The following is a 56241-nucleotide window of genomic DNA, read 5'->3' as shown; positions in this document are numbered from 1 at the left end:
GCCACGCTCGTGCACCTCACTCGTGCACCGTGAAGAACACAGCACCCCATGGTGGCCCGGTATTCCGGCGCACGAGCGCGGCTTTGCGGCTATTTGGCGTACATCAGCGTGCCGAAGCCGAGCTGGTCGAAGCCGCCGCTGGTGGTGCCGTAGTCACCTCCCCCGCCTTCGGGGGCGACGGAGAAGCACATCTGGGAGATGTACTTGTCGTCCAGGCCGACGCGCCGGTTGTAGTGGTAGTGGAGCATGGCCCACACCGGGCGCACCTGGCCGCGGGAGGCCGAGGAGACGACCGTCTGCGACTGCTGGGCGCAGCTCTGGCCGGTGCCCCAGGTGTAGGTGGTGAAGGGCACGTCGTTGCCGAGGTTGTACTTGGCGACGTACTGGGCGCCCTTCATGAAGCGGCGGCCGTCGTACGAGTACAGGTCCTCGCCCTGGTTCCACGCCATCTCGCAGATGGCGCCCATCTGGCCCATGCCCATGACGGTGTGACCCTGGTCGCGGCCGGACTCCTGCCACTGGCCCAGCGCGTAGCCGTCCGCGTCGGTGTACAGGTAGGGCACGGCGTGGGCGAGGGAGCCGTTGCCCGCGCCGGACTTGAAGTACGTGACGGCCTGGTCGTACTTGGCGCCGTCGTCGTTGAGGATCCCGATGGCCAGGACGGAGGCCATGTTGCACAGGTCCCAGTTGGCCCAGTAGTTGGTGATGCAGGCGTCGTTGTGGCCGGTCAGGAACTGGTTGTTGAGCGGGTAGAAGACCCTGACCATCATCTGCTGGAAGCGGGCGAGGTCGAACGCCGGGTAGTCCCGCATGAGTTCGGCCGCGTTGGCGAACTGCCAGCCGTAGATCCCGGCGGCGAGGAACCGGTCGGCGTTGCCGGTGACGGTCGTCAGGGTCGTCGCCCAGGCGTTGAGGATCCTGGCGGCGCACTGCGCGTTGGCCTCGGTGCCGCCGACCCTCCAGCGCAGGGCGTTCTGGTAGGCGGCGGCGATGTCGTTGAAGAGGAGGCCGTAGTTCTCGCCGGTGCCTCCGCGGATGACCGTCGCCGTCGCCCGGGGGGTCCAGGTCGACTGGGAGTGGGAGTTGGCGGTCAGCCTGTTCCAGCCGGACAGCCAGGGATCGTCGCCCGCGGCGACCCTGACCTTGGCGCGGTTGATGTCGCCGGCGTTGTGCAGCATGCCGGGGTGGGTGAAGGCCGCGGGCGCCGCGTTCGCCGTGGTGGTGGCGAACGCGGAGCCCAGGGCGAGGGCGGCGGTGAGACCGCCGGCGGTCCTGAACAGACCGCGGCGGCTCGGCTCGGTGTGCGGAAGGTGCCGGTGGGGGGATGTGCGGCTCATCGCTGTGCGTCTCCAATCCGTGGGGGGATCTAGAGGGGCGTGATGCTCACCCCTTGGAACTGCGCTGTGCCGAGGGCGAGCGGGCTGCGGGAGCAGACCACGAGACCCACGTGGTAGGGGGCGTCACCGAAGCCGGGGACCTCGCCGGAGGCGAGGGCGGTCCAGGTGGCGCCGTCATCGGTGGAGACGGCCGCGGTGAAGGCGGTCCCGGTGCGCTTCAGCCGCAGCAGCAGGGGGAGCTGAAGGGGGGCGACGGTGCCGGAGAAGGCGGAGGCGCCCGCAACCGTCTTGCGGAGCATGAGCTGTGCGGTGGTCCCGCCGGTGACGATCGCCCCGGCCGCCTGGTCGAACGGCGACAGCGACTTGGCCATCAGCAGCCCGACCCGGTCGGCGGTGGCTCCGGTACGGGAGACCAGCCGGGCGGTGACCTCGCAGTCGCCGGTGACCGGCCGCCGCACGAACTGCCCGGTCATGCCCTGGTTGTTGACGGTGAGGTCGGTTCCCGCGCCCCGCACCACGAAGGTCCCGTCCTCGTGGGCGGTGCTGCCGGGGGTACGGACCGCGACCACGCCCAGCGTCCCGAAGGCGCGGTCGTCGAGGACCACGTCTCCGAGGTCGCCGTACGTCCAGGGGTCGGGCGGGGGTGTGCCGACCGTGAGGGTGAGGGTGCCGGTGCCGTCCCCGGCCGCGTTGCCCACACCGGTCGTGACGGTGAACTCGCCGGTCACGGTGGGGGTTCCGGAGATCAGGCCGGTGCGCCTGTCGATGCGCAGGCCGTCGGGCAGGCCGCTCGCGGCGAACCGGACGGGCTCGTGCGAGCCGCGCAGCAGATACCGGAAGGCGTCTCCTTTGTTGGCGAACGCCGTTGCGGCGGAGGTTACTTGGGGCACGGTGGGTGCCGGCATGCGCGCGGCGGCGGAGGCCGACAGCGGACCGCGGCCGGCGGCGTTGGTCTTCGCGACGGCGTAGTGGTACGTCGTCCCGGGCGTGCCGGTCGCGTCCGCGTACCGGATGCGGGTGCCGGACCCGACCGGGCCGATGCCGGTCGCGAGGGTCACGTAGGGGCCGTCGGCGTCGGTGGCGCGCAGCACCTTGTAGCGGGCGGAGAGGTCGGGGTCGGTCCAGGCGAGCCGGACGGCGTCGGCTCCGGGGGCGGCCCGCAGGTCGTCGGCCGCGCGGGCCGGCCGGGGCACGGACCACACCTCGCCCGACGTGGAGGTCACGCTGACGTTGTCGAAGGCGCCGGTGCCGGTGTCGGCGTATTCCTCGTCGACGCCGAGGCAGGAGGTGAGGACGAGGCCGGCGTATGCGGTATGCGGCATACCGTCGACCTGGGTGCGGCCGACTTCTGTCCACCGTATGCCGTCCGGCGAGATCGCTCCGGTACACCACCGGCCCTTGCGGGTCACGCGCACCCAGTAGGGCGCGCGCAGCCGGTATCCGTCGCCGGCGCCCTCCACGTACGGCGCCTCCAGCGGGGTCGCCGACCGGGGCAGGGAGCCGAGGCCGGAGATCGGGAAGGCGGCGGACGTGGTGATCGTCTGCTGCTGGGAGGGCGGTACGGGGGTACTGCCGGTTCCGGAGACGCCGGCCCCGGCGGACGGGCGTACGCTCCACACTCCGCTCCAGGTGTGCAGCGGCAGCCCCTGGATGAGCATGGCGGCGTGCGCCGCGTCCGCGTCGAGGGAGGCCCGGAGGCTGACGCCGATCTTGGAGTACTGCGAGCTGAGCGGCCACACGATCCGCGCGGTGACCGTGCCGTCACCGGGCAGCGGCAGATGGACGGAGCGGTAGGTGTCGGCGGTGCCGGACGCCTCCAGTACGAACCGCTCGCCGTCGAAGGCGGCGGAGCCGGGGATCCTCACCTTGCCGACGTCCTGCGTCGACCAGGGCTCGGGGAGCCCGGCGGTGACGGCGACGGGAGCCGAATCCCCACTGACGCCCAGGGAGTTGGCGGCCGTGACGGTGTAGCAGTACGTCCGTCCCGGGCGCACCGCGCTGTCCGTGTACGCCGGCTTGTCGACGCCGGTGGCGATCTCCTCGTACGGGCCCTTGGGGACGGTCGCCCGGCGGACGGTGTACGTGGTCGCCCCCCTGGACGGCAGCCAGTTGACGGTGACGGACCCGGCGTCGCCGACCGCGGTGACGCCCGCCGGTGCCGTGGGCGCGGCAGGCGCGGGGGCCGTCGCGCCGGCGTAGGCGAAGGTGCCCCAGCTCGGCAGGTCGTCGTTGCCGCCCTCGACGAAGCGGGCGCCGCCGGTGCCGCGGAAGACCGCCGACCTGGTGTACGGGGCGTCGAGGCCGCGGATGCCGGCGTAGTGGGCGTACGCCATCTCGTAGATCGGGGGCAGGTTGCCGCGGCCGATCGCCGAGACGGTCTTCTTGACGTACTTGCCGGTGCGGTCGAGGTCGGGGACGAAGGGGACGTCGCCGCCGAGGTTGTAGCGGGCGGCGTACTCGAAGTTGGCGAGGATGCGGTGGTCGTCGTACCCCCACAGGTCGACGCCCTGGTTCCAGGCGACCTGGGCGAGGTCACCGGTCAGGCCGGCCGCGAGCTGTTCGTGGCCCTGGTCGCGGCCGCTCTCCTGGCCCTGGCCGGCGTCGGTGACGACGCGGTGGCCGATGCTGCCGTTGCCCGCGCCGGCCGCGGCGAAGCGCAGGGCGTCCTCGAAGAGGGTGGGCTCCTCGCAGAACACGCCGATGGCCAGAATGGTCTGAACGGCCGTCAGGTCCCAGTTGCCGTTGGCGTACAGCATGTATCCCGACACGGCCGGATACCAGACGTCCAGGAAGGACCGCTCGCAGCGGGCGATGTCCTCGTCCGCCCAGCCGTCGTAGCCGGTGTGCCGCAGCAGCTCTGCCGCGTTGACGAACTTGAAGGCCTGGAGGCCCGCGCCCAGTGGTCCGTCGGCGCCCGTGACCATGGTCAGGGAGGCCGACCAGGCATTGAGGATGTCGCGGGCCTTGTCGGCGTGGGCGCGGTTGCCGGTGGCGCACCACATCAGGGCGTTCTGGTAGGCGGCGGCCGAGTCGGCGACGGCCTGGTTCTGGAAGTTGGTGGGGCCACGGCCCCAGGAGGTGATCTGGCCGGTGTTCTGGACGGTGTAGGTGGACTTCGAGCGGGCGTGGGCGGCGAGGGCGAGGTAGCCGTCGTGGACCGGGGCTTCCTTGGCGGCGACGGCGGCCTTGATACGCGATATGTCGTCGACTGTATGCAGCAGGCCGGGGTGGGTGAATTGTATGCGACGGGTCTGGTGGCCGGCCGCCCGGGCGGTGGCGGGCGCGAGCAGTCCGCTCGCACCCGCCACCAGCAGCAGGGCAGCCGTGCCGCCGAGGAAACCCCGGCGGCTCGGTCCGTGGTTCATCATGCGGCGGCCGCCTCGGCGGTGGTGAGGAACTTGAGGTTCGTCACGTGCTCGTTGACGAACATGGGCACGCCGTCCGAGGCCAGATACCACTTCGGCTTGCCCGTGCTGTCGGCGATCACCTTGCCGTTGACGCGGAGGTTCTCGAAGGTGACGTCCTTGATCGCATGCTCCGCGTCGAGGCCGGCGATGATCGAGAGGTCGGCGTTCTCGCCGTTGTAGCTGAGGTCCTTGATGTAGACGGACTCGATGCCACGGCCTGCCGAGGTGTTGTACTTCGGGTTGTACTCGACCCGCATGTGGATGAGCTGGCCCCAGCGGAAGTCCTCCACGCGGATGTTGTCGAACCTGACGTCCCGGACGACGTTGCTGTCGCCGACCATGAAGGCGATGGCGCCCTGGTAGGTCACCTGCGGCTCGCGGTGGTCGAGGATGTCGATGTTCTCGTAGCGCAGGTTCTCCAGCACCTCGGGGGTGTCGGTGTTGCCGTGCACACCGATGTTGATCGGGTGGGCGACGTCGGCCCAGAGCGAGCAGTTCCTGACGGTGATGTTGCGGGTGTCGCCGTAGAAGTCCCAGCGGTGGGTGTAGAGGGCGACGCAGTCGTCGGAGGTACGCAGGAAGCAGCCGTCGATCGTGACGTTCTCGGAGCAGTAGAGCTGGATGCCGTCACCCCAGCCCTGGTGGCTGAAGGCGCGCAGATTCCTGATGGTGAGGTTCTTGGACTCGGCGACCCTGATGTTCTCGTACCGGGGGTTGAGGATCGTGACGCCGTCGATCGTGACGTTCTCGCACTTGCGGACGAAGACCGCGCCGCCGGTCGCGTCGTAGACCACGCCGCGGCCGATCAGCCGGGAGTTCTCCACGCCCTCGAAGATCACACTGGAGGTGAGGACGGCACCCGGGGCCAGGTAGACGGTGGTGCCGCTGGGCACCTTCAGGGTTCTGTCGGGGTGGGTGTGCAGACCGGGCCCGAAGTACATGACCTTCTTGTCGCCCTCGGCGGGCACGTCCTGCTCGATCGGGTTCGCGAACAGGTGCAGACAGTCGAAGATCTTGTCGTCGATCTGCACGACGAGGTTGCGGGGCCGGTCCAGGGTGAAGCGCGCGGTGCTGCCGAGCACCTCCGGCTTGATGCCGTACGAGTCCGGGCGGATGCGGACCTTCTCGCCGCCGCCCGGGTTGTACGTGACCTCCACCTCGACCGTGCCGGAGAAGTCGAAGGCGGCCCAGGAGGAGCTCTGGGCCCTGTTGCTTCCGGTGTTCGCGTCGATCAGTGCGAGCTTGGCCAGGTAGACACCGAGCTTCTGCCAGGTGCCGCCGAGCGGCCGGACCTTGACGGTGAAGGAGTTGTTGACAGGCACCTTCGGAAGCGTCGGGTGGATGACCACACTGTCGCCGGTGGTGCCGGTCTCATCCGCCGCGGCGGCCTGCGCGGTGCCCGCGATGCTGCCGGCCAGGCCGGCGGCAGCGATGACACCGGCGGCCTGGAGGGTGGTCCGGCGTGACAGGGGCGTGTTCATGCGTAACTCCTTGCAAGAGGTTCGAGTAAGAGGGGCTACTTCAGTCCGGTCGTGGACATCCCGGCCACGAATCCGCGCTGGGCGACGAGGAAGATCAGCAGAATCGGCACGACGTACATCACGGAGGCCGCGGCCTGGAGGTTGGTGACCGGGGTGCCCGCCGAGGTGACATACGTCGACATGACGGCGACCGCGAGCGTGGACCTGTCGGTCGACAGCAGGAGTTGGGGCGCGATGTAGTCGCCCCAGGACCAGGTGAAGGCGATCACGAAGCTCGCGGACAGCACCGGCCAGGACTGCGGCAGGAAGATCCGCCAGAAGATGGTGGCGTAGCCGCAGCCGTCGATGATCGCGGCCTCCTCCAGCTCGCGGGGCAGTCCCGCGAAGAACTGCCGGAAGAGGAAGACGAGATACGGGGCGGCGGCCAGGCCCCACAGCACCCACGGCCAGTAGGTGTCGACCATGCCGAGCCTGGCGAAGATCAGGTAGGTCGGCAGCAGCGTGATGAGCTGCGGCAGCATCATCGAGCCGAGCAGGATGCCGAACAGCGTCTTCTTGCCGGGCGCGTCCAGGCGGGCGAAGCCGAAGCCGACCCAGGCCGAGCTGAGGGTGACGAGCGTGGCGTACATCGTGGCGATGATCAGGGAGTTGCGGGCGTAGCCGAGAAAGTCGATCAGGTTGAAGGCGTCGGCGAAGTTGTGCCACTGGAAGTCGGTGGGCAGCCAGTGAACGGGCGAAGCGGCCAGTTCGGCCGGGGACTTCAGGCCGGTGAGGACGAGCCAGCCGACCGGGCCGAGGAACAGTCCGGTGAGAGCGACGAGCACGGTGTAGAGGACGAGGCGGTTCACGCGCACCCGTACCCGGGGCGTGGACGCCGGGGGCTGCACGGGCAGGCTGGTGGCTGTCACTTCTTCGCCTCCGGGTCGACGTTGTAGAACACCACGCCGGACGTGAACTTGAAGATGAGTCCGGTCACGATGAGGATCAGCACGAAGAGCACCCACAGCAGTGCGGAGGCGTAGCCGTAGCGGCCCAGCGCGAAGTACTGGCCGAACACGTGCATCATGTAGAGGTAGTTCGACTGCGGCAGCGCGGTGACGCCCGCCGTCGTGCCGTCCGGTGTCAGCAGCAGCGGCATGATGGTCTGCACCGAGGCGATCACGCCGGTCACCGTCTGGAAGAGCAGCACCGGCGACAGCAGCGGCACGGTGATGCTGCGGAAGGTCCGCCAGGCACTCGCCCCGTCGATGCGGGCCGCCTCGCGGAGCTCGCGGGGCACGTCCTGGAGACCGGCCAGCGAGATGATCATGATGTTTCCGGCGGCCCACAGCACGCTCATCAAAAGCACGTAGCGGGCGTACGGGTCGGCCAGCCAGCCGAGCGCGTCGAACCCGAAGAGGGTCAGCACACCGTTGGCGGCACCGGAGTTCTGGTCGAAGACCGCCTTGAAGGCGAGACCCACACCCACCGGCGGCACCACCGCCGGCAGATACAGCAGGGTGCGGAACAGACCGCGCGCCTTCAGCGGCCGGTTGACCAGGACGGCGAGCCCGAGCCCGGCGATGATCGACAGCGGCACCGAGGTCACCGCGAACAGACCCGTACGGCCCAGCGAGTCCCAGGTCCGGGAGTCGGCGAGCAGTTCGCCGTAGTTGCCGAGGCCGACGTACTTCCAGTGGGGCGAGATGCCGTCGAACGTGGTGAAGCTCAGCCACAGCGCGTACGCCATCGGGACGATGGTCAGCAGCAGGAAGCCGACGATCCAGGGCGAGGTGAACATGTAGAACGCCCGGTGCCTGCGCGCGGTCATGGAGGTCCGCGGACGTTCCGCGGCCCGCGCCCGGTGCGCACCGGCGGTCGGGCGGGGCGGGTCCGTGACCGCGGATACCTGGTCGACCGTCATTCCACTTGCTCCTTACCGCGCTTCAGCTGCTCGTTCATGACCGAGTTGAGGCGGCCCGCCAGGGTGTCGACCGGCATCCGGCCGTTCATCGCGGCCGGGGCGACCTGGTTGAAGAGGGCGTAGAGCGCGTCCGCCGTGGCGTAGGGCGTGAACGCGATCACCGAGAAGTGCTCCAGCTCGGCGTTCTGCACCTGAAGCTCCCGCTTCTGGTAGTCCTCCTGGGCCGGCATCAGCGGCCGCAGCGACTTCAGCGTGGGGATGCCCCAGCCGCCGGACGCACGGCCCTTGGCGGGCGCCTCACCGAAGAACCACTCGAAGACCCGCCAGGCGGCGTCCTTGTTCCGTGCCCTGCTCGGCATCCAGAAGCCGGTGCCGGCCTGGCACGGGCTGACCCGCGCGCCGCCCCGGAAGACGGGTGCGGGTGCGAGCCGGGAGACCCGCGCCAGCTTCTTGTCGGCGTTGATCAGACCGCCGAGCCAGTAGCCGCTGCCCGACATCGCCATCCGGTTCGCCTGGTAGGTGGGCCCGTCCCAGGCGTTGGGGTCGGGCTGGATGATGCTGGGGCCGACCTTCGTGCGGGCGTAGTCGATGTACCAGCCCAGTGCCTTGCGGGCCTCGGGGGTGGTGAAGTCGATCCGGGAGAAGTCGTCGCTGAAGAGGCTTCCGCCGGCGGCCGCCGTCAGGCTCGCCAGGAGATTGGTGGTGTTCACGCCGTTGTAGCTGCCGCCGAAGACGGTCGTCTGGCCGTTCCTGCGCCGGGTGAGCCGCTTGGCGGTGTCCAGCCACTCCTCGAACGTGACCGGCTCCAGCTCCGGCGGGTGGTCGACGCCCGCCTGGTCGAAGAGCGCGGTGTTGTACCAGAACATGGAGTCCTGCGAGAAGTCCTTCGCCATGCCGTAGCGCGGGCCCTTGCCCTGGGAGCGGCCGTCGTAGCGCCACAGGTCGTTGACCGGATCGAGATCGTCGAGCCTGAGCACCGTGCTCCTGGCGAAGTACGGGTCCAGGTCCTCCATCACGTCCCGCGCCGCGAAGTACGGCGCGTCCGTTGCACCGACACCGCGCACCAGGTCGGGCGGATCGCCGTTGGTCATCATCCCGATCAGCTTGGTGAGGTCGTACCGCACCGTGACGATCTTGATGCCGAGGTCCTTCTGGGCCTGCTTGATCAGGTCCGGGGAGATGTCGTCGGCCTTGGCCATCACCGTGACGGTCTCGCCCGGGCCGCTGACGCCGGTGGACACCTGGAGGGCGCAGCCGCCGAGCACCGCCGCGCCGGCCGTGGCTCCGCCTGCCGAGAGTGAGAGAAATCGGCGGCGGCTCAGGGGGGCACCGGCATGTGGGCGCATGAACGCACCACCTCCTGCTCTGTCCGTTCGGATTCGGCCAGGGATCGGCCGGGATTCGGTCGGGGATCGGCCGGGATTCGGTCGGGGATCGGCCGGGATTCGGTCGGGGATCGGCCGGGATTCGGTCGGGGATCGGGGATCGGCCGGGATCCGGTCGGGGGTCGGTCGGGTGTCGGTCGGGGAGCTGCCGGGATTCTTCGGGGAACAGCCGGGGACCGACCGGGGCCCATGAAGAGATCGCGGTAACCGTTTAGGCAACCGGTTGTCCGACGCTGGGGCAGAGCTTCTTACTGTCCGGAAACGACGTCAAGAGTCCTGACGAACTTTCGAAAAGACTGAGTAACCTCGACGTCACGGCCGACCGGTCGAACTTTTCCGGTGGAACGCGGCCTGATCTGCGAAGGCGATCGGGAACCGGAGGGACTTTTCGGCGCCGGCGACTTGGGAACCGGTTGCCCAACGGATGAGGCGAGAAGTTCCCCTATGCGGACGTCCGGCACCCGGCAGGGGCACCCCGAGGGCGCCGCACAGGGTCCGCACACAGCCCGCGGGATGCGCACGGGCGCAGTAAGCGATTTCGCGCCATCCCAGGATGCCCGGCCCGGACATGTCGGCCAAGACCGTCCCCGCCACACCGTCCTGCCGATTGACCGCCCGTCACTGCCAGATCTACGGTAGAAGACGCTTTCAGAAAATGTTTCCAGCGTGCGTCAGGAGAGACATGCCCAGCCCGCAGCCACCCAGGGCCGTGTTCGCGATGGATCCGGTACACCTCCCCCTGCTGTTCCCCCCGCCGCTCACGGCACGGCTGACGCAGGCCGCCGGCCTCGACCCCGCGCTCGTCGTGCGCGACTTCACCGACCCTGCCTCGGCAGACGCCCTGGCCCACGCCGAAGTACTGATCACCGGCTGGGGCTGCCCCCGCCTCGACGCCGACGTCCTCGCCGCCGCACCCCGGCTGCACACAGTCCTGCACGCCGCCGGCTCGGTCCGCTCCCTGGTCGGCGACGCCCTCTGGGAACGCGGCATCACCGTCTCCAGCGCCGTGACCGCGAACGCCCTGCCCGTCGCCGAGTACACCCTCTCGATGATCCTGCTCGCCGGGAAGGACACCTTCACCCACCGCGAACGCTTCCGCGCCACCCACACCCACCCGACCCACACCGAGACCGCCCACACCGGCAACGTCGGCCGCCGCATCGGCGTCATCGGCGCCTCCCGGGTCGGCCGCCGACTCCTCGAACTGCTCCGGCCCTTCGACTTCTCGGTCCTACTCCACGACCCCTACGTCAGCACCGCCGAAGCCGCCGCTCTCGGCGCCGAACTGCTGTCCCTCGAGGACCTGCTCAGGCACAGCGACATCGTGTCCCTGCACGCCCCGGACATCCCCGAGACCTACCGCATGCTCGACGCCGGCCGACTCGCCCTGATCAGGGACGGCGGCACCCTCATCAACACCTCCCGCGGCGCACTCGTCGACCCCGACGCGCTCACCGACGAGCTGGTCTCCGGCCGCCTGCACGCCATCCTCGACGTCACCGAACCCGAACCCCTGCCCGCCGGCTCCCCCCTCTACCGGCTGCCCAACGTCTTCCTCACCCCGCACATCGCCGGCTCACTCGGCAACGAGCTGGAAAGGCTGGGGCGCATCGTCGCGGAGGAGCTGGAGCGGCTGATGGCGGGGACACCCCTCACCCACGAAGTGCGGCACTCGGACCTGACCCGGGTCGCGTGACTGGGCTGGATGGCTCAGTGGCCCACGGAGCGCCGTGCTGGATGGCTCAGTCGCCTACGGAGCGCGGTGCTGGATGGCTCAGTCACCTACGGAGCGCGGTGCTGGATGGCTCAGTCGCCTACGGAGCGCCCAAGCCGGTGTCGAGACCTCGACCGTGCTCAGCCCTTCGGGCCTCCGCGCGCTCGAGGTCTCGACACCGGCGCGCCCCTTCGGCTCCCTCGCGGCCGACGCGTCGGACCAGTGCCCTTGGTGGGCTCTTGCCCTTCGCCGGTCACCCGCCGTCACTGCCGGCCCTGCCGGCCTTGCCGACCCTGTTAGCCCTGTTAGCCCTGCCGGACAGGCGGACAGCCGAACCGATCTCCTGGACCGCCCGGCGGGAACACGACTCCCGGCATCCGGCCGGCATCCGGCGCAAGCGGCCCGCACACCGAGCGGAACCCGGCTCCCGGCACCGGCGAAAACCGGCTCCGCACACCTCGCAGAAACCATGGGATACGGTTTCCGCACCGGCGTCGAGCCGGTCCCCCGACCCTCCGCCCGGAACCGGGCATACGGTTCTCCGGCGCAGCAGTCGCAACGATGAAGGAGCCGCAACGGTGAGTCAGCGCAAGGCGGCCGGTGACGCCGGACGGGCCACCATTCGCGATGTCGCGGAGCAGGCGGGCGTCTCCGTCGCGAGCGTGTCGCGCGTGCTGTCGGGCAACTACCCGGTCTCGGAGGAGCTGCGCCGCCGCGTGATGAAGGTGGTCGGCGACCTGGACTACGTCACCAACGCGCACGCCCGCTCCCTCGCCGGGGGCGGTACGCCGACGGTCGCGATCCTCATCAACAACATCACCGGCGCCGCCTTCGCCCACGTGGCCAAGGGCGTCGAGGGCGCCGCCGCCCTGCGCGGCTGGCTGTCCCTGGTGGGCACCACCGGCGACGATCCCGAGCGGGAACTCGCGCTGGTCAACCTCATGCGCCAGCAGGGCGTCGCCGCGGTGGTCCTGCTCGGCGGGGCCTACGACTACGACGAGTACCAGCTGCGCATGGCCCGCTTCGCCCGCTCCCTGGACGCGGCCGGCTCGCATCTGGTCCTGGTGGGCAGGCCGCCCCTGGAGGGCGACGTGCCGGCCACGACCGTCGACTACGACAACGAGGGCGGCGCCTATGCCATGGCCAGCCATCTGCTCTCGGCCGGCCACCGCAGGGTCCTGGTGCTGCCGGGGCACGCCGAACTCACCACCGCGCAGGGCCGGTTGAGGGGCGCGCAGCGTGCCTTCGAGGCGTACGGCGTGGCGTTCGACCCGGACATGGTGCGGCACGGGCCGTACGACTACGAGCACGGGTACGAGGCTGTCGAGGACAGTCTGCGTGACGGGCTCGACTTCACCGCGGTGCTGGCCGGGACGGACGTGGTCGCCGCGGGTGCGATGCAGGCGCTGCGCGCGGCCGGTCTCAGGGTGCCCGAGGACGTCTCGATCGTCGGCTACGACGACATCCCGCTGGCGTCCCAGCTCACCCCTCAGCTCACCACCGTGCACGTGCCGTACGAGGAGATGGGCCGGGTCGCCCTGCGCGCGGTCGCCGACCGGCGTGAGGGTGGTGGAGGCCGCCGCAAGGGCAGCGACGGCGACCATCTGGTGCTGGGCACCCATGTCGTCGTACGGAACTCGGTGCTGCCGCCTGCCCGGCGCCCGTAACTCGACTCCCTCAGATCTGCTCGGCAGATCGTTTCGTAAACGTTTTCCGGAAGTTTTTGGCAGAGGTCCGGGGGCGTGGGGGGCGCGGGGCGCGCTCGGTCCGGATTCCGGATGAAGGTTCCTGAGCTGTGGTTTTGTGAGGTCGGGCGCGTAACGCCGATGTGCACCGCACATCACGCCATGGACAAACCGGCGTAACAAATTGCCGCGCGCCTCTTGCTATCAGCAGGACCGCCGCCCTACCGTCCCAGCAACCGCTTACTACATCTTCCGCTTGGCCGACCCCCCGCAACCGCGAGCCGATGGTTTCCGGCCGCCGTTCCCGGCCCACATCGAGGCGCCGTTCTCTCCCTCTGAGTCGCCCTACTTTTCGAAGGAACACGGTCAGATGAACTTCACCAGCCCCCGGAGAAGGTTCGCCCGCGCAGCCGTGGCGGGACTCGCGTTGTCAGGTCTGCTTGCCGCGTGCGGCGGCTCCGGCTCCGGTGACGACGCCGAGTCGTCCGGTCCGGTCACCCTCCCCTTCTGGGGCTGGGCGAACGGCCAGGAGGCCGTCGTGAAGGCGTTCAACGCCTCACACAAGGACGTCCAGCTCAAGTACACCAAGGTCACCGACCAGCTGACCATGCAGAAGCAGCTGACCAACGCGGTCAAGGCCGGCAACGCGCCCTGCCTGCTGCAGAACACCGGCGAGTACGTCACGAGCTGGGTCTCGCAGGGCGCCCTCGCCGACATCACCGAGTACGTCGAGGCCGACAAGGACAAGTTCAACCCCGGCTCGTGGGCCGTCGGCCAGGTCCAGGGGAAGGTCTACGGCGTTCCCACCAGCTCGGCGCCCGCCTTCACCATCTACCGCACCGACGTCTTCCAGAAGTACGGCCTGAAAGCGCCCGCGACCTGGGACGACTTCATCGCCGCCGGCAAGGTGCTGAAGAAGCACGGCATAAAGATCACCAACTACGCCGGTGAGGACCCGAGCACCCTGGAGGTGCTCGCCATGCAGGCCGGGGCGCACTGGTACGCGATCGACGGCGGCTCCTGGAAGGTGGACTTCCAGGACGAGGGCACCCTGAAGGCCGCCAAGGTGATCCAGGAGATCGTCGACAACGACCTCAACTCCAAGCTCTCCTTCGCCGACTACGCGGCCGTGCAGCGCAACTACGACGAGGCCGGCACCGTGACGCGGCAGATCTCCACCTGGCAGATGTCCGGCATGGTGCAGAACTTCACCAAGTCCTTCGGCAAGTGGGCGCTGGCCCCCTGGCCGACGTTCACCGGCGAGGCGCCCAAGACTCCTGCCGGGACCAACCAGAGTGGCGGGCTGACGCTGGTGACCGAGCAGTGCGAGAACAAGGAACAGGCCGCTGAGGCGGCTCTGTGGATGTCCACCGACGCCGGTGCGGTCAAGACCATGGCGAGCCCGGAGACAGGCAGCGGTGTGATGCCCGCGGTGGCCGACAACAGCTCGTACGTCCCGGAGGCGATCCCCGAGAAGCTGCTGGGCAAGAACTACGGTCCGGCCCAGAAGGTCGTGACGGACAGCATGGGCACCATCACCGACGACTGGACCTTCGGCCCGAACTGGACCGCGATGTTCACGGAGATGCAGGACGAGTGGGCCGCGGTCGTCGCCAAGAAGCAGAAGGTCACCGATCTGCTCGCGCACATGCAGGAGTGGACGGTCAACGACCTGAAGCAGCGCGGCATCAGCGTCAAGGGCTGAGGCACACGACATGATTCGCTCGCAGCGCTGGAAGGGTGCCGCCTTCACGGTGCCCTTCCAGCTCGGCTTCGTCTTCCTCTACCTGCTCCCGATCGGTTACGCGGTCCACGAGTCGCTGTACCTGGAGAAGCAGTCCGGACTCGGTCTCGGCGGCTCGACCACGGAGTTCGTCGGGCTGGAGAACTACCAGCACGGCCTGACCGACCCGGCGTTCATGACCTCCATCCTGAGGGTGGTGCTGTTCGCCTGTGTCCAGATCCCGTTCATGCTGCTCGTGAGCCTGATGCTGGCGCTCTGCCTGGACGCGGTCACCTCGCGGGTGGCCGGCCGGTTCCGGATCCTGCTGCTGGTTCCGTACATGATCCCCGGCGTGGTCGCGGCCATCGTGTGGATCAACCTGTACAGCCCCGAGGTGGGTCCCCTGACACCGCTCGGCGAGCTGTTCGGTTTCGACTGGAACTTCTTCTCCCCCTCGATGGTGTGGCCGTCCATCGGCAACCTGCTGACCTGGCACGGCATCGGCTACAACATGGTGATCATCTACGCGGCGCTCCAGGGTGTGCCCCGCGAACTGTTCGAAGCCGCGCGGCTGGACGGCGCCTCGGAGCTGCGGATCGCGCTGAGCATCAAGATCCCGTTCGTGCGCGGCGCGCTCGTCCTGACCGCACTGCTGTCGATCATCCAGATGCTGCAGATCTTCAACGAGCCCGCGCTGTTCCGGAACGTGACTCCGCAGACGGTCAGCGACAGCTTCGCCCCGATCATGATCATCTACAACCAGGCGTTCAACGCCGGCAACTACCACTACGCCGCGGCCCTGTCCGTGCTGCTCGCCCTGTTCCTCGGCGTCGCGTCCTTCCTCTTCTACCGGCTGACCTCGAGGGAGGCGGACTGATGGCACTGACGGAAAACCGTAAGGAAAACGGCACGGAGACCGGCAGTGAGCCGCCCCGCACGCGCACCGTGCGGCGGCTCACCCGTCCGGACCCCGCGGCGCGCTCCCGGGGCGGCCAGCGCTTTCTCCTCGTCGGTCTGGCCCTGGCGAGCGCCTACAGCCTGTTCCCGGTGTACTGGCTGATCATCGCCGCGACCAAGGACCGTGTGGGGCTGTACCAGAGCAACGGGCTGTGGTTCTCCGACATGCACCTGTGGGACAACCTGCGCCAGGTGTTCACCTACGGGGACGGCATCTTCCTGCGCTGGACCGCCAACTCGTTCCTGTACGCGGGCGTCGGCTCCCTGGGCGGTACCCTCATCGCCCTCGCCACCGGCTACGGCCTGGCCCGCTTCGACTTTCCGGGCCGCAGTGCCGTGTTCGCGTGCGTCGTGGGCTCGTTCCTGATCCCGATCGCCCTGCTCACCCTGCCGCTGTACCTGCTGTTCTCGGAGATCGGCATGGTCGACACGCCCTGGGCGATGCTGATCCCCTGCCTGATCAACCCGTTCAGCGTGTACCTCGCCAAGGTGTACACCGAGGCCACGATCCCCTTCGAGCTCCTCGAGGCGGCCCGCATCGACGGCGCCGGTGAGCTGCGGATCTTCTTCAGCATCGTGCTGCGGATGATGACGACCGGAGGCGCGACGGTGTTCCTGCTGGCCTTCGTGAACACCTGGAACGCCTTCTTCCTGCCGTTGACGGTGCTGCGCGGCGAGGAGAACTGGACCCTCAACCTGGGTCTGTACAACTGGTCCGGCAAACGCGCGGAGTCCGGCGTCGACCTGACCAGCCTGGTGCTGACCGGAGCGCTGCTGTCCATCGTGCCGATGGCGATCATGATGGTCGCGATGCGCCGCTACTGGCGGTCGGGCGTGACGATGGGCGCCCTCAAGTGACCGCATAGCAGGGAGCCGTGAAGTGACCCGACTGCGCAATCCCGTCATCCGGGGTTTCGCCCCGGACCCGTCCCTGGTGCGGGTGGGCGACTGGTACTACGTGGCGACGAGTTCCTTCGAGTGGTTCCCGACGATCCCCATCCACCGCTCCCGGGACCTCGCGCACTGGCAGTACGCCGGACACGTGCGGGGCGCGGCCCCCGGCGGCTCGCTCGCGGGGATCCCGGACTCGGGCGGCATCTGGGCGCCGTCGCTGAGCTGGGACGGGGAGCGTTTGTGGATGGTGTACGCCGTCGTCCGCTCGGTGGGCACGCCGTACTTCGACCTGGACACCTACGTCTGCACGGCCACGGACGTGAGCGGCGAGTGGTCGGCGCCGCGCCGGATCGCGAGCCACGGCTTCGATCCCGCGCTCTTCCACCACGAGGGCCGGCTGTGGCTGCTCAACATGCAGAGCGACCACCGGCCGGGCGGCAGGCGCTTCGCGGGCATCGTGACGACGGAGCTGGACCGCAAGACCCTTGACCCGATCGGCGGCACCCATCTCCTGCTCCAGCACGAACGGCTCGTCGAGGGGCCGAAGTTGCTGCACCGCGACGGCTGGTATCACCTCGTGCTCGCGGAGGGCGGCACGGGCGTCGAGCACGGGGTGCTGGTGGCACGCAGCCGCGCGATCACCGGCCCGTACGAACTGGACAGGCAGCCCCTGCTGACCACGCGCGACGACGCCTCGGTGCCGTTGCAGAAGGCCGGGCACGCGGAGCTGGTGGAGACACCGGACGGCGAGTGGGTCATGAGCCACCTCACGGCCCGCCCGCTCGCCACGCCGGACGGCCCGCGCTGCACCCTCGGGCGGGAGACCGCGATCCAGACGCTGACCTGGGACGAGGAGGGCTGGCCCAGGCTCCGGCACGGGGGCTGGCATCCGGCGGTCGAGGTCGACGTACCGACGAAGCGGCAGGAGCTCGGACCACCCGTTTCCGAGGAGCCGTTGGGCTGGCCGTGGAGCACCCTGCGGGCCCCCGCGGATCCGTCCTGGGCCGACACCGGTGCCCGCCCGGGGTGGATCCGGCTGCGTGGCCGGCACGGGCCCGAGTCGTGGTGGGCGCACAGTCTGCTGGCCCAGCGGATCACCGAGCACCGCGCGGAGGCCGAGGTCACCGTCGAGGCACGGCCGCGCACCTTCACTCAGGCGGCCGGCCTGGTGCTCTGGTACAACACCGAGGCGTATCTCGCGCTCGACCTGACCTGGGCGGAGCCCGAGGGCGAGGGGCAGCACGGCCAGCAGTGGCAGGGGGGCGGGCGTACGGTGCTCAGCCTCGTGGAGCGCGAGGAGGGCGACACCCGTCAGGCCGCGGTCGTCGAGGTCGACGCGGACGGCCCGGTCACGCTCGGGGTGACGGTCGACGGAACCCGGGCGCGGTTCTGGTACGTCCGGGAAGGCGTGCGCACACCGGTCGGGCCGGCGCTGGATTTCGGCAAGCTGTCCGACGACCACGGGTCCCGGCTGCGCTTCACCGGGTCGATGGCCGGCGTGCATGCCGTGGATCCGGTCGACGCGGCGTTCACGGCCGACTTCACGGGGTTCCGGCTCCTTTGCCGGTAGTTGCCCGCCCGGTGGGGGGTTTCGAAAGTGGGTGCCCGCCAAGACCTGCGAACTCCGGCCCCTTCCCGAGGTACTGCGGCGAACCTAGGGTAGAGAGCGCTTACTATCCGTTTGGTCTCCCGACCGCGGAGGCAGCGCTGTCGAAACTTTCCATGGCCCTCGGGCGGGCCGGAGAGGTGGTTCCCCATGGTCCGTACCGAGAGCGCCGGCATGACGGCCGGGCCGACCCTTGCGGTCGTGGCCCGGGAGGCGGGGGTCTCCGTGCCCACCGCGTCCAAGGTGGTCAACGGCCGGGAGGACGTCGCCCCCGAGACCCGCCGCCGGGTCACGGAGGCGCTGGACCGGCTCGGTTACGTCCGCAGACCCCGCTTCGACGCGGCGAAGGCGTCGGGGCTCGTCGACCTGGTCGTGCACTCGCTGGAGAGCTCCTGGTCGGGGGCGGTGCTGCACGGGGTGGAGGCGGCGGCCCACGACGTGGGTCTGGAAGTGGTGGTGTCGGCCGGCCTGAACAGGACCCGCGGCGGCCGTCCGGAACGCGGCTGGCTCGACAAGCTCATCGCCCGCGGCTCGTCGGGGGTGCTGTTCAACCTGGCCGAGCTGAGCGACTCCCAGTACGCGTGGCTGGACCAGCACCGCATCCCCTTCGTGATGATCGACCCGGTCCTCGAACCGCCGCCCGGCGTGGTGTCGGTGGGCGCGGCGAACTGGCACGGCGGGGTGACGGCGACCGAACACCTGCTGGCGCTCGGCCACGAGCGCATCGCCGTCGTCGCCGGCCACCAGCGCAAGATGTGCAGCAGCGCGCGGGTCGCGGGCTACCGCTCGGCGCTGGCGGCGGCGGGGGTGCGGCAGCGTCCCGAGTACGTCCGGCACGCCGGCTTCGACGAGAGCGTCGCCCACCGCCGGATGCGGGAACTCCTGGACCTGCCCGAGCCGCCCACGGCCGTCTTCGTCTGCTCGGACCGGATGGCCCTCGGGGTGTACGAGGCACTGGCCGAGCGGGAGTTGAGCGTGCCGGACGACATGAGCGTCGTGGGCTTCGACGACCTGCCCGAGGCCCGGTGGCTCTCCCCTGCCCTCACCACGGTCCGCCAGCCGCTCGCGGAGATGGCGGCGACGGCACTGCGGTTGCTGGTGCGGATGATGGAGGGCGACCGGCCGGAGAGCAAGCGAACGGAGCTGTCTACACGGCTGGTTGAGCGGTCGAGTACGGCCCCGCCGCGCGCCCGGACCCGCGCGTGACTCCCCTGCCCCCGGTGTCCGTGGAGTAGCCGGACCTCACCGCACGGGCCGATGCCGTCCCCGACGTCTGCATGGGCCACCCACCGCCGGATTCGCTCACTTTTGCTCATATACGGAGGGAGGGAACTGGCCGGGTCGGCGGGGCGTCGAAGGATGCGGCGGGGAGGGGGGCCGTCGCTCGGGGGCGGAGCGGCGGCGAGTACTTGGGGGACGGACCATGACACGCTGGCGGCCGCTGCCGGATGCGCTGCCGAGGGAGGCACGGCACCTGGTCGGGCATCTGCGTGCGCTGAAGGACCGTACGGGCCTGAGCCTGGCCGAACTGGCCCGGCGGACCGCGTACAGCAAGTCGTCCTGGCAGCGGTATCTCAGCGGGGTCAAGCAGCCGCCCAGGGGCGCGGTGCAGGCACTGTGCCGGGTCGCGGGAGCGGATCAGGCGCGCCTGCTGGCGCTGTGGGAGCTGGCCGACCCGACGTGGCCGCACGGAGCGGGGACGCCTGCTGCGGGGATGCCTGCTGCGGGGATGCCTGTCGCGCGGGCGCATGGTGCGGTGGTGCCGACCGGGGCGCCGAAGGCGGCGCCGCTGCCGCCCGGCGCCGAGTACCGGCGATGGCGGGCGGCCGCACTGGTGGCCTTCGCGGTCGTCGTGCTGCTGGCGGCGGGGCTGCTGTGGGCACTGCCGGAAGGGGGCGGATGACCCCACGGCCACCCGCCCCCCTCCACGTCGGTGCTGTCAGCCGACCTTGTCGTAGTACGCGATCTTCCAGGAGCCGGCGCCCCTGAGCTTCACCCGGTACTTCCCGCTGACCCGCTTGAAGGTGACGGTCCGGGCGTCGCCCCAGTACTGGACGCTGCCGCCCGTGTAGGGGCCGTGAAGCCGGTTCTGGGCGGACTGCCAGCAGTCGCCGGTGACGACGCCGTCGTTCTCCGGAAGGCCGTAGCGGTCCTGCCACCACTGGGTGGCCGACTCGGTCTCCGGGCCGAACGAGCCGTCGACCTTGTTCTTCGTGAAGCGGTGCCAGTCGCCGTCCTCGTCCTCGTACAGGGCGCCGTCCGCCCACAGGACGGTCTCCCACAGGGCCGTGGCGTTGCTCCGGGCGTAGTCGTCGACGCCGAGGTCCTCCTCGTCGTGCCAGTCGTCGTGGACGACTCCGCTGCCGTCGATGCCGTGGTAGCCGGCGGCGTTCGCCGCCGGCGCCAGGGCCGTCACGCCACCCCCGGCGACCAGCAACGCCGCCGACACCATCGCGACCACCCGATTGCGCTTGCTCATACGGTCTTCCTTTCCGAACCGCCGACCCCCGTGGTTCCCCCCTGGGGCGGCTCGCCTCGCTTGGCACGACACAGCGTCACGGTCGCGGGGCGGCACGGCGAGGCCTGACAGCACACCTGGACCGCAGGGGGACGGTCCACGCCGTGTACGGCCATGTCCCCGCCGGGCGCGGGTCGTTCGGGGACCAGGTGGGACGGGGGTGGGACGCGTTCCGCCTCCCTCAGCCCTCGTCCTCGTCCAGCCGGGCCGCCCAGGTGATCCCGCCCCGCAGGTGGGCGCGGAAGTCCGGATCCTCGTAGGCCTCGCAGGCGTGCCCGAGGGCGGTGTAGAAGACCTGCCCCTCCCCCTGCTCCCGGCACCACACCAGCGGGTGGTCTGCGCCCATGCCACCGCCGTCGTACGACGTCTCGTCGGCGCACGCCAACACGCGTACCCCGCCACGCGGGTTGGTGCGGAAGTCGTACCACTCGTCGGTGAACTCCCAGACGGCGGGCAGGTGCCGGGTCGCCGGGTGCGTACGGTCCTCGTCGACTGGGGTTCCTCGCCCCATCCCTCGGCCTCGGGCCTGTCCGCCACTCCCCTGCTGGCGCTGTCCGCGAGCGCCCCGGATCCGGAGGAGATCCGGCCGCTGCTGGACGCGGTCGGGACCGAACTGCCCCTCGTCCGGGGCCCGGTGGGGATCTCCTTCACGGTGGACACACCTCGTGGCCCGGTGACGTTCGGCTGACAGGCGCGCTCACGGCACTGTCCGCACGTGTCCGATTCCTTCAAGACCGGCCCCCGCACTCCTGCCTACGGTGGTCCCATGACTCCACGATTCGACGCGATCGGCCTGGTGGCCTCCGACATGGCCGCCTCCGTCACCTTCTACCGCCGACTGGGTCTCGTCTTCCCCGAGGGGGCCGAGGAGCAGCCGCATGCCGAGGCCGGGCTGCCGGGCGGGCTGCGGTTGATGCTCGACAGTGAGGAGAGCGTGCGCCGGATCCAGCCGGAGTGGCAGCCCCCGCCCGAGGGCGGTCGCATCTCGCTCGCGCTGCTGTGTGACAGTCCGGCCGAGGTCGACGCGGTGTACGAGGATCTGGTGGGCGCCGGGTACCACGGGGAGCTGAAGCCGTGGGACGCCGTGTGGGGGCAGCGGTACGCGGTGGTGCTCGATCCGGACGGCAACGGGGTCGACCTGTTCGCGCCGCTACCCGGAGCGGCCCAGTAGTTCCGTCAGCGGCAGCCCGGCCAACTCCCGCACGTCCCTTGCCAGATGGGCCTGGTCCGCGAAGCCGGACCGGGCCGCCGTCTCGGCGAAGGGAACACCGGAGCGGGCCAGGGCGAGGGCCCGCTGGAGGCGGAGGACCCGGGCCAGCGTCTTGGGGCCGTAGCCGAACGCGGTGAGGCAGCGGCGGTGCAACTGGCGTGCGCCGACGCCGAGTCCGTCCGCGGTGGCGGCGACCGGGCGGCCCGCGTCGAGGGCGGCGACCACCTGTCGCAGGAGCGGGTCGGGCGGATCGGTCCCCGCGGCCCGTTCCCACGCCACCTGCTCCAGGCCGCTCGCCGGGTCGTCGGCCGCGTTCACCTGTGCGGTGACGCGCCGCACCTCCGCGGCCGGCCACAGGTCGGCCAGATCCACCCGCCGGTCGCGCATCTCGTGCGCGGGCACGCGCAGCAGGGCGGGCGCGGTGCCCGGGTAGAAGCGGACGCCCGCCCAGGCGCTCGGCTCGCCCTCGGTGACGTACGCACGTGTGTCGGGCCCGGCGACCACCAGCCGCCCTTCGTGCCACAGCAGGTCCATGCAGCCGTCGGGCAGGACGCGCCCGGCGCCGGGCCCGGACGGGGTGTTCGTCCACACCACCGCGCCCGCCATACGGGAAGGCCGCTCCACGTACACGTACGTCAGGCTACGCCGGGTGCGACACCCGCGTCCGATGCTCCTGCGGGCTCACCCCGTACACCCGCTTGAACGCGCTGGACAGGGCGAACGCGCTGCCGTACCCGATCCGGCGGGCGATCGCCTCCAGGGTGTCGTCGGTGTCGCGGAGGCGGTCCGCGGCGAGGGCGAGGCGCCGGCCGGTGAGGTAGGTCATCGGGGGCTCGCCGACGAGTTCCGTGAAGCGGCGGGCCAGCGCGGCCCGGGACACCCCGGCCTTCGCGGCGAGCGAGGCCACCGTCCAGGGGTGGGCGGGGTCGTCCTGGAACAGGCGGAGCACCCGGCCGACAACGGGGTCGGCGAGTGCCGCGTACCAGGTGGGCGGCACCGCTTCCGGGCGGGCGAACCAGGCGCGGAGCGCGGCGATGACCAGGAGGTCGAGGAGGCGGTCCAGGAGACCTCCTGGCCCGGTTCATCGCGCACGACCTCCTCCATGAGGACGGGCGTGAGCGCGCACCGCCACATGTCGGACGTCAGGTGCAGCAGCGGCGGCAGCGCGTCCAGCAGCCGGTCGCCGATCTCGCCGTGGACCAGGTACGTCCCGATCAGCATCACCGTGGAGCCGTCGGTCCGGTCGCCCCAGCTGCGTACGCCGATGTCCATGGAGCCGTTGAGCGGCCGCCCGTCGGGGTAGCGGCACTCGGCGCCCGGCAGGATCACCGCCTGGGGCGCGGTGCCGGGGGCGTCGGCGCAGGTGTACGGGTCGGGGCCGCGCGCGATGGCCACCTCGCCTGCCCGCAGCCGCACCCGCTCCCCCGTGTCCGGCACGATCCAGGACTCGCCGCGGACCATCAGCATCACGGTCAGCGGGGCCCTGTCCTCGATACGGACCGCCCACGGAGGGGGGGAGAAACACGCACGGATCTTGACCTCATCCCCCTCGTGAACGAGGGGGATTCCTACGGCTCGCGCCGTGGGGTTTTCTGCTTCATCGCCGACTGCCTGCCCGGAGAACTCCGCAAATCTCTAGGAACCCTCCGGCTTGTGCGGGGAGTGGGGGTGGGTGCTCTTCACGTGGGTGCGCAGGCGGGAGGTCACGTCCTCCGGCGGCAGGAAGCGCGACCAGCGCTCCGGGAACTCGGAGGGCATGTCCGGGTCGTCCGGGTCGTCCGGGACCGAGGCGCGGGCCGCGGTGGCGCGGGCGACGTACTCGGCGACCTGCGCCTCGCGCAGCCGTTCGTTGGCGGCGCGGGCCGCGGCCGTCGCGGCGGCCGGCCAGACCCGGTCGATCGCGGCGTTGACCGCGGCGCCGACGAGGACGGCGAACGCGGACACGCCGATCCACAGCAGGACGGCGACGGGCGCGGCGAGGGAGCCGTAGATCGTGGGGCCCTCGACCGTGTTGGTCAGGTAGATGCGCAGCAGGAAGCTGCCGAGGACCCACATGCCGAGGGCCATCAGGGCGCCGGGCACGTCCTCGATCCACGGGGAGCGGACGGGCACGGACACGTGGTAGAGCGTCGTCAGGAAGACGATGGACAGCACGATGACGACGGGCCAGTAGAGCACCTGTACGACGGTCTCGGACCACGGCACGATGTTCACCACGGCGTCCGGTCCGGCAACCATCAGCGGCAGCGCGACCGAGCCGATCAGCAGGGCCACGATGAACAGCAGGAAGGCCATCAGGCGGGTCTTGACGATGCCGCGGACGCCGTCGAGGCCGTACATCACGGTGATGGTGTCGATGAAGACGTTCACGGCGCGGGAGCCCGACCACAGGGCGAACAGGAAGCCTATGGAGATGACGTCGGGCCGGCCGCCCTTCATCACGTCGTGCAGGATCGGCTGGGCGATCTCGGTGACGCCCTTGTCGGACAGGATCGTGCGCGAGGCCTCGAGGAGGTTGGTCTCCAGGCTCGCGATGGTGTCGGCGCCGGTCCAGTCGTCGACGTAGCCGAGGAGCCCGATCATGCTCAGCAGCAGCGGCGGCACGGACAGCAGCGTGAAGAACGCCGCCTCGGCCGCGAGGCCCAGGATGCGGTACTCCATGCACGAGTTGACCGTGTCCTTGATCAACAGCCAGGCGGTCCTGCGCTTCGAGACGTTCCGATAGAGGGCACGCGCCCGGTGAAGGCGGCCGGCGGGCGGCTGAGGGGATTCACTTGCTGGCTGCACGAACCAAAGGTATCCGTCGTGCCTGGCTGCGCTCATCCCCCCGGGGCTCCGGCCGGGCGGGACGCGTCGGTCCACTGCCACCCGGCCGCCGGGGCCGGCCGCCACGTCGGTGTGGTGAGCTCCGCCGGGCGGGGTAGGTTCGCTGACATGGCAGGCAGCACCCACACCGTGACCAACCAGCCGCCGCCGTTGGTCGGGTACGACGCGTTCACCGCCGACCGTGCCCTGACGGCGGCGGTGGACCGGCACACCACCGCGGACCTGCTCGGCGAGGTGCGCGCCGAGCTGGCGGCGCTCGGCCGGGCCTGCGGCTCGGCGCAGGTGCAGGAGTGGGGGGCGCAGGCGAACGAGAATCCGCCCGGGCTGCGCACCCACGACCGTTACGGGCAGCGCGTCGACGAGGTTGACTTCCATCCGGCCTGGCACCGGCTGCTCGGCAAGGGTGTCTCGGCGGGCCTGACCGCGGCCTGGTCCCGGCCCGGCGGGCACGTGCGGCGCGCGGCCGCCTTCCTGCTGTGGACGCAGGTCGAGGCCGGCAACCTCTGCCCGCTGTCCATGACGCACGCGGCGGTGCCCGCGCTGCGCGCGGATCCCGCTCTCGCCGCCGTGTGGGAGCCCCGGCTGGCCTCGATGGTCTACGACCGTGAGCTGCGGCCGGCCCGGCTCAAGGCCGGGGCGCTGTTCGGAATGGGCATGACGGAGAAGCAGGGCGGCAGCGACGTACGGGCCAACACGACGGCGGCCACACCCCTCGCCGAGGAGGGGACGTACCGGCTGACCGGGCACAAGTGGTTCTGCTCCGCGCCCATGTCGGACGGGTTCCTGGTCCTCGCCCAGGCCTCGCAGGGGCTGACGTGCTTCCTGGTGCCGCGGGTGCTGGAGGACGGCACCCGCAACGTCTTCATGATCCAGCGGCTCAAGGACAAGCTGGGCAACCGGTCGAACGCGTCCGCCGAGGTCGAGTTCGACGGGACGTGGGCCCGCCGGGTCGGTGAGGAGGGGCGCGGGGTGCGCACCATCATCGAGATGGTGGCGGCGACCCGGCTCGACTGCGTCCTCGGCTCGGCGGGGCTGATGCGGCAGGCCGTCGCGCAGGCCGTGCACCACTGCACGCACCGCGAGGTGTTCGGCGGCAAGCTCGTCGACAAGCCGCTGATGCGCAACGTCCTGGCCGACCTCGCCCTGGAGTCCGAGGCGGCGACGACGCTCGCGCTGCGGCTCGCGGCGGCGTACGACGACGGCGGCGAGCAGGAGCGGGCGTTGCTCAGGATCGCGGTGCCGGCCGCCAAGTACTGGGTGACCAAGCGGTGTTCGCCGGTGGCGGTCGAGGCGTCCGAGTGCCTGGGCGGCAACGGGTACGTCGAGGAGTCGCAGATGCCGCGACTGGTGCGCGAGTCGCCGCTCAACTCGATCTGGGAGGGTGCCGGGAACGTCCAGGCCCTTGACGTGCTGCGGGCGCTGCAACGCGAACCGATGGCGCTGAACGCCTACCTCCAGGAGGTCGGCAGGGCACGCGGCGCCGACCACCGTCTGGACGCGGCGATCAAGGACGTGCTGACCGACCTCGCGGACCTGGAGGGCGCCGAGGCCCGGGCCCGGCGGCTGACCGAGCGGCTCGCGCTGGTGCTTCAGGGGTCGCTGCTCGTGCGGTACGCGCCGCCGGAGGTCGCCGACCTGTTCTGCGCGTCCCGCCTGGGCCGCGACGCGGGCGCGGCCTTCGGGACGCTGCCGCACAGTCTGGATCTGGCGTCGGTGGTGGAGCGGGCCCGGCCCGAGACCTGACCGGCGCCGGCCGGCGGAAGCCCGCCGGGTGGCCTGATCGGTGTACGTCCGTGCCCGCGTGGCGCGGAGGTGGTGCTGCGCCGACACGGCACCACCCCCGCCACTGGCCCCTTGGAGCCATGTGCGCCGCACTGGGCGGCGTCGCTCAAGTTTCGAGCACCGCGGGGCAGTCCACCAGGGTTGCAGAGGGTTGCAACTTGTCGGCGTCTGTGGGCGGACTGGGTCCTTCCGTGTGGGGCAGGCGGCACTATGAGACGGACAGTCAGGACGGGCTTTCGGACCGTGGCCGGAAAACCACCGCGAACCGGTTGTCCCGAGCCCTTCTACCGGGAGGTCCCGTGGCACTCTCGCCGGCCGACGTGACGCAACTGGCCGCCGTCGACTTCGCGCGTGCGGCGAGGGTGCTGAGCGAGGTCCGTTCGGCCACGCTCTCCGGGCAGCCCGCGCCGGTCGCGCCCCGGCCGGTGATCGAGCAGTCCTGGGAGCGCATGCTGCGCGGCGGCGTCGATCCCGACCACGGCTCCCGGTCGGGGCTGCTGTCCCACGAGGAGGTGCAGCGGCGCCGGGAGACGACGGCCCTCAAGGACGTGCTGCCGGTGCTGCGGGAGGGGCTGTTGTCGGTCGCGGACGTCGCCCACCACATCATGGTGGTCGCCGACGAGCAGGGCCGGGTGCTGTGGCGCGAGGGCAGTTCGCCCGTGCTGCGCAAGGCCGACGGGCTCGGCCTGGAACTCGGCGCCGACTGGCGGGAGGACGTCGTCGGCACCAACGGCGTGGGCACCCCGGCCGTCGTACGGCGGCCCGTGCAGGTCTTCGCCTCCGAGCACTTCGTGCGCTCGCACGCCGGCTGGACCTGTACCGGCGCGCCCGTCACGGATCCGCGGGACGGCCGGCCGATCGGCGTGGTGGACGTGAGCGGGCCGCTGGAGACGATGCATCCGGCCACGCTCGCCTGGGTCGACTCGGTGGCCAAGCTCGCCGAGGCGCGGCTGCGTGAGCTGCACGTGTCCTCGCTGGAGCACCTGCGGGCGGTGGCCGCGCCGGTGCTGGCCCGGCTCGCCGGACGGGCCGTGGTGGTGGACCGGGACGGCTGGACCGCCGCGGTGACCGGGATGCCGTACACGAACCGGATCGCGCTGCCCACGTCGCTGTCGCCGGGCCGCCGGTGGCTGCCGTCGATCGGCATGTGCGCGCTGGAGCCGCTGCCGGGCGGCTGGCTGGTCCGGGCCGACGACGAGCCGGTGCCGCGGGGCGTCACCCGGATCGTGCTGGACCTGACGCAGTCGCGCCGCTGGTCGGTGACGGCGTCGGGTCCGGCGGGTTCCTGGAGCCACGAACTGAGCCCGCGGCACGCCGAGTTGCTGTATCTGCTGGCCGTGCACCGCACCGGCCGCAGCGCGGCGGGGCTGGCCGAGGATCTGTTCGGCGATCCCGGCCGTACGGTGACCGTTCGGGCCGAGGTGTCCCGGGTACGGCGGTATCTCGGAGGGCTTTTGGAGCACCGGCCGTATCGCTTCTGCGAGGACGCCGACGTCGAGGTGCGCCTCCCGGCCGCACCGCACGATCTGCTGCCCTGCTCGACCGCGCCGGCGGTGGTGGCGGCACGGGCGCCCGGGGACACGAACTGATCGGCTCGCCGCCCGCCTGAGCAACCTTTTGAGCAATCCGAGCAATTCAGGAGTGCATCTTCCGCATAATTGCGGTTCTTCGTCCGCCACCACCCCCACTGCCGTAGCATCCCTCTACGGGCCACCCCACCTGCTCCTCGGTCAACGTACGGATCACCAGGCGCAGTTGGCTCGCCTCGGGAGGACGAATGAAGCAACGCGGGAGACACCGTCGCCGCAGGCGGGGCAGGGCGCTACGCGCTTTCCTCGCCGGGACCGCCCTCGCTCTGACCGGCGCCGCCACCCTGATAAGCGCCTCGCAGGCCACGGACAGCGAGGACCCGGGGTCGCTGAAGCCGATCACCTCGTCCGAGCGGATCGCCTCCCTGCAGCTCCAGGAACAGCAGGTGCCCGAGGCCACGCTCGACCGCCTGGCCTCGTCGATGGGCCGGCCCGTCGGTGTCGGCGCGGTCCTCGAGGACGCCGACCGCGGTCTGCGCGCCGCGGCCGACTGCCCGGCCGAGGACCGCACGACGCTGCCCGTCGAACCGGTGGCCACCCGCGCCCAGTGCTGGGACGCCGCCGACACCGACTCCTGGCAGCCGGGGGCCGTCACCACCTCCGGAGACGCGGACGACGACGGCCTCTGGGGCCAGAACCGCGTGATCCTCTCCGGCTGGTCGCAGAACGCCACGGCGTCCGGCCACGGCCTGGCCCGGGTCGCCTTCGTCGACGCGAACGACCTGGACCGCCTCACCTACACCTGGGTACTGCTCACCGTCCCGGTCGACGGCGGGCGCGACTACCGGGCCCTCGACTCCGACGTCTCCGGCATGGTCTGGTACCAGGACAAGCTGCTGGTCACCGCCGCCGACGGCCTGTACGCGTACGACATGAACCGCGTCCAGCGCGCGACCGTGGACAGCACGGCGGTCGGCCGGGTGCGGGGCGGCTGGTCGGCGCACGGCGCCCGGTTCGTCCTGCCCGCCGTCGGCTCCTACCGTCCGACCGGCGCCGGCACCGACGCCCGTCCCGGGGGCCTGTCCCTCGACCGCAGCACGTCGCCCGACAGTCTGGTCGCGAGCGAACGGGCCTCGGCGGACGGCGACGGGCCCGCGCTCCTGTGGCGTTACTCCTTCGCCACGGACCCGGCCCGCTCCGGTCTCCTGGCCACCGACTTCGCGGGACGCGCGGACGCCACAGAGGCGTACGAGACGAAGGCGGCCGACGTCCGGGGCGTGCTGTCGTACCGCTCCGACTGGTACCTGAGCCGCGCCTCCCACGCGCCGGACGGGCGTGGCACGCTGTGGCGGCAGGACGCCGACCGCGCGCAGGCCACGCGGTGCGGGTCCGACGACACCCAGCACTGCTGGAGCGCGCGCACGCCGTCCCTCTCGTACTGGGAGGCGACCGGCGAGGTGTGGTCCCAGTCGGGCCGGATGCTGTTCGCGGTGCCGCTCACCTCGATCGACAGATCACTGGGGTAGATGGTTTTCTGGCGGTCATGACCAACATCCCCGTGACCACCTGGTCCCTGGAGCAGACCGCCGCGACCGACCTCCTCCCGGCCGCCGCGCCGGACGGTGACGTGCGGATCGTGCGCTCCGAGGTCCCCTCGCCCGAGTTCAGCCGTTTCCTGTACGCGTCCGTCGGCGGGGACATCCGCTGGATCGACCGGCTGGGCTGGGCGTACGCGCGGTGGCAGGAGCACCTGGGCCGGCCGGGCGTGGAGACCTGGGTCGCCTACGACCGGGGGACGCCCGCCGGGTACGTGGAGCTGGAACCGCAGGACGACGGGGTCGTGGAGATCGCCTACTTCGGCCTGATTCCGGCCTTCCGCGGGCGGCGGATCGGCGGGCACCTGCTGTCGAAGGGCGCCGCCCGCGCCTGGGACCTCTCGGACCGCTGGCCGGAGCTGGCCCCGACCAAGCGGGTGTGGCTGCATACGTGCAGCCTGGACGGCGAGCACGCGATGGCCAACTACCAGCGCCGGGGCTTCCAGCTGTTCGACACCAGAGTCGAGGAGCAGTCCGAGCTGGCCGCCCCGGGTCCCTGGCCGGGCGCCTACCCCGTCTGACCTGCGCCGACAAGGTCTCGTTCGGCCCATGTGACCGAGAACACTCTTGTCTCACTCTTCGGGACAAGGGTGTCCACATGACGGACGAAGCTGGACTCTGTCCAGATCGCCATGACACGCTTCCGTCATGTCTGGAACTGGAATTGCCTTGGTGAGTCGGCGGCACGTCGACCTCGGCCGCATGTCCAGCGCCATCTGTCCGGTGCGCTGACGAGTCGTCGCGTCGCCCGACATCCCCCACTTCGCCTCATTCTTGCGCAATGACGCGCATGTCCATCCATGCGCCCGCGCGCGCAGGTCAGAGCCGCTTTCCCGCCTGTCCCGAAGGACGTATCAACCATGGCCGCCACCCCGCAGAACCCTGCCGCCGCGACTCCCCGCCGCAAGGTGAGCCGTCACCGCGGCGAGGGTCAGTGGGCCGCGGGGCACCACACCCCGCTCAACGGCAACGAGCAGTTCAAGAAGGACGACGACGGTCTCAATGTGCGGACACGCATTGAGACGATCTACTCGAAGCGCGGCTTCGACTCGATCGACCCCAACGACCTCCGTGGCCGGATGCGCTGGTGGGGGCTGTACACCCAGCGCAAGCCCGGGATCGACGGCGGCAAGACCGCGATCCTGGAGCCGGAGGAGCTGGACGACAAGTACTTCATGCTGCGCGTCCGCATCGACGGCGGCCGGCTCACCACGCAGCAGCTGCGCGTGATCGGCGAGATCTCGCAGGAGTTCGCGCGCGGCACCGCCGACATCACGGACCGGCAGAACGTCCAGTACCACTGGATCCGCATCGAGGACGTGCCGGAGATCTGGAACCGCCTCGAGGCGGTCGGGCTGTCCACCACCGAGGCCTGCGGTGACACGCCCCGCGTGGTCCTCGGCTCGCCCGTCGCCGGTATCGCCGAGGACGAGATCATCGACGGCACGCCGGCCATCGAGGAGATCCACCGCCGGATCGTCGGCAACCCGGCCTTCTCGAACCTGCCCCGCAAGTTCAAGACCGCCGTCTCCGGCTCGCCGCTGCTGGACGTGGCGCACGAGATCAACGACGTCGCCTTCGTCGGCGTGAACCACCCCGAGCACGGCCCCGGATTCGACGTGTGGGTCGGCGGCGGCCTGTCCACCAACCCGAAGATCGGTGTCCGGCTCGGCGCGTGGGTTCCGCTGGACGAGGTCGCGGACGTGCACGAGGGCGTCATCTCGATCTTCCGCGACTACGGCTACCGGCGGCTGCGCACCCGCGCCCGCCTGAAGTTCCTGGTCGCCGACTGGGGGCCGGAGAAGTTCCGCCAGGTGCTCCAGGACGAGTACCTCAAGCGCGAGCTGGTCGACGGCCCCGCCCCCGCCCAGCCGGTGGAGCGCTGGCGCGACCACGTCGGCGTGCACCGCCAGAAGGACGGCCGTTTCTACGTCGGGTTCGCCCCGCGCGTCGGTCGTGTGGACGGCACGACCCTCACGAAGATCGCCGAGCTCGCCGAGGCACACGGCTCGGGCCGGGTCCGTACCACCGTCGAGCAGAAGATGATCGTCCTCGATGTCGAGGAGCCGCAGGTCGAGTCGCTGGTCGAGGCGCTTCAGGCGCTGGACCTGACCGCCAAGCCCTCCCCGTTCCGGCGCGGCACCATGGCCTGCACCGGCATCGAGTTCTGCAAGCTCGCCATCGTGGAGACCAAGGCCCGCGGCTCCCAGCTGATCGACGAACTGGAGCGCCGGATCCCGGACTTCGACGAGCCGATCACCATCAACCTCAACGGCTGCCCGAACGCCTGCGCGCGTATCCAGGTGGCGGACATCGGTCTCAAGGGCCAGCTCATGCTCGACGGCCGGGGCGAGCAGGTCGAGGGCTACCAGGTGCACCTCGGTGGCGCGCTCGGCCTGGAGGCCGGCTTCGGCCGCAAGGTGCGTGGCCTGAAGGTCACCTCCGAGGAACTGCCCGACTACGTCGAGCGCGTCCTCAAGCGCTTCCAGGCGGAGCGCGAGGACGGCGAGCGCTTCGCCGTCTGGGCCTCGCGCGCTTCCGAGGAGGCCCTGTCATGAGTGAGCGCGCCGCCCCCTTCTACTGCCCCTACTGCGGCGACGAGGACCTCCGGCCGAGCGAAGCCTCGGAAGGCAGCCACGGCGCGTGGGAATGCGCGGCGTGCAACCGCGCATTCCAGTTGAAGTTCCTCGGGCTGCTCGCCCGGGGCCTTCGGCACGACGACGCAGGGGGACATCAGATATGACGACGACTCAGGAAGAGCGCACGACAGCGGATCTCAAGGAGCTCGCCGAGCGGGCGGGCCGCGAACTGGAGGACGCCACCGCGCTGGAGATCCTCCAGTGGGCGGTCGACACCTTCGGCCCGCGCTTCTGCGTGACCTCCTCGATGGAGGACGCGGTGGTCGCCCACCTGGCGTCCCGCGTGCGCAAGGGCGTGGATGTCGTCTTCCTCGACACCGGCTACCACTTCCCCGAGACCATCGGCACCCGGGACGCGGTCGAGGCCGTGATGGACGTCAACGTCATCACGCTCACCCCGCGCCGCACGGTCGCCGAGCAGGACGCCGAGTTCGGCCCGAAGCTCCACGACCGCGACCCGGACCTGTGCTGCAAGATGCGCAAGGTCCAGCCGCTGGAGGAGGGCCTGACCAACTACCAGGCCTGGGCGACCGGTCTGCGCCGCGACGAGTCCCCGACCCGGGCGAACACCCCGGTCGTCGGCTGGGACGAGAAGCGCCGGAAGGTCAAGATCTCCCCGATCGCCCGCTGGACCCAGGACGACGTGGACGCGTACGTCGCCGAACACGGCGTACTGACCAACCCGCTGCTGATGGACGGCTACACCTCCGTCGGCTGCGCCCCCTGCACCCGCCGCGTCCTGGAGGGCGAGGACGCGCGTGCCGGCCGCTGGGCGGGCCGCAACAAGACCGAGTGCGGACTGCACTGATGACGACCACCCCCGACCTACCCGAGGAGAAGCACGTGACGACCGGAGCCACCGTCTGGCTCACGGGTCTGCCGAGTGCCGGCAAGACCACCATCGCGTACGAGCTGGCCGGCCGGCTGCGCGAGGAGGGCCACCTCGTCGAGGTGCTCGACGGCGACGAGATCCGCGAGTTCATCTCGGCGGGCCTCGGCTTCAGCCGCGAGGACCGGCACACCAACGTGCAGCGCATCGGCTTCCTCGCCGAACTGCTCGCCCGCAACGGCGTCACGGCGCTCGTCCCGGTGATCGCGCCCTACGCCGACAGCCGCGAGGCGGTGCGCAAGCGCCACCAGGAGAGCGGGACGGCGTACGTCGAGGTGCACGTGGCGACTCCGGTCGAGGTGTGCTCCGTACGCGATGTGAAGGGTCTGTACGCCAAGCAGGCGGCGGGCGAGCTGACGGGGCTCACCGGGGTCGACGACCCGTACGAGGAGCCCCTCTCCCCCGACCTGCGGATCGAGTCGCAGGACCAGACCGTCCAGGAGTCCGCGGCCGCGGTCCACGCGCTGCTCACCGAGAGGGGACTGGCATGACGACGACCGCAGCCCAGGTCAAGGGCGGTGAGGGCACGGAGACCCCGTACGCCCTGTCGCACCTGGACGCGCTGGAGTCCGAGGCGGTGCACATCTTCCGCGAGGTGGCGGGCGAGTTCGAGCGGCCGGTGGTCCTGTTCTCCGGCGGCAAGGACTCCATCGTCATGCTGCACCTGGCGCTGAAGGCGTTCGCCCCCGCGGCGGTCCCCTTCTCGCTGCTGCACGTGGACACCGGGCACAACTTCCCCGAGGTCCTGGAGTACCGCGACCGCACGGTCGAGAAGCACGGCCTGCGGCTGCACGTCGCCTCCGTGCAGGACTACATCGACCGCGGGGTCCTCAAGGAGCGTCCGGACGGCACCCGCAATCCGCTGCAGACGCTTCCGCTGACGGAGAAGATCCAGGCCGAGAAGTTCGACGCGGTGTTCGGCGGTGGCCGTCGCGACGAGGAGAAGGCCCGGGCCAAGGAGCGGGTGTTCTCGCTGCGGGACGAGTTCTCGCAGTGGGACCCGCGCCGCCAGCGGCCCGAACTGTGGAACCTGTACAACGGCCGGCACGCCCCCGGCGAGCACGTCCGCGTCTTCCCGCTCTCCAACTGGACCGAGCTGGACGTCTGGCAGTACATCGCCCGCGAGGGCATCGAGCTGCCGCAGATCTACTTCGCCCACGAGCGCGAGGTGTTCCAGCGGGCCGGCATGTGGCTGACCGCCGGTGAGTGGGGCGGGCCGAAGGGCACCGAGACCGTCGAGAAGCGGCAGGTCCGCTACCGCACGGTCGGCGACATGTCCTGCACCGGCGCGGTCGACTCCGACGCCATCACGCTGGCCGACGTGATCGCCGAGATCGCCGCGTCCCGGCTCACCGAGCGCGGCGCCACCCGCGCCGACGACAAGATGTCCGAGGCCGCGATGGAAGACCGCAAGCGCGAGGGGTACTTCTAAGCATGAGCACCATCACGACCGAGGAACTCTCGGAAACCACCCTGCTGCGGTTCGCCACCGCCGGCTCCGTCGACGACGGCAAGTCCACGCTGGTGGGCCGGCTGCTGCACGACTCCAAGTCGATCCTCACCGACCAGCTGGAGGCCGTCGAGCGCGCCTCGGCCGGCCGCGGCTCCGAGGGCCCGGACCTGGCGCTGCTCACCGACGGCCTCAGGGCCGAGCGGGAGCAGGGCATCACCATCGACGTGGCGTACCGCTACTTCGCCACACCGCGGCGCCGGTTCATCCTCGCCGACACGCCCGGCCACGTGCAGTACACCCGCAACATGGTGACGGGTGCCTCCACGGCCGAGCTGACGGTGATCCTCGTCGACGCCCGCAACGGCGTCGTCGAGCAGACCCGCCGCCATGCGGCGATCGCCGCGCTGCTGCGCGTGCCGCACGTGGTCCTCGCGGTCAACAAGATGGACCTGGTCGAGTACCAGGAGTCCGTGTTCGCCGCGATCGCCGAGGAGTTCACGGCGTACGCGCTCGAACTGGGTGTCCCGGAGGTCACCGCGATCCCGATCTCCGCGCTCGCCGGCGACAACGTCGTGGACCCGTCCGCGAACATGGACTGGTACGGCGGCCCGACCTTCCTGGAGCACCTGGAGTCGGTCCCGGTCAGCCACGACCTGAGCCACTGCCACGCCCGGCTTCCCGTGCAGTACGTGATCCGGCCGCAGACCGCCGAGCACCCGGACTACCGGGGCTACGCGGGCCAGATCGCCGCCGGTTCCTTCCGGGTGGGCGAGCAGGTGTCGGTGCTGCCGTCCGGCCGCTCCACGAAGATCGCCGGCATCGACCTGCTCGGCGAGCCGGTCGCCGTGGCGTGGACGACGCAGTCGGTGACCCTCCTGCTGGAGGACGACATCGACATCTCGCGCGGCGACCTGATCGTGCCCAGCAAGGACGCGCCGCCGACCACCCAGGACATCGAGGCGACCGTCTGCCACGTGGCCGACGCCCCGCTGACCGTCGGCCACCGGGTGCTGCTCAAGCACGGCACCCGTACCGTCAAGGCGATCGTCAAGGACATCCCGTCCCGCCTCACCCTCGACGACCTGTCCCTGCACCCGCACCCGGGACAGCTCGTCGCCAACGACATCGGCCGGGTGAAGATCCGTACCGCCGAGCCGCTGCCCGTCGACTCCTACGCCGACTCGCGGCGCACCGGTTCGTTCATCCTGATCGACCCGAACGACGGCACCACGCTCACCGCGGGCATGGTCGGCGAGTCGTTCGCCGCCCCGGAGCCCGTCAAGGACGAGTCCGATGACGACGGGTGGGACTTCTGAACATGAACACCACCGATTTCTTCTCCTCGTTCGCGAAGGAGGGCGGCCGCGTCGGCAGCGGTGCTCTCGGCAGCGGGCAGGGCGGGGTGGCGCGATGTGTGTGCTGACGTACGCGCACCGCTCGCGCGCCCTCACCCCCCACCGCCGTAGACGAAAACCTGCCGACCTCCCGGCCACGACCTGAGAGACCGTGACCGCCGGGCCAACGAGGGGAAAACCTCCCGTGCCTGTCAACCGCTCAGCCCTTCTTCGCCGCGGCCTCGCCGCCGTGACCGCTCTTCCCCTGCTCACCCTGGCCGCCTGCGGCTACGGCTCCGACGCCAAGGACGACGGGACCGCCAAGGTCGCCGCCGGGGCGAAGAAGATCGACGGTCTCGACTCCGTCAAGATCGGCTACTTCGGCAACCTGACCCACGGCACCGCCCTGGTCGGTGTGAACAAGGGCTTCTTCCAGAAGCAGCTCGGCGCCACCAAGGCCGCCTACCAGATCTTCAACGCCGGCCCGTCCGAGATCGAGGCCCTCAACTCCTCGTCGATCGACATCGGCTTCATCGGCCCGTCCCCGGCGATCAACGGCTACACCAAGTCGGGCGGCAAGAACCTGCGGATCATCGGCGGTGCGGCGTCCGGCGGGGTCAAGCTCGTGGTCAACCCGGACAAGATCAAGTCCCTGAAGGACGTCAAGGGCAAGTCCATCGCGACTCCCCAGCTGGGCAACACGCAGGACGTGGCGTTCCTCAACTGGATCGCGGAGCAGGGCTGGAAGGTCGACGCGGAGAGCGGCAAGGGCGATGTCTCGGTCGTCCGCACCGACAACAAGGTCACCCCGGACGCCTACAAGGCGGGCTCCATCGACGGCGCGTGGGTGCCCGAGCCGACCGCGTCCAAGCTGGTCGCCGAGGGCGCCAAGGTGCTGCTCGACGAGGCCGACCTGTGGCCGGACAAGAAGTTCGTGATCACGAACATCATCGTGCGGCAGGCCTTCCTCGAGGAGCACCCGAAGGCCGTCGAGGCCGTCCTGAAGGCCTCGGTCGAGGCCAACAAGTGGATCAACGCCAACCCGGACGCGGCGAAGGCCTCGGCGAACAAGCAGTTGGAGACGGACTCGGGCAAGCCGCTGCCGGCCGCCGTCCTCGACCCGGCGTGGAAGTCGATCCAGTTCACCAACGACCCGCTGGCCGCCACCCTCAACACCGAGGCGGAGCACGCGGTCAAGGCCGGCCTGCTGGAGAAGCCCGACCTGAAGGACATCTACGACCTCAAGCCGCTGAACAAGGTCCTCAAGGCCGAGGGCGAGAGCACGGTCAGCGACGCCGGTCTCGGCGTCGGCTGAGTCAGGACCCGATGAGTTCCCAGGAGGTGACGACCATGGCCACGACCTTCGCCAAGGCCGCCGAGTCGGTGGAGCACGCGGCGCGCATTGAGCATGTCTCGAAGTCCTTCGCGGGCCCTGCCGGGCAACAGCTCGTCCTGGACGACATCAGCATCGATGTCGCGCCCGGCGAGTTCGTCACCCTCCTGGGTGCCTCGGGCTGCGGCAAGTCCACGCTGCTGAACCTGGTGGCGGGGCTGGACGAGCCCACCGTCGGGTCCATCACGACGGAGGGCCGCCCGGCCCTGATGTTCCAGGAGCACGCCCTGTTCCCGTGGCTGACCGCGGGCAAGAACATCGAACTGGCCCTGCGCCTGCGGGGGGTTCCGAAGAACGAACGGCGCGAGCGGACCGAGGAGCTGCTCGAACTCGTCCGGCTGAAGGGCGCCTACGGCAAGCGGGTGCACGAGCTGTCGGGCGGTATGCGCCAGCGTGTGGCGCTGGCCCGGGCGCTCGCCCAGGAGAGCAACCTGCTGCTGATGGACGAGCCGTTCGCGGCGCTCGACGCCATCACGCGGGACGTGCTGCACGACGAGCTGACCCGCATCTGGGCGGAGACCGGCGTGTCCGTCCTGTTCGTGACGCACAACGTGCGCGAGGCGGTACGGCTCGCGCAGCGCGTGATCCTGCTGTCCTCCCGTCCGGGCCGGATCGCTCGGGAGTGGACGGTCGACATCCCGCAGCCGCGCCGTATCGAGGACGCGCCCGTGGCGGAACTGTCCGTCGAGATCACCGAAGTACTGCGTGGGGAGATCCGCCGCCATGGCCAGCACTGACACGAAGACGACCGGCGCGAGCGCCAAGGACGGCTCCGCGCTGGGCGGCATCGAGGCGGGCCTCGACGCGCTGGAGACCTCGGTCAGCGGCCGTCCGCCGTTCCGGCAGACCTTCCGCGAGAAGATCTTCCCGCCGATCGTCGCCACCGTCGTGGTCCTCGCGGTCTGGCAGGGACTGATCTCCCTGAAGATCGTCGACGACGCGTCGAAGCTGCCCTCCCCCGGTGCCGTCTGGGCCGAGGCCGAGGACGCGTGGCTCAAGGGCACCCTGCTCGACTACATCTGGACGAGCGTCTCGCGGGGCCTGTTCGGCTTCGTGCTCGCCCTGATCATCGGCACGCCGCTCGGGCTGATCGTGGCGCGGGTGAAGTTCGTGCGCGCCGCCATCGGTCCGATCCTGTCCGGTCTGCAGTCGCTGCCGTCGGTGGCCTGGGTGCCGGCCGCCGTGATCTGGCTGGGCCTGAAGCCCGAGATGATGTACGCGGTGATCCTGCTCGGCGCGGTGCCGTCGATCGCCAACGGTCTGGTGTCCGGCGTCGACCAGGTGCCACCGCTGATCCTGCGCGCGGGACGCACACTGGGGGCGACCGGTCTGCGCGGCACCTGGCACATCGTGATGCCGGCGGCGCTGCCCGGCTATGTGGCGGGGCTGAAGCAGGGGTGGGCGTTCTCCTGGCGGTCGCTGATGGCCGCCGAGATCATCGCGCAGGCGCCGGACCTCGGCGTGGGACTCGGTCAGCTGCTGGAGGTGGGCCGTACCAACAGCAGCATGGCCACGGTCTTCCTCGCCATCCTGCTCATCCTGTTCGTCGGCATCGCGATCGACCTGCTGATCTTCAGTCCGCTGGAGCGGTGGGTGCTGCGCAGCCGAGGCCTGCTGGTGAAGAGCTGAGACCACCCATGCACACCATGTTCAAGAAGCCGGTTCTTCTGGTCATCGCCCACGGCAGCCGCGACCCGCGGCACGCCGCGACGGTGCACGCTCTCGTACGGCGGGTGCGCGCGCTGCGCCCCGACGTGCGGGTGGAGACCGGCTTCCTGGACTTCAACGTCCCGTCCGCGCAGGGGGTGCTGGAGTCCCTGGCGGCGGAGGGCGCCCGTGACGTCGTGGCCCTCCCTCTTCTGCTGACGCGCGCGTTCCACGCGAAGGCGGACATCCCGGCGGTCCTGAAGGACGCGCCGCCGCGGCTGCGGATCCGGCAGGCGGAGGTGCTCGGCCCGTCGCCGGTGCTGCTCGCCGCGCTGGAACGGCGCCTGTACGAGGCGGGGCTGACGCCCGCCGACAAGTCCTCGACCGGGGTCGTCCTGGCCTCGGCGGGGTCCACCGACCCGGAGGCGATCGCAGTGATCGCAGAAATCGCGCGGGAGTGGCGGCACACCGGTTGGTGCGCCGTGCGGCCTGCGTTCGCCTCCGCTGCACTCCCCCGCACCGAGGACGCGGTGCGGGAGCTGCGGGCCCTGGGCTGCGCGAAGGTCGCCGTCGCCCCCTACGTCCTGGCCCCCGGCTTCCTGCCGGACCGCATCGCGCGGGGCGCGGCCGAGGCGGACGTGCTGGCGGACGTGCTCGGCCCGGCGCCGGAGGTGGCGCGGGTGCTGCTGGCGCGGTACGAGGCGGCGCGGATGCCGGCGTTGGCGGCGGTCGGGGCCTGAGCGCTCCGCTGGACGTGCGGCGATCGGCAGTCGGGCGGCTGCGGCGCCGTGGTGGCTGGTCGCGCCCACGCGGCGGAGCCGCATATCGATATCGCCCCGCGCCCCTTCGGGGCGCTGCCGGACCGCACCCGACCTCGTCCGCTCAGTCGCTTACCGCCCCTGCCAGGCGCGGGTCCCGACCGCTCGCCGCGAGTGCGCGCTCGAACACGGGCGCGTCGTCCGGCACCGGCACCGGGTCGGCGAAGCCGCCGTACTGCCGGTAGAGGTCGCCGTGGGTGACGACCACGTCGAGGACGAGGCGGGCCGCGCCCTCGGAGACGTGGAACTCCTGGCCGGTGGCCGCGGCGACGTCCCAGCCGTGCACCGCAGTCTCCTTGATGATCAGTGAAGCGAGTTCGGGGGCGGGCATCGTCCCCATACCCAGGTCCACCTCGCCCTCCCACACCGCGGGGTCCGCCCAGGCGGCGACCGCACGGTCCAGTTGAGCGGCGTACGCCTCGGCCCAGTCCGGGTCGGCGGTGAAGTCGCGGGCGGTCAGTTCCTCGGGGAGCTGTTTGCGCAGGGCGCGGTGCTCCAGGCCGTGGGAGGTGTAGAGGACCCAGTGGTTGACCAGGGCGCGGACGTCCCAGTCCGGGGTGGGGGTCCCCCCGCTCGAGCGAAGCCGAGAGTGGGGGAGGGTGGGGTCGGCGAGCCGTGCCGCCGGCACTCCGCGCGCCACGCGGGCCGCCTCGGCGGCGCATTCCGTCATGTACGGGTAGAGGTCGTCCTTGTTCATGCGTCTCACGGTAGGGAGCGCGCGGCGAGGTCTCTTGAACAAACGCGACAGCGGGGCGGGCTGGTTGACCTTGCCCTTGGGGCAAGCCTGAGGGTCCCGGGCATGGACCTCTACCTGAAGCAGACGCCGTACAGCGACCCCGGCGAGCTGGATCTCGACGGCCTGCCCCGCGATCCGGCCGAACTCGCCCGTCTCGTAAGAGATCTGATCATCCATCGGGGAGAGGGCGAACGCCTGAGGCATCCCGTCCCCGAGGACCGGCAGCTCGACGACCCCGAGTCACGGTACGTCCGCGAGATCCTGCGGGTCCTGCGCGAGCGCGGGGACGGGCCGCTCACCGCGAAGCGGCCGTACGACGAGCGGTTCGCCGGCACGTGCCGGGACTTCTCGCTGCTGCTGTGCGCGCTGCTGCGGGCCACCGGCACGCCGGCCCGGATCCGCTGCGGCTTCGCCGCGTACTTCGTGGAGGGCTACCACGACGACCACTGGGTCACCGAGTACCGGCTTCCGGACGGGAGGTGGCGGCTGGTCGACGCGCAGGTGCTGCACCCCGCCTACGAGCTGTCCTTCGACCCGCTGGACGTGCCGAGGGACCGGTTCCTGGTGGCCGGGGACGCGTGGCGGGCGTGCCGGGAGGGCGGGGCCGATCCGGGGACGTTCGGGGTCTGGTTCCACGGCGACCTCGACGGCCTGTGGTACATCCGCACCAATGTGCTCCTGGACCTCGCCGCGGTGAACGGGGTGGAGCTGCTGCCCTGGGACGTCTGGGGCCGGGTGGTCCGCGACGACGCCGGCCTCACGGAGGAGGACCTCGCACTGGTGGACGTGGTCGCCGCGGCCCGTACCGACGACGACTTCCGACGGCTGTACGAGGACCCGCGGCTCGCGGTGCCGGACGAGGTCATGTCGTACACCGCACGCAGCGGCTACCGCGAACTCCGGAAGGTCAGCCTCCCTAGGGTGCCGTCATCTCCACGAGCTTGACGACGGTGTTCCAGTTGCGGCTGGTGGCGATCACGCCCTTGTTCAGCCGCGGCTTGGACAGGTGCTCGGCGAGCTTGGAGCGGCCGAGGCCGTTCGGGGCGTAGAGGTACAGGGCGCGGTCGCCGAGCCTGAACTCCTCGGGCAGGTAGGCGGCTTGGTCGATCTCCGCGAAGCGCTCGGCGTCCACGGGCGCGGAGAAGTAGGTGACGTGGAGCTGCTTGGCCTCCAGTTCGGCGGCCGGGAAGGGGCAGGCGTCGGCGATCGCCTTCAGATAGGCGTGGTCGCGCACGATCACGTCGACGGCGAAGCCGAAGCGCTTCTCGATCGCCCCGGCGAGCTCCGCGGCGAGGGAGTCCTGGTCGCCGTGGCCGCTCGCGAACACGGCCTGGCCGCTCTGCAGGTAGGTGCGGACGCCCTCGTGGCCGAGGCCTTCCATCAGGGTGCGCAGGTCGGCCATCGGGACCTTCTTGGCGCCACCCACGTTGATCCCGCGCAGCAGCGCCGCATACGTCGTCGTCATCCGCACACCATAAGGCGGCCGTCGGGCACCCCGCCTGTGCGACGGGGCGCTGCGCCGACCGACCGGCCGTCCCGGTAGATGTAAGGGGCCGCTGTCCTACCCAGTGGGGAGGAGGCGGGGCCCAGAGGGATGATTCCTGGCCGCCGCACCTCACCGGGCAGCACGACGAGATGGCTTTATCCGGCCCATACCTTCGAGATGAAAGGTGGCGGCAGGGGGCTGCCACCGCTCACGAGGGGGCAAGCCCATCATGGGGAACGGAGATACACGGGTACGGGGACTGGCCGCCCGGGCCGGCGGCTGGAGTGCCCGGCACCGATGGGCTGCCGTCGGCATCTGGGTGCTGTTCGTCGTCCTGGCGATGGGGCTCGGTTCGGCGGCCGGCCGGGTCGACGTCAAGGACAGCGACCAGCTGAAGGGGGAGACACACACCGCCGCGAAGATCATCGAGGACGCCGGCATCGACGAACCGGCCGGCGAGAGCGTACTGATCCAGGCGAAGGACGGCGGCGTCAAGGCCACAGACGCCGAGTTCAGGGCCGCCGTCACCGCGGTCGTCCAGGCGGTCGAGAAGACCGGCGAGGTCACCGACGTGACGTCGCCGTACGACACGGACACGATCTCGAAGGACGGCCGCAGCGCACTGGTGCAGTTCGACATGCGCGGCGACGCGGAGACCGCGGGCGAGCGGGTCGAGCCGGTGCTGAAGGCCGTCGAGGGGGTTCAGAAGGACCACGGGTCGCTGCGGATCGAGGAGATCGGCGGCGCCAGCATGATGAAGACGTTCGACGACGCCTTCGGGGACGACTTCAAGAAGGCCGAGTACTCCGCGGTGCCGGTGGCCCTCGGCATCCTGCTGATCGCGTTCGGCGCGCTGGTGGCCGCGCTGCTGCCGGTGGCGCTGGCGGTCACCGCGATCATGGCGACGATGGGCCTGATGGGCGTCGTCAGCCATGTGATGCCGATGAGTGACACCGCCAACTCGGTGATGCTCCTGGTCGGACTGGCCGTCGGGGTCGACTACTGCCTGTTCTACCTGCGCCGCGAGCGCGAGGAGCGGGAGGCCGGACACGACGCCCAGACGGCCCTGAGGATCGCCGCCGCGACCAGCGGCCGCGCCATCATCGTCTCCGGTGTCACGGTGTGCGTGGCGATGGCGGGCATGCTGTTCACCGGGCTCGCCGAGTTCGAGGCGATGGGCCTGGCCTCGCTGATGGTGGTGGCCGTCGCCATGGTCGGTTCCGTGACCGTGCTGCCCGCGCTGCTGTCCCTGCTGGGCGGGCGGGTCGAGAAGGGCCGCATCCCGTTCCTGCGCCGCCGTCGCACGGGTGGCAGCGGCGACAGCCGGTTCTGGACGGCCGTCCTCAAGGGCGTGCTCACCCGGCCCGTCATCTCCGCCGTGGTGGCGGCCGGCGCGCTCCTGGCGATCGCGGCGCCCGCGGTCGGCATGAAGACCCAGAACCTCACGCTGGACCAGGAGTTCGGCGACTCGCTGCCCATCGTGCAGACGTACAACCGGGTCAACGAGGCGTTCCCGGGGGGCTCCGAGCCGGCCGAGGTCGTCGTCCGGGCGGACGACATCAACGCTCCCGAGGTGCGGGACGCACTGGCCGCCTTCAAGGCCCAGGCGGTCGCCTCGGGCGCCTCGCGCGGGCCTGTCGAGATCAAGCTGCACGACCAGCAGAACATCGCCTTCGTGTACGTCCCGCTGGTCGGCGGCTCCGACCTCGACAAGGCGGGCGAGAGCCTGGACAAGCTGCGGGACGAGGTGCGTCCGGCCACCCTCGGCAAGGTCGACGGGGTGGACGCGCCGATCACCGGGCAGGTCGCCGGGTCGAAGGACTTCAACGACCAGCTGGCCGGAGCCGTCGTCCCGGTCTTCGCCTTCGTCGTGGTCTTCGCCTTCGCGCTGATGCTGCTGTCGTTCCGCTCACTGACGATCGCGATCACCTCGATCGTGCTGAACCTGCTGTCGGTGGGCGCCGCGTACGGCATCCTCGTCGGGGTCTTCCAGCACGGCTGGGGCGCGTCCCTGGTGGGCGCGGAGGGCGTCGGCGCCATCATCACCTGGCTGCCGCTGTTCCTCTTCGTGATCCTGTTCGGCCTGTCGATGGACTACCACGTGTTCGTGGTCTCGCGGATCCGCGAGGCGCGGCTGCGGGGCCGTACGACCAAGGACGCGATCCAGCACGGCGTGGTGACCACGGCGGGGGTCGTCACCAGCGCCGCCGTCATCATGGTCGCCGTGTTCGCGATCTTCGGCACGCTGTCCATGCAGTCCATGAAGCAGATGGGCGTGGGGCTCGCGGCCGCGGTGCTGATCGACGCGACGATCATCCGGGGCGTGCTGCTCCCGGCGGTGATGGCCCTGCTCGGCGAGCGCAACTGGTACCTGCCGAAGTGGCTGCACCGGCTGCCCGACCTCACCCACGACGAGTCGGCCGAAGCCGTGGAGCGGCCCGTGGTGCGGGACGACGAGGGTGAGCGGCTGGGGGTCTGACCCCCGTGTGACCGGGGTTGCACCCTTGCGACTGGGGTCTGAACCCCTCTGGACCGAGGGCCCGTTGGCTGCCGGGGAGCCAACGGGCCCTCTTCCGTGCTCGTTGTCCTGCGTTCTACGCCTGCCGTGCGGGCAGTTCGGCCTCGATCAGATCGGCCGCCCGGTGCGTGCCGCCCTCCCTCGCCATCTCCGCCTGGACGTCCTTCAGCCGACGGGCGACCTCGGGGTCGTCGACGAGCGCGAGGGCGGCCTCCCGCAGCGCCTCGGCGGTCGCCTCCTCGGTGTCGAGGCGGCGGGCCACCCCGAGGGCCTGGAGCATGTCCGCGTTGCCGAACTGGTCCACGGCCTGCGGTACGGCGATCATCGGCGTGGCCGTGGCCAGGCCCTCCTGGCTGCCGCCCGCGCCGGCGTGCGTGACGAACAGGTCGGCCTGCCGGAGGATCGCCAACTGCGGTACCCAGGAGCGCACTTCGACGTTCTCGGGGACGTCACCCAGCTCGGCCGCGGTCACGTGCTTGCCGACCTGCAGCACCAGGTGCCAGCCGGGCAGCTCGCCGAAGGCCTTGACGCACTCCCGGTAGAAGCCCGGCCGCTTGGTGAAGGAGGACCCGAGGGAGACCAGGACGACCTTCTCGGCGCCGGCCGGCCGCTGCCAGTCGCCCTGGGCCGTGCGGTCGCCCTGGCAGGCGCCGACGAAGGTGTGGACGGTCTCGTCGACCCGGTCGGCGTTCGGCTGGAGCGCCTTGGGGATCAGCACGAGGGAGCGGTCGGGGCGGCCCACGAAGTCATCGGGGTGCCGGGTGATGCCGTTCTCCTCCAGCCAGGCGTGGAAGCGGGCGTAGTAGGCCTGCCCGCGCTCGGTCTTCTTCGGCTCCGCCCACATCGGCTCGGCGACCTCCTCCTCGTAGCCCTCCCAGGCGACGAGGTTCGGCGACAGGGAGACCGCGGGGACGCCCCAGCGGTGGGCGAGGACGCGGGCCGGGTAGGAGGTGATGTCGTGGAGCACGAGGTCCGGCACGTCGGCCGGCTTCGTCTCGTACGCCTCGATCAGCTGCGGCAGCGCCTGGATCGCGTCGGCCAGGAACGGCTCCACGTTGTCCAGGAGGGTGGTGCCCCAGGCTTCGGGGTCGTCGTCGGGCCCGGGCAGGGTCGAGTGCCAGGGCTTCACCTCGGCGCCGGTCTCGGCGACCTTCTCGGCGAACAGGGGCGGGATCGCGTAGGTGACCCGGTGTCCGCGCGCCACGAGTTCGCGGATCACTTCGAGGCTCGGGTTCACGTGGCCGTGGGCGGCGATGGAGAACATGGCGATGTGTGCGGGGCGACTGGTCATGTCGCCGACCGTACGCGAGACGAGACGTCTCGTGCAAAGCGTTTTCCCGAGATGCCGCCGCGATCAGCCGTCGGAACAGGTCCCGCCGGTCCCCTTGGCGGGCCGGCCGTCCGGGCCCGTGACGGTCACCGGCAACGGTTCGGCCCGTGGGTCGGCGACGCGCTGCGCCCCGAGGGCCGTACACACCAGCTGGTCCACCGCGAGGCCGGTCAACTCCCCCAGGTCCGGCGACAGTTCGATCGACACCCGGTCGCCCTGCGCCACCACCTCGACCAGGTCCGCCGCGACAGCCTCCCGTGGCGCCTCCACGGCGCCGTCGGTGGCCGGGGGCGCCGGAACGGCCGTCGGCAAGAGCCCAGGCAGCGGCAGCAGCGTGGTCAGACGCTTGGCGCGTTCCAAGCCGGTCGGGCCCTGGAACAGCACCTCCATCGCCGACTCGACGTCCACCGGCGCGACCGTCCTGCGGGGGATCGCGACCAGGGTGCCGTCCGCCACGAAGTAGACCCGGATCGTCGGCACCACCCCACTGGCCGGCCCGCCCGCCTCCACCACGCCGGTCGCGGGGATGCCACAGGAGGCGAGCGCGCACAGCGCGGGAACGGCCAGGAGCACGGCTCGGCGCACCACGGTCCTCACTGCCCGCTCCCCGGGGTCGACTCGTCCCGTCGCAGGGGGAGTTCCACCGTGAAGACCGCGCCGCCCTCAAGGCGGTTCGCCGCCCGGACGGTGCCGCCGTGCATGCGGACGTTCTCCGCCGTGATGGCGAGGCCCAGACCGCTGCCCTCGGTCCGGGTGCGGGCGGCGTCCGACTTGTAGAAGCGCTCGAAGACGTGGGGCAGCACGCTGTCGGGGATGCCGGGGCCGCTGTCCAGCACCTCGATGACCGCGAACCGCTCCCCGTCTTCGTACAGGCGCAGCCGGACGGGCCGGGCACCGTGCCGCAGCGCGTTGCCGACCAGGTTGGCGACGACGACGTCGAGGCGGCGCGGATCGACCCGCCCGCGCAGCGCGTCGGGCGGAGGCAGGCGGACGTCCACCAGGTCCGTCCAGCCGCGGGCGGCCAGCGTGCGCCGCAGGGACTCGGCGAGGTCGATCTCGTCCAGGTGCAGCACCGCCGCGCCCGCGTCAAAACGGGAGATCTCCATCAGGTCGTCCACGAGACGGGCCAGTTTCACGGTCTCCTCGCTGATCAGCCGGACCGCGGTGGCGGTGTCGGGGTCGAGGTGGGCGGCGTCCTCGTCGAGGACGTCGGTGACCGCCGACATGGCGGCCAGCGGGGTGCGCAGTTCGTGCGAGACGTCCGCGGCGAACCGGCGGGCCCGGGCCTCCATGCCGCGCAGTTCGGCCACCGACTCCTCCAGGGCGGCGGCCGTTTCGTTGAACGTGTGCGACAGGTCGGCCAGTTCGTCGGATCCGTCGACGGCGAGCCGGGTGTCCAGCCGCCCCTCGGCGATGCTGCGGGTGGCTCGGCGCAGCGCGCGCACCGGCCGCAGCACCCCGCGGGCGGCGAGCAGCGCGAGCAGCACGGCGAGGCCGAGGGCGGGCACGGTGGCTCGCTGGACGGCGGTGACCAGGGCGTCGACGTACGCCTGTTCCGTGGTCTGCGGCACGGTCAGGAAGACCTGGACGCCGGACGCGGGCCGGGTCTCGACCGGAGTGGAGCCGGTGAAGGTGACCGACATGCCGACGACCAGGGAGGTGTGGTCGCCGCTGTCCACCCGCTGGAAGACGGTGGCCGTGCTGGAGTCCACGGCTGCGCGCAGGGTGGGCGTCAGCTCCTCGAACGGATCGTCCGCGGCGGAGGTGACGCTCAGTCCGCCGTAGGCGACCAGGACCCGCCAGGCGGGTTCGCCGTCGGCCACGGCGGCCGCGAACCGCCGCAGTTCGGCCTCGCCCGGCGGGAACGACAGGTCGGGAGCGAGCCGGTCGACCTGGGTCCGCAGCAGCTTGATCACGGTGTCCTGGCTCTGCTGGAGCACCCCCGTGCGCGCCTCCCGGAACGTCAGGCCACCGGTGGTCGCGGCGGTGAGCGCGGCGACGAGCGCGAACGCCACCACCAACCGCATCCGCAGACCGCGCAGTTGGGGGACCCTGACGCGGTCCTTCAGCACGCGTCCCACCGGGACGCGAACCGGTAGCCGAAGCCGCGCACGGTCTGGATGTAGCGGGGCTCGCGTGAGGGTTCGCCCAGCTTGGAGCGCAGCCGTTTGACGCAGGCGTCCACCAGGCGCGCGTCGCCGTGGTAGCTGTGTTCCCAGACCGCTTCCAGGAGTTGCTGGCGGCTGAACACCTGGCCGGGCGAGGCGGACAGGGTCAGCAGCAACCGCAGTTCGGACGGGGCGAGCGGGACCGGCGCGCCCTGCCAGGCGACCGAGAGGCCGGCCCGGTCGACGGCCAGGTCCCCGTACGTGTCGATCTTCGGGATGCCGCCGTCGGCGGACGCCCCTGCCGCCCGGCGCAGGACGGCACGGATACGCGCCGCCAACACCCGCGCCTGGACGGGCTTGACCACGTAGTCGTCGGCTCCGGCCTCCAGTCCTACGACGATGTCCTCGTCGTCGCCCCGCGCGGTGGCCATGATGATCGGCAGCGTCTGGTCGAGGGCACGCATCCCCCGGCACACGTCCAGGCCGGGCATGCCGGGCAGCATCAGGTCCAGCACCACGACGTCCGGCCGGAAGGACCGCAGCCGCTCCAGTCCTTCCTCGCCCGACTCGGCGGCGGCGACCTCGTGTTGCTGGCGGCGCAGGGCGAGCGCGACGCCCTCCCGCACGGCCCGGTCGTCTTCGATCAGCAGAACGCGTGGCATGCGCTCAGTATCCGCACGTCCTCCACACGTCCGGGACACTGTTACCGGATGATCACATGAGGCCCCGACGGGAACCTCGTTATTGTTTCGTTACCGTTCGGGCCAGATCCGATCACATGGCGGTCACAGCCTGAACGACCATGACCGTTCACCGAGCAACCCCGTCCAGCAACCGCCGTCGTAGGAGCGGCCCCGCGCACGCCCTCACGGGCGGGCGGAAGGGATCGCTGTGGGGAGGACTGGCCGCGCTGGCCGTCCTCGGGGCCACCGGTTTCGCGGCCGTGGGGTGGACGTCCGCGGACCGGGGCGACTCCGGCGCACGCACCGAGCCCACCGAGCGCGCCGCGTCCAGCCCCGCACCGCCCCGTCCTTCCGGCAGCCCGTCCGTGAGTGCGTCCGTCAGCCCGTCCCGCTCCTCCGCCGGCCCCTCCGAGCCGGTCGTCCCGGCCACCGGACCGGGCACCTTCACAACCGCGCCCGGCGGCAGCGCCAAGGTGGGGAAGGGACCGGTCCTGCGCTACCGGGTCGACGTCGAGGACGGCCTGAAGCTGTCCGCCGCGGCGGTCGCCGAGCAGGTCGAGCGCATCCTTTCCGACCGGCGCGGCTGGACGGCGGACGGCCACTCGGCGTTCCAGCGGGTGTCGGACGGCAGCACCGACTTCGTCGTGCGCGTCGCGACGCCCGGGACCGTGGACAAGATCTGCGGGCAGTACGGGCTGGACACCGGCGGCGAGGTCAACTGCAACGTGGCCCAGAGCGTCATGGTCAACCTCAGGCGCTGGGAGCTGGCCACGCCCGTCTACGCCGAGGACGTGACGTCCTACCGGGCGCTGATCATCAATCACGAGGTCGGCCACTTCCTCGGACACGGCCACGTCGGCTGCCCCGGCCCCGGCAGGCCGGCCCCCGCGATGATGCAGCAGATCAAGGGCATGAACGGCTGCGTGCCCAACGTCTGGCCGTACGACGAGGACGGGCAGTACGTCACCGGCCCCGCCACTCCCTGAAAGCGGTCTCAGCGCTGGTACCGGGCCAGTACCAGGTTGCCGTCCTCCTCGAGGCGTTCGCGCAGTTCACCCAGGCCGATCGCGCCGCTGTAGTACTCCTGGAAGGCGGGCGTGGCGACCTTGTCCTTCCATTCCGGATAGCCGCGCACGGACTGCGCGGGTGCCGGGCGCAGGTGCGCGGCGAGGGCGGTGCCGGTGGCCCAGCCGTCCTTGGCGGTGTGCAGGGCGGGGTCCTTCAGGGCCTGGGTGCCGGTGGGCAGCATCCAGTCGCCCAGGGCGAGCCGGACCATGCTCTCGGGCCGGAGCAGGAAGTCGAGGAACGCGACCGCCTCCTTCTTGTGCGGGCTGTCCTCGGCGACGGACAGGGTCTGCGGGCTGACGCCCTGGGTGAGCCCGTCGGCGCCTGCCGGGGCGGGCAGCACCTGCCACCGGAAGCCCTTGGGTGCCTGCTGGGCGATCTGCTGACGGTAGGAGAAGCCGAGCGGGACCATCGCGTACCTGCCGCCGAAGAAGCCGGGCAGGGTGTCCGAGCCGCCGCTGCCCAGGGTGGTGGGCGAGGCGCTGCGGTCGGTGTTCGCCTGGTCGTGGATGGTGCGCGGCACGGTCTGGTCCGCCGTCTCGAACCGGATCGCCACCTTGCCGTCCGTGCCCCGGTGGAAGAGCTGTCCGCCCGCCGACAGGGAGAGGTTGAGGGTCGCGGAGACAGGCTCCTTGAGGGGCCAGGCCACGCCGTACTTCCCGTCGCCGCTGAGCTGTTCGGTGATCTGCCGGAACTCCGCCCAGCTCCACGGCTGTTCGGGGGTGGGGATGCGGACGCCGGACTCCTTCAGCCACGTCGCGTTGGCGATGAGCACGCGCGGCTCCTGGAGGAAGGGCACGCCGTAGATGCCGTCGCCGAACGTCGCCGTGCCCCAACTGCGCCGGGGGATGTCCGACTTGAGACGCTCGGGCAGCAGGTCGGTCAGGTCGGCGAGATAGCCGCCGTACGCGAAGTCCGCGAGGTCGTCGGAGGCGTCGTGGATGATGTCCGGTGCCTCACCGCCCTCGAAGGAGGTGAGGAGCTGGTCGTGGACGCTGTCCCAACTTCCCTGAACGTACTCGACCTTGACGTCCGGATGGGTCGCGTTCCACTCCCTCACCAGTTCCTGGTTGGCCTCGATCGACTCCTGCTGCCAGGCCAGGGACTGGAAGCGGAGGGTGACCGGGCCGTCCGAGGACGTGCTGCCGCCGCCGGTGCAGCCTGCCAGCAGCAGGGCCGCGGCCAGGACGCCTGCGAGTTTGCCGCGCATCAGCTCTTCACCGCCCCGGCGAGCATGCCGCCCGTGATCCGCCGCTGGATGATCGCGAAGACGACCAGTGAGGGAAGGGTGGCGAGGAAGGCGGCGGCGGCCAGCGGGCCGAGGTCGGCGACGCCCTCCGCGCCGATGAAGTGGGTGAGGACGACCGGCAGGGTCTGTTTCTCGGGCGTCTTCAGCAGTACGAGCGCGAAGAAGAACTCGTTCCACGCGGTGATGAACGCGAACAGTCCCGTCGCCACGATCCCGGGCGCGAGCAACGGCGCCGTCACCGACACCAGCGTCCGTACCCGCCCGGCCCCGTCGACCGCGGCCGCCTCCTCCAGCTCGGCGGGCACGGCACGGACGTATCCGACGAGCATCCACAGCGCGAACGGCAGCGCCCACACGACGTACACCATCACCAGCCCCGTCAGGGAGTTGATCATCCGGAGGTTCTTCAGCACCAGGAACAGCGGGATGATCACCAGCACGAGCGGGAACGCCTGGCTGACCACCACCCATCCGGTGGCGGCCTTCGCGAGCCGGCTGCGGTGCCGGGCCATGACGTATGCCAGGGGGGTCGCGATCAGTACGGCGATGAGCGCGGCGCCGGCCGCGGCGAGCAGGGAGTTGCCCGCGGCGCGCAGCAGCGGCTGCTCGTCGAAGGCCTGCCGGAAGTTGCCGAGGGTGGGATCCTCGGGGATCCAGGAGGGGTGCAGACTGCCCAGCTCGCGCGGCGACTTGAAGGCCGTGGACAGGAGCCAGAGGAAAGGGAAGGCGAGGAAGACGAGATAGGCGAACAGCGCGGCGTACTGGCCCACGCGGCCGCCGGTGCTGGTCCTCATACGTCGTCGCCTCCCCTGAGCCGGCCCACCAGGAACAGGGCGAGCAGCACCGAGATCACGGCGACCATCACGCAGCCCATCGCCGCCGCGTAGCCGAACTGGCCGTAGCGGAAGGCCTCTTCGTAGGCGAAGAGCATGGGCAGACGGGTGCGGCCGCCGGGGCCGCCGCTGGTCAGGACGTACACCAAGGCGAAGGAGTTGAAGTTCCAGATGAAGTTGAGCGCGGTGATCGCGAGCGCGACCGGCCTCAGGGCCGGCCAGGTGACCGTCCGGAAGCGGCGCCAGGCGCCGGCGCCGTCCATCGCCGCCGCTTCGTGGAGTTCGCGCGGGGTGTTCTGCAGGCCGGCCAGCAGGGCGACCGTCGTCTGCGGCATGCCGGCCCAGACGCCGACGACGATCACCGCGGGCAGGGCGGTCCCGAGACCGCTGAGCCAGTCGCGGCCGTCGCCGAGGCCGAGGTCTCGCAGGGTCTCGTTGAGGACGCCCGCGTCCGGGCTGTAGACGAGCCGCCACATCACGCCGACCACGACCTCCGGCATGGCCCACGGGATGATCGCGAGGGCCCGGGCCAGCCAGCGCAGCCTCAGCTCCTGGTTGAGGAGGAGGGCGAGGCCGAGGGCGAGCAGGAACTGCGGGACCGTCACCCCGACCGCCCAGACCAGGCCGATCCGGAACGACTCCCAGAACAGCGTGTCGTGCAGCAGGTCCCGGAAGTTGAGACCGCCGATCCACTGCGTGGGCCGGGTGCGGCCCGACTGGGCGTCGGTGAAGGCCAGCAGGATGCCGTAGAGCAGGGGGCCGACGCTCAGTACCAGGATCGGGATCAGCGCGGGCAGCACCAGGAACCAGGCCCCGTGGTCCGGCGGCCGCCGGCCCCCGTCGGCGCGTGGCTCCCCCGGCGCCGACCGCTTCGTCGCGGTCACCAAGGTCACGTGATCGGCTCCTTCGCGCGGCTCACGACGGGAATCTGTCGGACAGGCCCTGGACCCGGTGGGCCTCCGTCATGGTCGTGAAGGCGGTATGCACCGTCAAGGCAGCGCGCACACGGTCCTACCTGTACGAATGCGAGACTGGCCGGGGATGGCCGGATCGCGACGCCGGGTGCGGGAGCATGCGGCGGAAGACGGACAGGGAGGCGGACGGATGGACGAGGCACGGGCGCGGGAGGTGCTGGCCGCGGCGGGGGTGCTGCCCGGCCCGGCGCGGCAGGCGCGACTGCTCGCCCTGGGCGAGAACGCGGTGTTCGCCGCCGGTGACCTGGTCGTCAAGGTGGGCCGCGACGCCGAACTCCTCGACCGTGCCCGCCGCGAACTCGACATCGCGGCGTGGCTGGAGGAGGCGGGCCTGCCCGCGGTCCGGGCCGCCGAGCCCAAGGCGCTCCTGGTCGAGGGACACCCGGTGACCGTGTGGCACCGGCTGCCCGACCCCGTACGGCCCGCCGAACCCCGGGATTTGGCCGAATTGCTCCGATCCGTCCACGCCCTGCCCTCCCCCGGCTTCACCCTGCCGCCCCGCGAGCTGCTGGGCGGCGTGGAACGCTGGCTGCGCCTGGCGGGCGACGCGATCGACCCGGCCGACGCGGCGTACTTGCGCGAGCGGCAGGACGGTTTCGCCACGGCGGCGGCCGCGCTGACACCCCACCTCCCGCCGGGGCCCATCCACGGCGACGCACTCCCCCGCAACGTCCATGTCGGGCCGGACGGGCCGGTCCTGGTGGACCTGGAGACCTTCTCCGGGGATCTCCGGGAGCACGATCTGGTCGTGATGGCGCTGTCCCACGACCGCTACGGCCTGCCGACCGAGGCATACGACTCGTTCACCGAGGCGTACGGCTGGAACGTGCGGGAGTGGTCGGGGTGTTCGGTGCTGCGGGGTGCTCGGGAGACGGCGAGCTGTGCGTGGGTGGCCCAGCATGCGCCGAGCAATCCCAAGGCGCGGGAGGAGTTCGAGCGGCGGGTGACTTCGCTGCGGGGCGGGGACGAGAGGGTGCGGTGGTATCCCTTCTGAACTGAGCGCCACGGATCTGAACTGAGCGCCACGGACCGATGGTCGGGGTCCCCGGGCTCCTGGGCTCCTTCTGTAACGCTTTTCGCGTCCCGTCCCAAGAACAGGTGAAGGCAAGGAGCCGCCGACGAGAAGGGGACATCTGTGGATGACGCCGAACGGTTACGGGGTGGGCCCGCCGCGGCGGTACGTGACCCGCGGCTCTTCGAGGAGTTCTACCGGCGCCATGTGGACGCGGTGATGCGCTTCGTGGCCCGGCGCGTGGACGATCCGCACACGGCGGCCGACCTGACGGCCGAGATCTTCCTCGCCGTCCTCGACTCGGCCCACTCCTACCGGCCGCGCCTCGGCAGCGAGACCGCCTGGCTGTACGGCATAGCACGCAACGTCGTCTCGTCGGAGCGCCGCCGGGTGGCGAGAGAGACCGAACGCGATCTGCGCATCTCCGGGCGGCGGTTGCTGGAGCCCGACGACATCGCCCGTATCGAGGACAAGCTCGACGCGGAGAGCCCCGGGCGGCACGTCCTGGCAGCGCTCGCGCGGCTTCCCGAGGGCGAGCGGGCCGTCATGGAACTGATCGCGGTGGACCAGCTGACGGTCACCGAGGCCGCGGCCGCGCTGGGTATCCGCCAGGTCACGGCCCGGGTCCGGCTGCACCGGGCCCGCAAGGCGCTGCGGGAGGAGACGGACTCCGGGACCGCGGAGCCGAACTCCGCGGCCGTACAGGCGGGTTCTCCGGGAGCGGAGGCGCCGGACACATCGCTGCTGTACGTCGCGAGGGGGGAAGCATGAGCACGCGGACGACGTTCGAGGACCGGCTGCTGGACGAGCTGAAGAAGGAGATCGGGCAGCGCGAGCCGAAGGCCCCTGTGCGCCCCCTGTTCGCCCCGCGCCGGATCGCTGTCGTCGCGGCGACCTGTGCGGCGGCCTGGCTCGCCACGGTGACCGTGCCCGGGTCGCCGGCCGACTCCAGGGCATTCGCGGTGGAGCCCCGCGGCGACGGCAGCGTCATGCTCACCGTCAAGGACCAGAGCATCAGTCCCGACGCCCAACGCGCGCTCGCGGGGAAAGTGCGCCAGTGGGGTATCCACGTGACCGTCGACGTACTCCCACCCGGCTACATCTGCGTACGCAGCAAGGTCACCCCTCTCGTGGGGATCGACAAGCAGGGCAACCGTGTTCCCATCGTCCCCTTCAAGGCCGGCTGGGACGTCGCGCTGCGTCCGGGCAACGTGCTGGCCTTCGAGAACACCCGGGGTGTCTCCCGCCCGCGCGCGGTCGAGATCTACAGGACCAGGGCCGAGGCCGAGCCCTGCGTCCCGATGAAGATCGTCCTGCCGGACGACTAGTCACATGGAGCCCTTACCCTTCGTTTCCGCTGCCCCGAAGTCACCCCTCTCCGCAATCGCGCGATTACGTCTCGCTGTCACGACGGCCGGTCCGTCGCGACTGGGATGGCTGGACGCCCTGCGCGGCCTCGCGGCGCTCGTCGTGGTCTTCGACCACTCGTCGTACACCTTTATGGCGGACTTTCGGCGGGAGGTGATGCCGCAGTTCAACACCAGCCGCTACGGCATCATGGTGTTCTTCCTGGTGAGCGGCTACATCATCCCCGCGTCGCTGGAACGCCGGGGCTGCGTCCGGACGTTCTGGATCGGACGGATCTTCCGGGTCCACCCGCTGTGGGCGGCTGTCATCGCGGTGCTGCTCGCCCTCCATCTCCTGGGCGTCGCGGAGCTGCGGGACTTCGGTGGGCAGAGCGCCGCCACGGTGGCCGTCGCGCACGCCACCATGCTCCAGGAGCTCCTCGGCACACCCAATCTCCTGCTCGTCCTGTGGACGCTCTCGTACGAGATGGCCTTCTATCTGCTGGTCGTGGCCCTTTTCACGGTCCGGCTGCACCAGCGGTCCGCGGCGACGGCCGCCGTCCTGGCCGTGCTCGCCGCCGTGAGTGCGGCGGCCGGGGTCGTGCGGCCGGCCTCCGCCCTGTCGGGCATGGTCGGCACCGGTCCGCTGATCACGTTCGCCTCGATCGCCATGGTGGTCGCCATCTGCTGCGCGAGCGCCGGATCGCGGGTGCTCCGGGTGTGCGGGGGTGTGTCGGGCGGGCTGCTCGGACTCGTCCTGGTCGCGTTCAACGGCACGGTCCCGCTGTGGGAGGGCCTGGTGATCCTCGCCGTGATGTTCCTCGGCACCGTGGTCCACCGCGCCGAGAACGGTCGGATCACCTGGCGGTACGCGGCAGGCACCGCCGTCGTGGTGGTCGCCTGTGCCGTGGGGAGTGCGTACCGCTACGGCGACGGTGACCACTTCACACAGCGCGGCTGGATCGCGGCATTCCTGCTGGCCGTACTCACCTTCGGCGCCGGACTGGCGTGCCGCCGCCGACGCGTTCCGCGTCTGCTGACCGGGCTGGGAACGATCAGCTACTCGGTCTATCTGGTCCATCCGGTACTGCTGGCGGTGATCGACAGCACGGCCGGGCGACGGCGGCAGGACAGTCTCGTGCTCGAAGTGGCGTTCTTCGTCGTGCTGTTACCCCT

At 70.9% G+C, this 56241-nt stretch carries 48 protein-coding genes and 4 pseudogenes (1 of these 52 only partly in view); 32 read left to right on the top strand and 20 right to left on the bottom strand.

Annotated features, from left to right (window positions below; genetic code table 11):
* Positions 1 to 89: 89 nt before the first annotated feature.
* The 6 genes from ACZ5XS_RS05140 to ACZ5XS_RS05115 are packed head-to-tail and all read right to left on the bottom strand — an operon-like array spanning position 90 to position 9474.
* Positions 90 to 1337: an alginate lyase family protein gene (locus ACZ5XS_RS05140; protein ID WP_468647888.1), complete on the bottom strand. Its 1248-nt coding sequence runs from the start codon at positions 1335 to 1337 to the stop codon at positions 90 to 92.
* A gap of 29 nt (positions 1338 to 1366) precedes the next feature.
* Entirely contained in the window at positions 1367 to 4705 is a 3339-nt protein-coding gene (locus tag ACZ5XS_RS05135) for an alginate lyase family protein (protein ID WP_468647886.1), read from the bottom strand.
* On the bottom strand, positions 4702 to 6225 hold the full coding sequence (locus tag ACZ5XS_RS05130; RefSeq protein ID WP_468647884.1) for a glycosyl hydrolase family 28 protein: 1524 nt from the start codon (positions 6223 to 6225) through the stop codon (positions 4702 to 4704). The genes ACZ5XS_RS05135 and ACZ5XS_RS05130 overlap by 4 nt, the downstream gene beginning before the upstream one ends.
* A gap of 35 nt (positions 6226 to 6260) precedes the next feature.
* On the bottom strand, positions 6261 to 7133 hold the full coding sequence (locus ACZ5XS_RS05125; protein WP_468647882.1) for a carbohydrate ABC transporter permease: 873 nt from the start codon (positions 7131 to 7133) through the stop codon (positions 6261 to 6263).
* Positions 7130 to 8128: a carbohydrate ABC transporter permease gene (locus ACZ5XS_RS05120; protein ID WP_468647880.1), complete on the bottom strand. Its 999-nt coding sequence runs from the start codon at positions 8126 to 8128 to the stop codon at positions 7130 to 7132. Before ACZ5XS_RS05120 ends, ACZ5XS_RS05125 begins: the two co-directional genes overlap by 4 nt.
* On the bottom strand, positions 8125 to 9474 hold the full coding sequence (locus ACZ5XS_RS05115; RefSeq protein ID WP_468647878.1) for an extracellular solute-binding protein: 1350 nt from the start codon (positions 9472 to 9474) through the stop codon (positions 8125 to 8127). Before ACZ5XS_RS05115 ends, ACZ5XS_RS05120 begins: the two co-directional genes overlap by 4 nt.
* A 721-nt stretch (positions 9475 to 10195) precedes the next feature.
* Here ACZ5XS_RS05115 and ACZ5XS_RS05110 point away from each other — a divergent pair.
* The 8 genes from ACZ5XS_RS05110 to ACZ5XS_RS05075 all read left to right on the top strand — a co-directional run bounded on the left by ACZ5XS_RS05110 (position 10196) and on the right by ACZ5XS_RS05075 (position 19995).
* Positions 10196 to 11209, top strand: coding sequence for a hydroxyacid dehydrogenase (locus ACZ5XS_RS05110; protein ID WP_468647876.1), 1014 nt, complete (start codon positions 10196 to 10198; stop codon positions 11207 to 11209).
* 596 nt (positions 11210 to 11805) lie between these two features.
* Positions 11806 to 12894, top strand: coding sequence for a LacI family DNA-binding transcriptional regulator (locus tag ACZ5XS_RS05105; protein WP_468647874.1), 1089 nt, complete (start codon positions 11806 to 11808; stop codon positions 12892 to 12894).
* 388 nt (positions 12895 to 13282) lie between these two features.
* Positions 13283 to 14617, top strand: a complete 1335-nt coding sequence (locus ACZ5XS_RS05100; protein ID WP_468647872.1) for an ABC transporter substrate-binding protein — start codon at positions 13283 to 13285, stop codon at positions 14615 to 14617.
* A gap of 10 nt (positions 14618 to 14627) precedes the next feature.
* Positions 14628 to 15512, top strand: a complete 885-nt coding sequence (locus ACZ5XS_RS05095; RefSeq protein ID WP_217236757.1) for a carbohydrate ABC transporter permease — start codon at positions 14628 to 14630, stop codon at positions 15510 to 15512.
* Positions 15512 to 16450, top strand: a complete 939-nt coding sequence (locus tag ACZ5XS_RS05090; RefSeq protein WP_468647869.1) for a carbohydrate ABC transporter permease — start codon at positions 15512 to 15514, stop codon at positions 16448 to 16450. The genes ACZ5XS_RS05095 and ACZ5XS_RS05090 overlap by 1 nt, the downstream gene beginning before the upstream one ends.
* 22 nt (positions 16451 to 16472) lie before the next feature.
* Entirely contained in the window at positions 16473 to 18056 is a 1584-nt protein-coding gene (locus tag ACZ5XS_RS05085) for a glycoside hydrolase family 43 protein (protein ID WP_468647868.1), read from the top strand.
* Between the two features lie 186 nt (positions 18057 to 18242).
* Positions 18243 to 19298: a LacI family DNA-binding transcriptional regulator gene (locus tag ACZ5XS_RS05080; RefSeq protein WP_468647866.1), complete on the top strand. Its 1056-nt coding sequence runs from the start codon at positions 18243 to 18245 to the stop codon at positions 19296 to 19298.
* Between the two features lie 217 nt (positions 19299 to 19515).
* Positions 19516 to 19995 (top strand): helix-turn-helix domain-containing protein, encoded by a 480-nt coding sequence (locus ACZ5XS_RS05075; RefSeq protein ID WP_468647864.1) that lies wholly within the window; start codon positions 19516 to 19518, stop codon positions 19993 to 19995.
* A gap of 36 nt (positions 19996 to 20031) precedes the next feature.
* Here ACZ5XS_RS05075 and ACZ5XS_RS05070 read toward each other — a convergent pair whose 3' ends face one another.
* Both ACZ5XS_RS05070 and ACZ5XS_RS05065 read right to left on the bottom strand, forming a co-directional pair.
* Positions 20032 to 20571: a peptidoglycan-binding domain-containing protein gene (locus tag ACZ5XS_RS05070; protein WP_468647862.1), complete on the bottom strand. Its 540-nt coding sequence runs from the start codon at positions 20569 to 20571 to the stop codon at positions 20032 to 20034.
* Positions 20572 to 20791: 220 nt separating this feature from the next.
* Positions 20792 to 21112, bottom strand: a pseudogene (locus ACZ5XS_RS05065) (ThuA domain-containing protein); the annotation flags it as partial.
* Here ACZ5XS_RS05065 and ACZ5XS_RS05060 point away from each other — a divergent pair.
* Both ACZ5XS_RS05060 and ACZ5XS_RS05055 read left to right on the top strand, forming a co-directional pair.
* Positions 21095 to 21298: pseudogene (locus tag ACZ5XS_RS05060) on the top strand (VOC family protein); the annotation flags it as partial. The pseudogenes ACZ5XS_RS05065 and ACZ5XS_RS05060 sit on opposite strands and share 18 nt — an antisense overlap.
* A 78-nt stretch (positions 21299 to 21376) precedes the next feature.
* Positions 21377 to 21781 carry a VOC family protein gene (locus ACZ5XS_RS05055; protein ID WP_468647861.1) on the top strand — a complete coding sequence of 135 codons (405 nt, stop codon included), beginning with the start codon at positions 21377 to 21379 and terminating at the stop codon, positions 21779 to 21781.
* Here the strand turns inward: ACZ5XS_RS05055 and ACZ5XS_RS05050 are convergent.
* The 3 genes and pseudogenes from ACZ5XS_RS05050 to ACZ5XS_RS05040 all read right to left on the bottom strand — a co-directional run bounded on the left by ACZ5XS_RS05050 (position 21761) and on the right by ACZ5XS_RS05040 (position 24607).
* Complete coding sequence (locus ACZ5XS_RS05050; protein ID WP_468647859.1) at positions 21761 to 22450, bottom strand: helix-turn-helix domain-containing protein; 690 nt, start codon at positions 22448 to 22450, stop codon at positions 21761 to 21763. The two genes, ACZ5XS_RS05055 and ACZ5XS_RS05050, sit on opposite strands and share 21 nt — an antisense overlap.
* A 10-nt stretch (positions 22451 to 22460) precedes the next feature.
* Positions 22461 to 23290: pseudogene (locus tag ACZ5XS_RS05045) on the bottom strand (AraC family transcriptional regulator).
* 165 nt (positions 23291 to 23455) lie between these two features.
* A complete protein-coding gene (locus ACZ5XS_RS05040; RefSeq protein ID WP_217236746.1) occupies positions 23456 to 24607 on the bottom strand; it encodes a YihY/virulence factor BrkB family protein in 1152 nt (383 codons plus the stop codon).
* 147 nt (positions 24608 to 24754) lie between these two features.
* On the opposite strand from ACZ5XS_RS05040, the gene ACZ5XS_RS05035 reads away from it, so the two are divergent.
* The 15 genes from ACZ5XS_RS05035 (at position 24755) to ACZ5XS_RS04965 (ending at position 39647) form a co-directional block, all read left to right on the top strand.
* Positions 24755 to 26389, top strand: coding sequence for an acyl-CoA dehydrogenase family protein (locus tag ACZ5XS_RS05035; RefSeq protein WP_468647857.1), 1635 nt, complete (start codon positions 24755 to 24757; stop codon positions 26387 to 26389).
* A 338-nt stretch (positions 26390 to 26727) separates the two neighbouring features.
* Positions 26728 to 28017, top strand: a complete 1290-nt coding sequence (locus tag ACZ5XS_RS05030; protein WP_468647855.1) for a GAF domain-containing protein — start codon at positions 26728 to 26730, stop codon at positions 28015 to 28017.
* 188 nt (positions 28018 to 28205) lie between these two features.
* Positions 28206 to 29483, top strand: coding sequence for a hypothetical protein (locus tag ACZ5XS_RS05025; protein WP_468647853.1), 1278 nt, complete (start codon positions 28206 to 28208; stop codon positions 29481 to 29483).
* Positions 29484 to 29500: 17 nt separating this feature from the next.
* The gene (locus ACZ5XS_RS05020) at positions 29501 to 30073 is read left to right on the top strand and encodes a GNAT family N-acetyltransferase (protein WP_468647851.1); all 573 of its coding nucleotides are present in this window, start codon (positions 29501 to 29503) and stop codon (positions 30071 to 30073) included.
* Between the two features lie 127 nt (positions 30074 to 30200).
* Complete coding sequence (locus ACZ5XS_RS05015; protein ID WP_349817346.1) at positions 30201 to 30284, top strand: putative leader peptide; 84 nt, start codon at positions 30201 to 30203, stop codon at positions 30282 to 30284.
* A 128-nt stretch (positions 30285 to 30412) separates the two neighbouring features.
* Positions 30413 to 32110 carry a nitrite/sulfite reductase gene (locus ACZ5XS_RS05010; RefSeq protein WP_468647849.1) on the top strand — a complete coding sequence of 566 codons (1698 nt, stop codon included), beginning with the start codon at positions 30413 to 30415 and terminating at the stop codon, positions 32108 to 32110.
* A complete protein-coding gene (locus tag ACZ5XS_RS05005; RefSeq protein WP_468647848.1) occupies positions 32107 to 32295 on the top strand; it encodes a hypothetical protein in 189 nt (62 codons plus the stop codon). The genes ACZ5XS_RS05010 and ACZ5XS_RS05005 overlap by 4 nt, the downstream gene beginning before the upstream one ends.
* A complete protein-coding gene (locus ACZ5XS_RS05000; protein WP_468647846.1) occupies positions 32292 to 32999 on the top strand; it encodes a phosphoadenylyl-sulfate reductase in 708 nt (235 codons plus the stop codon). Before ACZ5XS_RS05005 ends, ACZ5XS_RS05000 begins: the two co-directional genes overlap by 4 nt.
* On the top strand, positions 32999 to 33571 hold the full coding sequence (gene cysC / locus ACZ5XS_RS04995) for an adenylyl-sulfate kinase (RefSeq protein ID WP_468647844.1): 573 nt from the start codon (positions 32999 to 33001) through the stop codon (positions 33569 to 33571). The genes ACZ5XS_RS05000 and cysC overlap by 1 nt, the downstream gene beginning before the upstream one ends.
* Positions 33568 to 34512: a sulfate adenylyltransferase subunit CysD gene (gene cysD / locus ACZ5XS_RS04990; RefSeq protein WP_468647842.1), complete on the top strand. Its 945-nt coding sequence runs from the start codon at positions 33568 to 33570 to the stop codon at positions 34510 to 34512. Before cysC ends, cysD begins: the two co-directional genes overlap by 4 nt.
* Positions 34513 to 34514: 2 nt before the next feature.
* Positions 34515 to 35849: a sulfate adenylyltransferase subunit 1 gene (locus tag ACZ5XS_RS04985; RefSeq protein WP_468647840.1), complete on the top strand. Its 1335-nt coding sequence runs from the start codon at positions 34515 to 34517 to the stop codon at positions 35847 to 35849.
* A 223-nt stretch (positions 35850 to 36072) separates the two neighbouring features.
* Complete coding sequence (locus tag ACZ5XS_RS04980; RefSeq protein ID WP_468647838.1) at positions 36073 to 37182, top strand: aliphatic sulfonate ABC transporter substrate-binding protein; 1110 nt, start codon at positions 36073 to 36075, stop codon at positions 37180 to 37182.
* 11 nt (positions 37183 to 37193) lie between these two features.
* Positions 37194 to 37997 (top strand): ABC transporter ATP-binding protein, encoded by an 804-nt coding sequence (locus ACZ5XS_RS04975; RefSeq protein WP_468647836.1) that lies wholly within the window; start codon positions 37194 to 37196, stop codon positions 37995 to 37997.
* Positions 37984 to 38889: an ABC transporter permease gene (locus ACZ5XS_RS04970; protein WP_468647834.1), complete on the top strand. Its 906-nt coding sequence runs from the start codon at positions 37984 to 37986 to the stop codon at positions 38887 to 38889. The genes ACZ5XS_RS04975 and ACZ5XS_RS04970 overlap by 14 nt, the downstream gene beginning before the upstream one ends.
* A gap of 17 nt (positions 38890 to 38906) precedes the next feature.
* A complete protein-coding gene (locus tag ACZ5XS_RS04965; protein ID WP_468647954.1) occupies positions 38907 to 39647 on the top strand; it encodes a sirohydrochlorin chelatase in 741 nt (246 codons plus the stop codon).
* Positions 39648 to 39789: 142 nt separating this feature from the next.
* Here the strand turns inward: ACZ5XS_RS04965 and ACZ5XS_RS04960 are convergent, their stop codons facing one another.
* Positions 39790 to 40422 carry a TIGR03086 family metal-binding protein gene (locus tag ACZ5XS_RS04960; protein WP_468647832.1) on the bottom strand — a complete coding sequence of 211 codons (633 nt, stop codon included), beginning with the start codon at positions 40420 to 40422 and terminating at the stop codon, positions 39790 to 39792.
* A gap of 102 nt (positions 40423 to 40524) precedes the next feature.
* On the opposite strand from ACZ5XS_RS04960, the gene ACZ5XS_RS04955 reads away from it, so the two are divergent.
* The gene (locus ACZ5XS_RS04955; RefSeq protein WP_468647830.1) at positions 40525 to 41406 is read left to right on the top strand and encodes a transglutaminase-like domain-containing protein; all 882 of its coding nucleotides are present in this window, start codon (positions 40525 to 40527) and stop codon (positions 41404 to 41406) included.
* On the opposite strand, the gene ACZ5XS_RS04950 is transcribed toward ACZ5XS_RS04955, so the two are convergent.
* The gene (locus ACZ5XS_RS04950; protein ID WP_468647828.1) at positions 41378 to 41926 is read right to left on the bottom strand and encodes a DUF1697 domain-containing protein; all 549 of its coding nucleotides are present in this window, start codon (positions 41924 to 41926) and stop codon (positions 41378 to 41380) included. The two genes, ACZ5XS_RS04955 and ACZ5XS_RS04950, sit on opposite strands and share 29 nt — an antisense overlap.
* Positions 41927 to 42176: 250 nt before the next feature.
* On the opposite strand from ACZ5XS_RS04950, the gene ACZ5XS_RS04945 reads away from it, so the two are divergent.
* Positions 42177 to 44426, top strand: a complete 2250-nt coding sequence (locus tag ACZ5XS_RS04945; RefSeq protein ID WP_468647827.1) for an MMPL family transporter — start codon at positions 42177 to 42179, stop codon at positions 44424 to 44426.
* 115 nt (positions 44427 to 44541) lie between these two features.
* Here the strand turns inward: ACZ5XS_RS04945 and mgt are convergent.
* The 4 genes and pseudogenes from mgt to ACZ5XS_RS04925 form a co-directional block, all read right to left on the bottom strand.
* Positions 44542 to 45820: pseudogene (gene mgt, locus ACZ5XS_RS04940) on the bottom strand (macrolide-inactivating glycosyltransferase).
* Positions 45820 to 46392, bottom strand: coding sequence for a hypothetical protein (locus ACZ5XS_RS04935; RefSeq protein ID WP_468647825.1), 573 nt, complete (start codon positions 46390 to 46392; stop codon positions 45820 to 45822). Before ACZ5XS_RS04935 ends, mgt begins: the two are co-directional and overlap by 1 nt.
* A complete protein-coding gene (locus ACZ5XS_RS04930; protein ID WP_468647952.1) occupies positions 46389 to 47822 on the bottom strand; it encodes a sensor histidine kinase in 1434 nt (477 codons plus the stop codon). Before ACZ5XS_RS04930 ends, ACZ5XS_RS04935 begins: the two co-directional genes overlap by 4 nt.
* 38 nt (positions 47823 to 47860) lie before the next feature.
* Entirely contained in the window at positions 47861 to 48565 is a 705-nt protein-coding gene (locus ACZ5XS_RS04925) for a response regulator transcription factor (RefSeq protein ID WP_468647823.1), read from the bottom strand.
* A 140-nt stretch (positions 48566 to 48705) separates the two neighbouring features.
* Between ACZ5XS_RS04925 and ACZ5XS_RS04920 the strand changes: the two genes are divergently transcribed.
* A complete protein-coding gene (locus ACZ5XS_RS04920; protein ID WP_468647821.1) occupies positions 48706 to 49572 on the top strand; it encodes a DUF3152 domain-containing protein in 867 nt (288 codons plus the stop codon).
* A gap of 8 nt (positions 49573 to 49580) precedes the next feature.
* Here the strand turns inward: ACZ5XS_RS04920 and ACZ5XS_RS04915 are convergent, their stop codons facing one another.
* From ACZ5XS_RS04915 to ACZ5XS_RS04905, 3 genes are read right to left on the bottom strand one after another with little or no spacing between them, the layout of a single operon-like run.
* Positions 49581 to 50861 (bottom strand): ABC transporter substrate-binding protein, encoded by a 1281-nt coding sequence (locus ACZ5XS_RS04915; protein WP_468647819.1) that lies wholly within the window; start codon positions 50859 to 50861, stop codon positions 49581 to 49583.
* Complete coding sequence (locus tag ACZ5XS_RS04910) at positions 50861 to 51694, bottom strand: carbohydrate ABC transporter permease (protein WP_468647817.1); 834 nt, start codon at positions 51692 to 51694, stop codon at positions 50861 to 50863. Before ACZ5XS_RS04910 ends, ACZ5XS_RS04915 begins: the two co-directional genes overlap by 1 nt.
* Positions 51691 to 52626 (bottom strand): carbohydrate ABC transporter permease, encoded by a 936-nt coding sequence (locus tag ACZ5XS_RS04905; protein ID WP_468647815.1) that lies wholly within the window; start codon positions 52624 to 52626, stop codon positions 51691 to 51693. The genes ACZ5XS_RS04910 and ACZ5XS_RS04905 overlap by 4 nt, the downstream gene beginning before the upstream one ends.
* A 211-nt stretch (positions 52627 to 52837) precedes the next feature.
* On the opposite strand from ACZ5XS_RS04905, the gene ACZ5XS_RS04900 reads away from it, so the two are divergent.
* From ACZ5XS_RS04900 to ACZ5XS_RS04885, 4 genes are all read left to right on the top strand, one after another.
* Positions 52838 to 53701 (top strand): phosphotransferase enzyme family protein, encoded by an 864-nt coding sequence (locus ACZ5XS_RS04900; RefSeq protein WP_468647813.1) that lies wholly within the window; start codon positions 52838 to 52840, stop codon positions 53699 to 53701.
* 141 nt (positions 53702 to 53842) lie between these two features.
* Positions 53843 to 54490, top strand: a complete 648-nt coding sequence (locus ACZ5XS_RS04895; protein ID WP_468647811.1) for an RNA polymerase sigma factor — start codon at positions 53843 to 53845, stop codon at positions 54488 to 54490.
* Positions 54487 to 55047, top strand: a complete 561-nt coding sequence (locus tag ACZ5XS_RS04890) for a hypothetical protein (protein ID WP_468647809.1) — start codon at positions 54487 to 54489, stop codon at positions 55045 to 55047. Before ACZ5XS_RS04895 ends, ACZ5XS_RS04890 begins: the two co-directional genes overlap by 4 nt.
* Before the next feature lie 4 nt (positions 55048 to 55051).
* Positions 55052 to 56241 carry the 5' portion of an acyltransferase family protein gene (locus tag ACZ5XS_RS04885; RefSeq protein WP_468647807.1) on the top strand. It continues 82 nt past the right edge of the window, so only the first 1190 of its 1272 coding nucleotides appear in the window; it begins with the start codon at positions 55052 to 55054; its stop codon lies off the right edge, out of view.

The organism is Streptomyces sp. NPDC033131 (genome assembly GCF_055578365.1).
This window is presented reverse-complemented; position numbering and strand designations above follow the sequence as displayed.

Excerpts from the sequence above, each read along its gene's own strand:
- ACZ5XS_RS05140 (WP_468647888.1), bottom strand. The coding sequence starts at position 1,337 with ATGAGCCGCACATCCCCCCACCGGCACCTTCCGCACACCGAGCCGAGC.
- ACZ5XS_RS05135 (WP_468647886.1), bottom strand. The coding sequence starts at position 4,705 with ATGATGAACCACGGACCGAGCCGCCGGGGTTTCCTCGGCGGCACGGCT.
- ACZ5XS_RS05130 (WP_468647884.1), bottom strand. The coding sequence starts at position 6,225 with ATGAACACGCCCCTGTCACGCCGGACCACCCTCCAGGCCGCCGGTGTC.
- ACZ5XS_RS05120 (WP_468647880.1), bottom strand. The coding sequence starts at position 8,128 with ATGACGGTCGACCAGGTATCCGCGGTCACGGACCCGCCCCGCCCGACC.
- ACZ5XS_RS05115 (WP_468647878.1), bottom strand. The coding sequence starts at position 9,474 with ATGCGCCCACATGCCGGTGCCCCCCTGAGCCGCCGCCGATTTCTCTCA.
- ACZ5XS_RS05110 (WP_468647876.1), top strand. The coding sequence starts at position 10,196 with ATGCCCAGCCCGCAGCCACCCAGGGCCGTGTTCGCGATGGATCCGGTA.
- ACZ5XS_RS05100 (WP_468647872.1), top strand. The coding sequence starts at position 13,283 with ATGAACTTCACCAGCCCCCGGAGAAGGTTCGCCCGCGCAGCCGTGGCG.
- ACZ5XS_RS05095 (WP_217236757.1), top strand. The coding sequence starts at position 14,628 with ATGATTCGCTCGCAGCGCTGGAAGGGTGCCGCCTTCACGGTGCCCTTC.
- ACZ5XS_RS05090 (WP_468647869.1), top strand. The coding sequence starts at position 15,512 with ATGGCACTGACGGAAAACCGTAAGGAAAACGGCACGGAGACCGGCAGT.
- ACZ5XS_RS05080 (WP_468647866.1), top strand. The coding sequence starts at position 18,243 with ATGGTCCGTACCGAGAGCGCCGGCATGACGGCCGGGCCGACCCTTGCG.
- ACZ5XS_RS05075 (WP_468647864.1), top strand. The coding sequence starts at position 19,516 with ATGACACGCTGGCGGCCGCTGCCGGATGCGCTGCCGAGGGAGGCACGG.
- ACZ5XS_RS05070 (WP_468647862.1), bottom strand. The coding sequence starts at position 20,571 with ATGAGCAAGCGCAATCGGGTGGTCGCGATGGTGTCGGCGGCGTTGCTG.
- ACZ5XS_RS05055 (WP_468647861.1), top strand. The coding sequence starts at position 21,377 with ATGACTCCACGATTCGACGCGATCGGCCTGGTGGCCTCCGACATGGCC.
- ACZ5XS_RS05035 (WP_468647857.1), top strand. The coding sequence starts at position 24,755 with ATGGCAGGCAGCACCCACACCGTGACCAACCAGCCGCCGCCGTTGGTC.
- ACZ5XS_RS05025 (WP_468647853.1), top strand. The coding sequence starts at position 28,206 with ATGAAGCAACGCGGGAGACACCGTCGCCGCAGGCGGGGCAGGGCGCTA.
- ACZ5XS_RS05020 (WP_468647851.1), top strand. The coding sequence starts at position 29,501 with ATGACCAACATCCCCGTGACCACCTGGTCCCTGGAGCAGACCGCCGCG.
- ACZ5XS_RS05015 (WP_349817346.1), top strand. The coding sequence starts at position 30,201 with ATGTCTGGAACTGGAATTGCCTTGGTGAGTCGGCGGCACGTCGACCTC.
- ACZ5XS_RS05010 (WP_468647849.1), top strand. The coding sequence starts at position 30,413 with ATGGCCGCCACCCCGCAGAACCCTGCCGCCGCGACTCCCCGCCGCAAG.
- ACZ5XS_RS05005 (WP_468647848.1), top strand. The coding sequence starts at position 32,107 with ATGAGTGAGCGCGCCGCCCCCTTCTACTGCCCCTACTGCGGCGACGAG.
- ACZ5XS_RS05000 (WP_468647846.1), top strand. The coding sequence starts at position 32,292 with ATGACGACGACTCAGGAAGAGCGCACGACAGCGGATCTCAAGGAGCTC.
- cysC (WP_468647844.1), top strand. The coding sequence starts at position 32,999 with ATGACGACCACCCCCGACCTACCCGAGGAGAAGCACGTGACGACCGGA.
- cysD (WP_468647842.1), top strand. The coding sequence starts at position 33,568 with ATGACGACGACCGCAGCCCAGGTCAAGGGCGGTGAGGGCACGGAGACC.
- ACZ5XS_RS04985 (WP_468647840.1), top strand. The coding sequence starts at position 34,515 with ATGAGCACCATCACGACCGAGGAACTCTCGGAAACCACCCTGCTGCGG.
- ACZ5XS_RS04975 (WP_468647836.1), top strand. The coding sequence starts at position 37,194 with ATGAGTTCCCAGGAGGTGACGACCATGGCCACGACCTTCGCCAAGGCC.
- ACZ5XS_RS04970 (WP_468647834.1), top strand. The coding sequence starts at position 37,984 with ATGGCCAGCACTGACACGAAGACGACCGGCGCGAGCGCCAAGGACGGC.
- ACZ5XS_RS04965 (WP_468647954.1), top strand. The coding sequence starts at position 38,907 with ATGTTCAAGAAGCCGGTTCTTCTGGTCATCGCCCACGGCAGCCGCGAC.
- ACZ5XS_RS04960 (WP_468647832.1), bottom strand. The coding sequence starts at position 40,422 with ATGAACAAGGACGACCTCTACCCGTACATGACGGAATGCGCCGCCGAG.
- ACZ5XS_RS04955 (WP_468647830.1), top strand. The coding sequence starts at position 40,525 with ATGGACCTCTACCTGAAGCAGACGCCGTACAGCGACCCCGGCGAGCTG.
- ACZ5XS_RS04950 (WP_468647828.1), bottom strand. The coding sequence starts at position 41,926 with ATGACGACGACGTATGCGGCGCTGCTGCGCGGGATCAACGTGGGTGGC.
- ACZ5XS_RS04945 (WP_468647827.1), top strand. The coding sequence starts at position 42,177 with ATGGGGAACGGAGATACACGGGTACGGGGACTGGCCGCCCGGGCCGGC.
- ACZ5XS_RS04930 (WP_468647952.1), bottom strand. The coding sequence starts at position 47,822 with ATGCGGTTGGTGGTGGCGTTCGCGCTCGTCGCCGCGCTCACCGCCGCG.
- ACZ5XS_RS04925 (WP_468647823.1), bottom strand. The coding sequence starts at position 48,565 with ATGCCACGCGTTCTGCTGATCGAAGACGACCGGGCCGTGCGGGAGGGC.
- ACZ5XS_RS04920 (WP_468647821.1), top strand. The coding sequence starts at position 48,706 with ATGACCGTTCACCGAGCAACCCCGTCCAGCAACCGCCGTCGTAGGAGC.
- ACZ5XS_RS04915 (WP_468647819.1), bottom strand. The coding sequence starts at position 50,861 with ATGCGCGGCAAACTCGCAGGCGTCCTGGCCGCGGCCCTGCTGCTGGCA.
- ACZ5XS_RS04910 (WP_468647817.1), bottom strand. The coding sequence starts at position 51,694 with ATGAGGACCAGCACCGGCGGCCGCGTGGGCCAGTACGCCGCGCTGTTC.
- ACZ5XS_RS04900 (WP_468647813.1), top strand. The coding sequence starts at position 52,838 with ATGGACGAGGCACGGGCGCGGGAGGTGCTGGCCGCGGCGGGGGTGCTG.
- ACZ5XS_RS04890 (WP_468647809.1), top strand. The coding sequence starts at position 54,487 with ATGAGCACGCGGACGACGTTCGAGGACCGGCTGCTGGACGAGCTGAAG.